Origin of the sequence: Hydrogenophaga intermedia (assembly GCF_000723405.1) — a bacterium.
GTDB classification, from domain to species: Bacteria; Pseudomonadota; Gammaproteobacteria; order Burkholderiales; family Burkholderiaceae_C; genus Hydrogenophaga; species Hydrogenophaga intermedia.
On record NZ_CCAE010000029.1, the window covers coordinates 1 to 55,305 of the forward strand.

General features: G+C 69.5%; 52 protein-coding genes and 1 other RNA gene. 20 read left to right on the top strand and 33 right to left on the bottom strand.

Annotated elements, in window-relative coordinates:
* Nucleotides 1-187: hypothetical protein (locus BN948_RS27310; protein WP_238327241.1), on the top strand; the 187-nt coding region annotated here is incomplete at its 5' end.
* A 681-nt stretch (nt 188-868) separates the two neighbouring features.
* Nucleotides 869-1,471, top strand: coding sequence for a BRO-N domain-containing protein (locus BN948_RS15955; RefSeq protein WP_009516373.1), 603 nt, complete (start codon nt 869-871; stop codon nt 1,469-1,471).
* On the opposite strand, the gene BN948_RS15960 is transcribed toward BN948_RS15955, so the two are convergent.
* The 3 genes from BN948_RS15960 to ffs form a co-directional block, all read right to left on the bottom strand.
* Complete coding sequence (locus tag BN948_RS15960) at nt 1,448-1,828, bottom strand: hypothetical protein (protein ID WP_035622542.1); 381 nt, start codon at nt 1,826-1,828, stop codon at nt 1,448-1,450. The genes BN948_RS15955 and BN948_RS15960 overlap by 24 nt on opposite strands.
* Nucleotides 1,829-1,928: 100 nt before the next feature.
* Nucleotides 1,929-3,626, bottom strand: coding sequence for a site-specific integrase (locus BN948_RS15965; RefSeq protein WP_009516372.1), 1,698 nt, complete (start codon nt 3,624-3,626; stop codon nt 1,929-1,931).
* 118 nt (nt 3,627-3,744) lie between these two features.
* Nucleotides 3,745-3,841: signal recognition particle sRNA small type (gene ffs / locus BN948_RS26230), an RNA gene on the bottom strand.
* A 70-nt stretch (nt 3,842-3,911) separates the two neighbouring features.
* On the opposite strand from ffs, the gene dnaX reads away from it, so the two are divergent.
* The 4 genes from dnaX to BN948_RS15985 all read left to right on the top strand — a co-directional run bounded on the left by dnaX (nt 3,912) and on the right by BN948_RS15985 (nt 8,100).
* Nucleotides 3,912-5,885 carry a DNA polymerase III subunit gamma/tau gene (dnaX, locus tag BN948_RS15970; protein WP_035622545.1) on the top strand — a complete coding sequence of 658 codons (1,974 nt, stop codon included), beginning with the start codon at nt 3,912-3,914 and terminating at the stop codon, nt 5,883-5,885.
* Between the two features lie 100 nt (nt 5,886-5,985).
* Nucleotides 5,986-6,318, top strand: coding sequence for a YbaB/EbfC family nucleoid-associated protein (locus BN948_RS15975; RefSeq protein WP_009520492.1), 333 nt, complete (start codon nt 5,986-5,988; stop codon nt 6,316-6,318).
* A 13-nt stretch (nt 6,319-6,331) separates the two neighbouring features.
* Nucleotides 6,332-6,934, top strand: a complete 603-nt coding sequence (gene recR, locus BN948_RS15980) for a recombination mediator RecR (protein WP_009520493.1) — start codon at nt 6,332-6,334, stop codon at nt 6,932-6,934.
* 104 nt (nt 6,935-7,038) lie between these two features.
* The gene (locus tag BN948_RS15985; RefSeq protein ID WP_009520494.1) at nt 7,039-8,100 is read left to right on the top strand and encodes an ABC transporter substrate-binding protein; all 1,062 of its coding nucleotides are present in this window, start codon (nt 7,039-7,041) and stop codon (nt 8,098-8,100) included.
* 36 nt (nt 8,101-8,136) lie between these two features.
* Here the strand turns inward: BN948_RS15985 and BN948_RS15990 are convergent, their stop codons facing one another.
* Together BN948_RS15990 and gloB are read right to left on the bottom strand one after the other, a co-directional pair.
* The gene (locus BN948_RS15990; protein WP_051756158.1) at nt 8,137-9,753 is read right to left on the bottom strand and encodes a transglycosylase SLT domain-containing protein; all 1,617 of its coding nucleotides are present in this window, start codon (nt 9,751-9,753) and stop codon (nt 8,137-8,139) included.
* Nucleotides 9,750-10,523: a hydroxyacylglutathione hydrolase gene (gene gloB / locus BN948_RS15995; RefSeq protein WP_009520496.1), complete on the bottom strand. Its 774-nt coding sequence runs from the start codon at nt 10,521-10,523 to the stop codon at nt 9,750-9,752. Before gloB ends, BN948_RS15990 begins: the two co-directional genes overlap by 4 nt.
* Before the next feature lie 67 nt (nt 10,524-10,590).
* On the opposite strand from gloB, the gene BN948_RS16000 reads away from it, so the two are divergent.
* The 4 genes from BN948_RS16000 (at nt 10,591) to BN948_RS16015 (ending at nt 16,238) form a co-directional block, all read left to right on the top strand.
* Nucleotides 10,591-11,352: a class I SAM-dependent methyltransferase gene (locus BN948_RS16000; RefSeq protein ID WP_009520497.1), complete on the top strand. Its 762-nt coding sequence runs from the start codon at nt 10,591-10,593 to the stop codon at nt 11,350-11,352.
* Nucleotides 11,353-11,377: 25 nt separating this feature from the next.
* Nucleotides 11,378-11,812 carry a ribonuclease HI gene (rnhA, locus tag BN948_RS16005; RefSeq protein WP_009520498.1) on the top strand — a complete coding sequence of 145 codons (435 nt, stop codon included), beginning with the start codon at nt 11,378-11,380 and terminating at the stop codon, nt 11,810-11,812.
* 153 nt (nt 11,813-11,965) lie between these two features.
* A complete protein-coding gene (locus tag BN948_RS16010) occupies nt 11,966-13,108 on the top strand; it encodes an efflux RND transporter periplasmic adaptor subunit (RefSeq protein ID WP_009520499.1) in 1,143 nt (380 codons plus the stop codon).
* Between the two features lie 31 nt (nt 13,109-13,139).
* Entirely contained in the window at nt 13,140-16,238 is a 3,099-nt protein-coding gene (locus BN948_RS16015; RefSeq protein ID WP_009520500.1) for an efflux RND transporter permease subunit, read from the top strand.
* A gap of 314 nt (nt 16,239-16,552) precedes the next feature.
* On the opposite strand, the gene moeA is transcribed toward BN948_RS16015, so the two are convergent.
* The 15 genes from moeA to BN948_RS16090 form a co-directional block, all read right to left on the bottom strand.
* Nucleotides 16,553-17,827, bottom strand: coding sequence for a molybdopterin molybdotransferase MoeA (gene moeA, locus BN948_RS16020; RefSeq protein WP_009519547.1), 1,275 nt, complete (start codon nt 17,825-17,827; stop codon nt 16,553-16,555).
* The gene (mobA, locus tag BN948_RS16025; RefSeq protein ID WP_009519548.1) at nt 17,824-18,453 is read right to left on the bottom strand and encodes a molybdenum cofactor guanylyltransferase MobA; all 630 of its coding nucleotides are present in this window, start codon (nt 18,451-18,453) and stop codon (nt 17,824-17,826) included. Before mobA ends, moeA begins: the two co-directional genes overlap by 4 nt.
* A 13-nt stretch (nt 18,454-18,466) precedes the next feature.
* The gene (gene moaA / locus BN948_RS16030) at nt 18,467-19,582 is read right to left on the bottom strand and encodes a GTP 3',8-cyclase MoaA (RefSeq protein ID WP_009519549.1); all 1,116 of its coding nucleotides are present in this window, start codon (nt 19,580-19,582) and stop codon (nt 18,467-18,469) included.
* 14 nt (nt 19,583-19,596) lie between these two features.
* Nucleotides 19,597-20,358: an SDR family oxidoreductase gene (locus BN948_RS16035; RefSeq protein WP_009519550.1), complete on the bottom strand. Its 762-nt coding sequence runs from the start codon at nt 20,356-20,358 to the stop codon at nt 19,597-19,599.
* 27 nt (nt 20,359-20,385) lie between these two features.
* Nucleotides 20,386-21,819: an aldehyde dehydrogenase family protein gene (locus tag BN948_RS16040; protein WP_009519551.1), complete on the bottom strand. Its 1,434-nt coding sequence runs from the start codon at nt 21,817-21,819 to the stop codon at nt 20,386-20,388.
* A gap of 13 nt (nt 21,820-21,832) precedes the next feature.
* Nucleotides 21,833-23,161 carry a TRAP transporter large permease gene (locus BN948_RS16045; protein WP_009519552.1) on the bottom strand — a complete coding sequence of 443 codons (1,329 nt, stop codon included), beginning with the start codon at nt 23,159-23,161 and terminating at the stop codon, nt 21,833-21,835.
* 27 nt (nt 23,162-23,188) lie between these two features.
* A complete protein-coding gene (locus BN948_RS16050; protein ID WP_009519553.1) occupies nt 23,189-23,680 on the bottom strand; it encodes a TRAP transporter small permease in 492 nt (163 codons plus the stop codon).
* Nucleotides 23,681-23,799: 119 nt separating this feature from the next.
* Entirely contained in the window at nt 23,800-24,774 is a 975-nt protein-coding gene (locus BN948_RS16055) for a TRAP transporter substrate-binding protein (RefSeq protein ID WP_009519554.1), read from the bottom strand.
* Nucleotides 24,775-24,815: 41 nt separating this feature from the next.
* Nucleotides 24,816-25,844, bottom strand: a complete 1,029-nt coding sequence (gene denD, locus BN948_RS16060; RefSeq protein ID WP_009519555.1) for a D-erythronate dehydrogenase — start codon at nt 25,842-25,844, stop codon at nt 24,816-24,818.
* On the bottom strand, nt 25,841-26,644 hold the full coding sequence (otnI, locus tag BN948_RS16065; RefSeq protein WP_009519556.1) for a 2-oxo-tetronate isomerase: 804 nt from the start codon (nt 26,642-26,644) through the stop codon (nt 25,841-25,843). Before otnI ends, denD begins: the two co-directional genes overlap by 4 nt.
* A 1-nt stretch (nt 26,645) precedes the next feature.
* Complete coding sequence (locus BN948_RS16070) at nt 26,646-27,311, bottom strand: class II aldolase/adducin family protein (RefSeq protein WP_035622569.1); 666 nt, start codon at nt 27,309-27,311, stop codon at nt 26,646-26,648.
* A gap of 8 nt (nt 27,312-27,319) precedes the next feature.
* Nucleotides 27,320-28,597 (bottom strand): 3-oxo-tetronate kinase, encoded by a 1,278-nt coding sequence (otnK, locus tag BN948_RS16075; protein ID WP_009519558.1) that lies wholly within the window; start codon nt 28,595-28,597, stop codon nt 27,320-27,322.
* Nucleotides 28,594-29,526 (bottom strand): L-threonate dehydrogenase, encoded by a 933-nt coding sequence (gene ltnD / locus BN948_RS16080; RefSeq protein WP_009519559.1) that lies wholly within the window; start codon nt 29,524-29,526, stop codon nt 28,594-28,596. The genes otnK and ltnD overlap by 4 nt, the downstream gene beginning before the upstream one ends.
* Nucleotides 29,523-30,293, bottom strand: coding sequence for a FadR/GntR family transcriptional regulator (locus BN948_RS16085; protein WP_009519560.1), 771 nt, complete (start codon nt 30,291-30,293; stop codon nt 29,523-29,525). The genes ltnD and BN948_RS16085 overlap by 4 nt, the downstream gene beginning before the upstream one ends.
* Nucleotides 30,294-30,383: 90 nt before the next feature.
* Complete coding sequence (locus tag BN948_RS16090; protein WP_009519561.1) at nt 30,384-31,202, bottom strand: metal-dependent hydrolase; 819 nt, start codon at nt 31,200-31,202, stop codon at nt 30,384-30,386.
* Between the two features lie 101 nt (nt 31,203-31,303).
* Here BN948_RS16090 and BN948_RS16095 point away from each other — a divergent pair, with 101 nt between their 5' ends.
* The gene (locus BN948_RS16095; protein WP_009519562.1) at nt 31,304-31,762 is read left to right on the top strand and encodes a DUF5990 family protein; all 459 of its coding nucleotides are present in this window, start codon (nt 31,304-31,306) and stop codon (nt 31,760-31,762) included.
* Between the two features lie 10 nt (nt 31,763-31,772).
* On the opposite strand, the gene BN948_RS16100 is transcribed toward BN948_RS16095, so the two are convergent.
* The 7 genes from BN948_RS16100 to BN948_RS16130 form a co-directional block, all read right to left on the bottom strand.
* Complete coding sequence (locus tag BN948_RS16100; RefSeq protein WP_009519563.1) at nt 31,773-33,044, bottom strand: MFS transporter; 1,272 nt, start codon at nt 33,042-33,044, stop codon at nt 31,773-31,775.
* A gap of 60 nt (nt 33,045-33,104) precedes the next feature.
* A complete protein-coding gene (locus tag BN948_RS16105) occupies nt 33,105-34,100 on the bottom strand; it encodes a Bug family tripartite tricarboxylate transporter substrate binding protein (protein WP_009519564.1) in 996 nt (331 codons plus the stop codon).
* A 78-nt stretch (nt 34,101-34,178) separates the two neighbouring features.
* A complete protein-coding gene (locus tag BN948_RS16110) occupies nt 34,179-35,141 on the bottom strand; it encodes an NAD-dependent epimerase/dehydratase family protein (RefSeq protein ID WP_009519565.1) in 963 nt (320 codons plus the stop codon).
* 13 nt (nt 35,142-35,154) lie between these two features.
* Nucleotides 35,155-36,042 carry an NAD(P)-dependent oxidoreductase gene (locus BN948_RS16115; protein WP_009519566.1) on the bottom strand — a complete coding sequence of 296 codons (888 nt, stop codon included), beginning with the start codon at nt 36,040-36,042 and terminating at the stop codon, nt 35,155-35,157.
* The gene (ilvD, locus tag BN948_RS16120) at nt 36,042-37,775 is read right to left on the bottom strand and encodes a dihydroxy-acid dehydratase (RefSeq protein WP_009519567.1); all 1,734 of its coding nucleotides are present in this window, start codon (nt 37,773-37,775) and stop codon (nt 36,042-36,044) included. Before ilvD ends, BN948_RS16115 begins: the two co-directional genes overlap by 1 nt.
* Nucleotides 37,776-37,828: 53 nt before the next feature.
* Nucleotides 37,829-38,500, bottom strand: a complete 672-nt coding sequence (locus tag BN948_RS27315) for a GntR family transcriptional regulator (RefSeq protein WP_009519568.1) — start codon at nt 38,498-38,500, stop codon at nt 37,829-37,831.
* A 101-nt stretch (nt 38,501-38,601) separates the two neighbouring features.
* Nucleotides 38,602-39,330 carry a sigma-70 family RNA polymerase sigma factor gene (locus BN948_RS16130; protein ID WP_009519569.1) on the bottom strand — a complete coding sequence of 243 codons (729 nt, stop codon included), beginning with the start codon at nt 39,328-39,330 and terminating at the stop codon, nt 38,602-38,604.
* A gap of 309 nt (nt 39,331-39,639) precedes the next feature.
* Here BN948_RS16130 and BN948_RS16135 point away from each other — a divergent pair, with 309 nt between their 5' ends.
* Genes BN948_RS16135 through BN948_RS16145 form a run of 3 tightly spaced genes read left to right on the top strand, consistent with a single transcriptional unit; the run spans nt 39,640 to nt 45,500 of the window.
* Nucleotides 39,640-40,815 (top strand): efflux RND transporter periplasmic adaptor subunit, encoded by a 1,176-nt coding sequence (locus BN948_RS16135; protein ID WP_009519570.1) that lies wholly within the window; start codon nt 39,640-39,642, stop codon nt 40,813-40,815.
* A gap of 13 nt (nt 40,816-40,828) precedes the next feature.
* Complete coding sequence (locus tag BN948_RS16140; RefSeq protein ID WP_009519571.1) at nt 40,829-44,056, top strand: efflux RND transporter permease subunit; 3,228 nt, start codon at nt 40,829-40,831, stop codon at nt 44,054-44,056.
* Nucleotides 44,049-45,500, top strand: a complete 1,452-nt coding sequence (locus BN948_RS16145; protein WP_009519572.1) for an efflux transporter outer membrane subunit — start codon at nt 44,049-44,051, stop codon at nt 45,498-45,500. The genes BN948_RS16140 and BN948_RS16145 overlap by 8 nt, the downstream gene beginning before the upstream one ends.
* Nucleotides 45,501-45,509: 9 nt before the next feature.
* Here BN948_RS16145 and BN948_RS16150 read toward each other — a convergent pair whose 3' ends face one another.
* Nucleotides 45,510-46,496 carry an NADPH:quinone oxidoreductase family protein gene (locus BN948_RS16150; RefSeq protein WP_035622552.1) on the bottom strand — a complete coding sequence of 329 codons (987 nt, stop codon included), beginning with the start codon at nt 46,494-46,496 and terminating at the stop codon, nt 45,510-45,512.
* 458 nt (nt 46,497-46,954) lie between these two features.
* Between BN948_RS16150 and surE the strand changes: the two genes are divergently transcribed.
* From surE to rlmD, 5 genes are all read left to right on the top strand, one after another.
* Nucleotides 46,955-47,737 (top strand): 5'/3'-nucleotidase SurE, encoded by a 783-nt coding sequence (surE, locus tag BN948_RS16155; protein WP_009519574.1) that lies wholly within the window; start codon nt 46,955-46,957, stop codon nt 47,735-47,737.
* Nucleotides 47,734-48,525, top strand: coding sequence for a protein-L-isoaspartate(D-aspartate) O-methyltransferase (locus BN948_RS16160; protein WP_009519575.1), 792 nt, complete (start codon nt 47,734-47,736; stop codon nt 48,523-48,525). Before surE ends, BN948_RS16160 begins: the two co-directional genes overlap by 4 nt.
* An 88-nt stretch (nt 48,526-48,613) precedes the next feature.
* Nucleotides 48,614-49,498, top strand: coding sequence for a peptidoglycan DD-metalloendopeptidase family protein (locus BN948_RS16165; protein ID WP_050980699.1), 885 nt, complete (start codon nt 48,614-48,616; stop codon nt 49,496-49,498).
* A gap of 12 nt (nt 49,499-49,510) precedes the next feature.
* A complete protein-coding gene (locus BN948_RS16170; RefSeq protein WP_009519577.1) occupies nt 49,511-50,296 on the top strand; it encodes a 3'-5' exonuclease in 786 nt (261 codons plus the stop codon).
* A 35-nt stretch (nt 50,297-50,331) separates the two neighbouring features.
* On the top strand, nt 50,332-51,750 hold the full coding sequence (gene rlmD / locus BN948_RS16175) for a 23S rRNA (uracil(1939)-C(5))-methyltransferase RlmD (protein WP_009519578.1): 1,419 nt from the start codon (nt 50,332-50,334) through the stop codon (nt 51,748-51,750).
* Nucleotides 51,751-51,849: 99 nt separating this feature from the next.
* On the opposite strand, the gene BN948_RS16180 is transcribed toward rlmD, so the two are convergent.
* Together BN948_RS16180 and BN948_RS16185 are read right to left on the bottom strand one after the other, a co-directional pair.
* Nucleotides 51,850-52,167 (bottom strand): hypothetical protein, encoded by a 318-nt coding sequence (locus BN948_RS16180; RefSeq protein WP_009519579.1) that lies wholly within the window; start codon nt 52,165-52,167, stop codon nt 51,850-51,852.
* A gap of 113 nt (nt 52,168-52,280) precedes the next feature.
* On the bottom strand, nt 52,281-52,979 hold the full coding sequence (locus BN948_RS16185) for a Bax inhibitor-1/YccA family protein (protein WP_009519580.1): 699 nt from the start codon (nt 52,977-52,979) through the stop codon (nt 52,281-52,283).
* A gap of 179 nt (nt 52,980-53,158) precedes the next feature.
* Here BN948_RS16185 and BN948_RS16190 point away from each other — a divergent pair, with 179 nt between their 5' ends.
* Nucleotides 53,159-53,566: a GlcG/HbpS family heme-binding protein gene (locus tag BN948_RS16190; protein ID WP_009519581.1), complete on the top strand. Its 408-nt coding sequence runs from the start codon at nt 53,159-53,161 to the stop codon at nt 53,564-53,566.
* A gap of 132 nt (nt 53,567-53,698) precedes the next feature.
* On the opposite strand, the gene BN948_RS16195 is transcribed toward BN948_RS16190, so the two are convergent.
* From BN948_RS16195 to BN948_RS16205, 3 genes are all read right to left on the bottom strand, one after another.
* Nucleotides 53,699-54,109: an ExbD/TolR family protein gene (locus BN948_RS16195; protein WP_009519582.1), complete on the bottom strand. Its 411-nt coding sequence runs from the start codon at nt 54,107-54,109 to the stop codon at nt 53,699-53,701.
* 4 nt (nt 54,110-54,113) lie between these two features.
* The gene (locus tag BN948_RS16200) at nt 54,114-54,854 is read right to left on the bottom strand and encodes a MotA/TolQ/ExbB proton channel family protein (protein WP_009519583.1); all 741 of its coding nucleotides are present in this window, start codon (nt 54,852-54,854) and stop codon (nt 54,114-54,116) included.
* A 26-nt stretch (nt 54,855-54,880) separates the two neighbouring features.
* A partial coding sequence (locus BN948_RS16205; RefSeq protein WP_035622578.1) for an energy transducer TonB occupies nt 54,881-55,305 on the bottom strand: 425 nt, incomplete at its 5' end.

A 55,305-nucleotide genomic window follows, 5' to 3' on the forward strand; every position in this document is an offset into this window, starting at 1 on the left:
GTGGCCTACATCGGTGCAAAGTAGCAGTCCAAATGAGCCGCTTGCGGCCGGTCAAGATGGGTTGACTGGACGCTCACGCTTTGACAATGCCATCCTGTCACGCGAAGCGTATGAGAGCATCCGCAGCGAAGGCAATCACAAGTTGCCGCTGGCGGAACTCATGCGCGAGTACCCGGCAGGGAAGTGAACAGGGCGCCCCTTCGGGGGCGTCTTTCGCTTGGGCCTTGATTGAGACCGGGAGACCTGTGGAGACAAGAAGCGATCCACTTCGTGGATAGCCATCACCAGACGGTTGGGTCGTAGCGGACATCGACCACTCGACTGTCACGAAGAATCAGCACGCAGTCGTAGAAGTTCGACAAGAGCCCCTGAAAGCGTAGTCGCCTGACTTCGGGGTTCGCAGGGGCCGCCTGTTCCTCGTGAGCACCCTTCGCTCGTGCAGCGTCGATCACTTCGCGGACATCCCGTTGTTTCCATTGACCGGTACAGAACGCCTCTGCCGAGCTGCGAGCACGCCTTTCCATGTGCCCAGGAAGCAATGCCACAGCGACGACCCCGAGCACTAGGAGGGCCCCACCAACAAACGGCATGTACGACTTGAAGGTAGCGGGTCTAGGTGCGGGCATGTTGAACCTGGAGGGGCGGTGGTGACTTGGAAGGACTCGAATGTGATCGGCCTCCATGACAGCCCATTTTCGTCACGCCGCGACTCGCCTACGTCCCCAAGCTCCACGCGAAGGGGTCGGCGGCCGTCCACCTGATGGTCGAACGCCGGTTCTGATCCTCGCGCAGTCGAGACCTTCACGGATAGCCCTTGGTGCCCCCGAGGGCCTTCCGGGAATGTTCCCGACTACCTCATGGAGAAGTGATGAAAGCGTTTCAGTTCGCCCCCGGCCTCGACCTCCGCGTGATCGAGAAGGAGGGGGGACCGTGGTTCCTTGCGGCCGATGTGTGCAAGGCCCTGGGTTACAGCAAGGCGGTCTCCGGCGTGTTGGACATGCATGTGGACGATGACGACCGCCGCCCGTTCAACCTGAATACGCTCCCAAATCGGGAGCCTATTCGTGGCAACCCCCGCGTCTCGCTGGTCAATGAGTCCGGGCTCTACGCCCTGGTCCTCGGGAGCAAGCTGCCCGCCGCCCGCTCCTACAAGAAGTGGGTCACCTCCGAGGTGCTCCCTTCGATCCGCAAGAACGGCGGCTACATGGCCCCCGCAGTCGCCAAGCTGGCCGTTGAGTCCCCTGCCGAGTTCATGGCCCGTGCCCTGGTGATGGCGAACGAGACCATTGCGGGGCTCCAGAAGGCGGCCAAGGGGTTGGAGGAGGAGACCCCGCCCGAGGACGAGAAGGCCCTCATGAACGAGTGGCTGGATCAAGTGGGTCTAGGAAAGCTCTCGCAGAGCGACCGCATCAAGCTGGGCCAGCGCTCCCGGACTATGGGGAGCAGATCACCGCGATCGGCGAGATGTTGATCGCAAATGAATCACGGAGGCCCAGAGAGTCCAAGCGAAGCCTGCCAGGGCCGCCCAAAACATGCCTGCCATCCCGATTGACCATCCGCCTCCGGGGCCGATGTCGCCATCCTCCAAATAGGTGATCCAGTTCAGAAGGCTAATACTTGCCCAACCACAGAGATACATCACCACAGGCACAAAGACGTAGGCGAGCAACTGTTTGGGGCGCCGTCGAGATGCCCAGATGAAGATGGTTTCGGCAATGAGACCCAACGCAAGGGCCAGCCCAACTAGCCAGCCCCCAGGGGGGAGGGGGAGGAGGATGCCTGCGATCAAAACCGGTAGGCCGATGATGAGCATCGTCATGGCAACCATGACTTGCCGCCTTTCCGCCATAAATTCACCTCCCATGAGATGTGGAGGACCCACGCGGGCCGTAGCGGTCGAAGGCTAGCCGGAGCGCGTGACACTATCTCTAGCGGTTCGCGTGGGGCGACACCACGGGCAACGCTAGGGCCGGATAGCGGATCGCCTCTACGCCCGGCTTCAGCTCCTCCAGGAGAACCCCGTCATAGACCACATCGCCCACGCTGCCCTTGGTCTCATGCCCCAGAATCAAGTCGCGGATACGGGCATCGACGCCAGCTCTGCGCATGAGCGGGCGCACGCTGTGGCGGAAGTAATGAAACGACGGCTGGCCCGCTTCCACCATGCCGATCCCCTCACGGAACTCCTTGAACCACCGCCCGAAGTAGTCGCTGGCCCGGACCTTCCTCAGAGGTAGGGCCGGCCAAAGTGAATCGTGCCCTGCCTTCTGCGTCGCCTCCACGTATCCGAGGAAACCCAAGCGGAGCAACTCGCTGTGAATCGGGATGGTCCTATGCCCCGCATCGGTCTTCACGGTCTGACCGTCGCCCTCGTCGGTGATGACCAGCGCCGGGATGCCGTCTACGGTCTGCACGTCGGCCGTTCGGAGCTGGCAGACTTCCCCCAAGCGGGCGCCCGTGAAGGCGCCGATGAGGGGCACCCAGTACGCGGCGTCCCGGCCCGCGTTGGCGGCCTTGGGAAGCTCATAGCGGGTGTGTAGCGGGGACCCGAACAGGGCCGCCATCTCGTCGTCCCGGATGGCCCGGCGCTTGTTCGTGGTCTTGGCCTCAATGTCCAGGCCGACCCACGCATGGCGCTCTGTCCACTCCAGTTCCTGGAAGGCGAACTTCAGGAGTGTCTTCAGACCCGTGAGGCGGTCGCGTGCAGTCTTCGGGGTGCGGCAGTTCTCCATGAGCCACGCGCGATAGTCGAGACCCAGCTCCCGCTTGATGCTAGCCAGGGTCTCCCCAGGATGTTGGCCCTCGAACTGGCGCAATGCGCGGTCCATGGCCTGCACCGAGTCTTCCGAGCGCGGCCGTGCGCCCGATTGCTTCCAGCGGTCGAAGACATCGCGCAGGGTCTTGGGCTTGTCGGCGGACGTGGTTGCCGCAGAGGAGGGCCGTGGGGGCACCACGGGTGTCTCTACGACCTCGCCAGCGTCCCGCAGGGTCAGCTCGCGGTGGGCCGTTCTGAACGCCCTCAGGCACGCGATCAGCGCCTCCCGCACCCCTGGGGTCTTCGCGTCGAATGCGAAGCCCAGGCGGGCCGCCTGAGCCTCAACGAGGGGCATCACGGCCTTGAGGTTCTGACCAGCGAGGGCGATGGCGGCTTGGCCGTCCAGGTAGGCATTGAGGTCCGCCAATTCATGGGCTTCCTCAGGCGTGAGCCCTGAGAGGTCATCTTCACGGACCTCAGTCGGTTCCCATTGAGGGATGCGCAACGGGTTGGCCGCACGGAGTCGCAGCTCATGCCGGATGTGGACCATCTCCGCAAGGAGCTTCACGTCCGACCTCACGCGGTCGTCGTTGCCCAGCACATGGACCCGCACCATGGCCGCGAGGTGGGCCGCAAGGTCCGGTGTGATGGCGTCGATCCGCGTTGGCTTGAGGGAGGCTCTCTTGGCTTCGAAATCGGCGAGCCACTCGGCCCGCGTCAGGGTGCCCCGAAGGACCGCCTCTTTGCGGTCGCTGGTGCCCAATGCGAGGTTCACGCGGGCCTTGCCGTAAGCCCCTCGAAGATCGTCAGGGATGACGATGCGAACGTACCAACGAGTGCCGCGAGCGTTCAGTCCTTCGACCTGTGCCATGCCGTCATTTCCCGAGCCTGAATGTTGGGGAAGTGACACAGCCAAGTGATACAGCGACGGCGACGTAAGCCCTTGTCGGGCTTCAGTTCGTTGATCCGATTGGGATTTTTCAGAATAAGGTGACGAGCCTTGACCCCGGCACTGGCTCCACAGTTAGGGCTGCTTGGTTCCCCACCTGACCCGGTTGGCCGCTTCACCATGCGGGAAGGCCCGTCACCCGCGATTGTAGGCGACGGGGCATGTCCGCCGCCGGGGCGCGGGTACCCCGACGCATAGAATCAGGCGATGTCCTACGTCGTCCTCGCCCGCAAGTACCGCCCGCGCAATTTCCGCGAGATGGTCGGCCAGGGCCACGTGGTGCAGGCCCTCGCGAACGCGCTCACCAGCCAGCGCCTTCACCACGCCTACCTGTTCACCGGCACGCGCGGCGTGGGCAAGACCACGGTCTCCCGCATCCTGGCCAAATCGCTCAACTGCACCGGGCCCGACGGGCAGGGCGGCATCACCGCCGAGCCCTGCGGCGTGTGCCAGGCTTGCACCGACATCGACGCCGGCCGCTTCGTGGACTACACCGAGCTCGACGCCGCCTCCAACCGCGGCGTGGACGAGGTCCAGTCGCTGCTCGAGCAGGCGGTCTATAAGCCGGTGCAGGGCCGCTTCAAGGTGTTCATGATCGACGAGGTCCACATGCTCACCAACACCGCGTTCAACGCGATGTTGAAGACGCTGGAGGAACCGCCCGAGTACCTCAAGTTCGTGCTCGCCACCACCGACCCGCAGAAGGTGCCGGTGACGGTGCTGTCGCGCTGCCTGCAGTTCAACCTGCGCCCCATGGCCCCCGAGACGGTGGCGGAGCACCTGCAGCAGGTGCTGCAGGCCGAGGGCGTGACGGCCGAGCCGCAGGCCCTGCGCCTGCTGTCGCGCGCCGCGCGCGGCTCCATGCGCGACGCGCTGTCGCTCACCGACCAGGCCATCGCCTTCGGCGGCGGCCAGTTGATGGAAGCGCCCGTGCGCCAGATGCTGGGCGCGGTGGACCGCAGCCACGTGCTGCGCCTGATCGACGCGCTGGCGCGCGCCGACGGCGCGAGTGTGGTGGAGACGGTGAACGCGCTGCGCGTGAACGGCCTGAGCGCCGCCTCAACGCTGGAGGAAATGACGGGCCTGCTGCAGCGCATGGCCGTGCTGCAGAGCGTGCCCGACGCGGCCGCCACCGACGACGACCCCGACACGCCCGAGATCGCGCGCCTGGCCGCGGCCCTGCCGCCCGACGAGACGCACCTGCTCTACAGCCTGTGCCTGCACGGCCGCACCGAACTGGGCCTGGCGCCCGACGAGTACGCGGCGCTGACCATGGTGTTGCTGCGGTTGCTGGCGTTCAAGCCCTCGGGCGCGGCGGAAAAAAAAACTCTGAAGCCCGCTGAGGCGCGGCCCGCGACGGCACCGGCACCGGTCGCGGCGATTGCGCCCGCGCAAGCTCCCGTGCGCGCCCCGGTCGCCTCGCCCAACGCTGCGCCCGCCCCCAGGGCGGCCGCACCAGCGCCCTTGGTGGCCCCGCCCGCACCCGCGGCAGCGTCCCAGCGGCCGGCCCCAAGCCCGTCGCCAACACCGCTGGCCACCGCTGCCGCAGCCGCTCCCGCCCAGGCCCGCCAGCCCAGTGAGCCCGAGCCCTTCGACGGCCCACCGATCGACGACGCCCCCTGGCCAGAGCCCGACGACGACCTGCCGCCCTGGGACCCGGAACCCGCGCCCGCCATGTCCCGGCCCGCCGCTGCACCGGCGCCCGCCGCGCCGGTGGTGCGCATCCCCGTGCGCGACCCTGGCGCGCCGGGCCGGCTCGACCAGCCCCGCCCACCCAGCGCCCCGCTGCAGCCCACGCCCGAAGGCGATTTCTGGGCCGGCGTGGTGCAACAGATGGTGGACAGTGGCGCCATCGCCGCATTGACGCGCGAACTCGCGCTGCAGTCGCAACTGGTGTCGCGCGATGGATCGCGCTGGCTGCTTCGCATCGAACGCGAGACGCTTGCGCAGGGCAGCAACCGCGACCGCCTCACGGCCGCGCTGCACACGGCGGGCCACGCGGTCGAGCTCGTGCTGGAAAATGGCGCGGTCACCGATTCGCCCGCGCGCCGAGCCGCCGCCGAGGCCGAGCGCCGCCAGCGCGAGGCCGAGCAGCAGATCCTCGGCGATCCCTTTGTGCAGGCCATGATGCGCGACTTCGGCGGCACAATCGTGCCCGGCTCGCTCAAAGCGATAACCTGAATCACCCCCGCCGCGCTTCGCGCGCCCCCTCCAGAGGGCGCCGCCAGCGGCCCGGCGAAGCCGGTTCCGCGGTGGTCCCCGATCAATACCAAGGATTGCCATGTTCAACAAAGGACAACTCGCCGGCCTCATGAAGCAGGCCCAGGCCATGCAGGACAACCTCAAGAAGGCGCAGGACGAACTCGCACACATCGAGGTCACCGGCGAGTCCGGCGCGGGCCTGGTCAAGGTCGTCATGACCTGCAAGCACGACGTCAAGCGCGTCACCATCGACCCCAGCCTGCTCGCCGACGACAAGGACATGCTCGAAGACCTGGTGGCCGCCGCCTTCAACGCCGCCGTGCGCAAGGCCGAGGAAACCTCGAACGAGAAGATGGGCAAGCTCACCGCCGGCATGCCGGGCCTGCCCCCGGGCATGAAGTTCCCGTTCTGAGGCATCCCGAGCGGTGGCCGACAACCATTCCCTGGAGAACCTGGTTCAGGCGCTGCGGCGCCTGCCCGGCGTGGGGGTCAAGTCGGCCCAGCGCATGGCCTTTCACCTGCTGCAGCACGACCGCGAGGGCGCGCAGTTGCTGGCCGGCGCGCTGCAGGCGGCGGTGAGCGGCGTGCGCCACTGCGCGCTGTGCCACACCTTCACCGAGGACGAGGTCTGCTCCACCTGCCGCGACCCGCGGCGCGACCGCAGCCAGCTCTGCGTGGTGGAAACCCCGGCCGACCAGGCCGCGATGGAACGTACAGGTGCTTACAAAGGCCTGTACTTCGTGCTCATGGGCAAGCTGAGCCCGCTCGACGGTGTGGGGCCGCGCGAGATCGGGCTGGACAAGCTGTTCGACCGCGTGGACGACCCCGAGGCCGAGGTGCCCGTGCGCGAGGTCATCCTCGCCACCAACTTCACCGCCGAGGGCGAGACCACTGCGCACGTGATCTTCCAGGCGCTGAAGGACCGCGGCCTGCAGGTCACGCGCCTGGCGCGCGGCGTGCCAGTGGGCAGCGAGCTCGAGTACGTGGACCTCGGCACCATCGCACACGCGCTGGTCGATCGGCGCTGACGTCGGCACCGAAGTTCCCGCGGGCTCAGGTTTCGCGGGTCGGTGTAAACCCGCTCGGGACTCCACCGGATGGCGGACGCGCCACATCGCCCTAATCTCGACCCATGGGTCTCCTGAACCGCCGCCAGTGGGGCGCCGCCGCGGCGGGGCTGATGTTCGCTGCCGGACAGCAGAGCGCCACGGCGCAGGGCGTTACCGTGCCGCGCCCGGCCACCTTGCCGCCCAAGCTGGTGGGCACGCGCATCGTGATCGCGGTGGAGCCGCGCATAGGTTTGAGCAACCTGCCGCTCACCGTGGCCGAGCAGCGCAATTTCTTTCGCGAGGAAGGGCTCGACGTGGAGTTGCGCGAGTTCGCCGACCTGGGGCAGGCCATGGCGGCGGTGCAGGCCAAGGCGGCGCACGCCATGTGCGTGCCGTTCGCGCAGTTGCTCGCACCGGCCGTGCGCGCGATGAACTGGCAGAGCTTCGTGGTGCAGGGCCGGGCGCCCCAGGTGGTGCTGGGCGTGTCGCACAAGACGGTGCCGGGCTTTCGCGGCGCGGGTGATCTGCGCGGGCGCCGCGTGGGCCTGCGCGCCAAGGACCCCCTCGCGCAGCGCGTGCTGATGGCCTTCCTGCAGCGCGAGCAGGTGAAGGAGGAAGAAGTCCAGATCCTGCCGCAGACCAGCGCGGGCGCGGCGCTGCTGGCGTTTCGCGGTGGGCAGCTCGACGCGCTGTGCCACGCCGATCCCATGATGACCCTGCTGGAGCAACAGGGTGAGCTGCGCGTGGCGGTGGACACGCGCAGCCTGAGCGGCACCACCGAGGTGTTCGGTGGCCCCGTGCCCGTGGGCTGCCTGAGCGCGCCGGCCGAGTTCGTCGAGCAGTTCCCGCGCGTCACCCAGGCGCTCACCGACGCCGTGGTGCACGCGCTCAAGTGGCTGCAGACGGCGGGGCCCTCGGACCTGATCAAGACCGTGCCCGAAAGCCATTTCCAGGGCGACCGAGCGATCTACCTGGCCACGGTGGAGCGCTCGCGCGACGCCTGGACGGCCGATGGCCTGATGCCGCGTGGTGGGCCAGAGGCGGTGAACCGCGTGGGGGAGGGCGCAACACTGCCGCCGGCCGAGCTCGCGCGACATTTCACCAACGCCTTCGCGCTGAAGGCCAAGGCGCGGTTTCGGGCTTGAATCCGAAGCCGCATGACGTGGTGGCCGCCGTGGGGCTTACTTGCGCGCGGTCTTCTTCGACGGCGCCTTGGCCGTCGACGACTTCTTGATCGTCGGCTTCTTCGACGACGCCGACTTGCTCGACGTGGCGCGCGGCTTCACCGCTTTGGTGGAGCGCGCGCTCGTGGTGGCCTTGGCGCGCTGCGGCAGGTGCAGCGTCACGCGCTGCCCGGTCTTGAGCGTGCTGCCCGCCGACAAGCGATTCCAGTCGGCCACGCTGGCCGCGCTCAGGCCGTAGCGGCTCGCCAGGCGGGACACGGTCTCGCCCTTGCGCGCCTTCACCACCACACGGCGCGTCGTCACCTCGGGTTGCAGGCTGAGCATGCCGTTGTCGGCCACGTGGGCGGGCACGTCGCGGTCGAGTTTGCCGTTGCGCGGCACGATAAGGCTGGAGCCCGCGCGCAACTGCATGCGCGGCGGAATCGCGTTGGCCTTGCGCAGCTCGGCCTCGCTCACGCCCACCTGTTTGGCCGCTTGCGCCACGGTCATGGTGGTGGGCACCACCCAGGCCGTCCAGCTCGCCAGCGGGCCGTTGTGCAGCTTCAGGTTGCGCTGGAAGATGACCGCGTTGTCCCAGGGCAGCAGCACGTTGGGCGTGCCGGCGGCCATCACCAGTGGTTGCTTCAGCGAGGGATTGAGCGCGCGGAAGTCGTTCTCCTCGACTTCGGCCAGCCGCGCGATCAGGGCCACGTCCATGTCGCGTTCAACGGTCACGAGGTCGAAGAAGGGGTGGTTGCCGATGTCGGGCAGCGTCGCGGCGTAGCGCGCCGGGTTGGCCACGATGTTCTTCACCGCCTGGAGCTTGGGCACGTAGTGGCGCGTCTCGGCAGGCATGGTCAGGTCAGCGTAGCCCGTGGGCAGGCCCGCGCGCTGGTTGCGCGTGATGGCGCGGTTGACGTTGCCCTGGCCCCAGTTGTACGCCGCCAGCGCCAGGTGCCAGTCACCGAAGCGGCCGTGGAGCTGCTCGAGATAGTCCAGCGCGGCGCGCGTGGAGGCCAGCACGTCGCGCCGGTCGTCGCGGAAGGCGTTCTGCTTCAGGTCGAAGGACGCGCCGGTGGCCGGCATGAACTGCCACATGCCGGCGGCGCGCGCGCTGGACACCGCCTGCGGATTGAAGGCGCTTTCGATGAAGGGCAGCAGCGCCAGCTCCATGGGCATGCCGCGCACCTCGATCTCCTCCACGATGTGGAAAAGGTAGCGGCTGGAGCGCTCGGTCATGCGCTGGATGTAGTCGGGGCGCGAGAGGTACCACTGCTCGTGCTGGCGCACGAGTTCGTCGTCCAGGTTGTTCATGGCCAGGCCACGGCGGATGCGCTCCCACAGGTCGGCGGGCGCGGCCAGGGTGGTCACCGTCAGCGCGTCCATCGGTGCGACGGCGAGGTCGCTCAGTGGCACGTCGCTGGACAGGCGCACCGGGGGCCCGCCGCGCCCGGTGACGGCCTGGTTGGTGGAGGGCACCGCCGAGGGCGTGGTGACGGTACCCGGGGTGACGGGCGGGTCGACAGCGACGGTGCTGGCGCAGCCGGCCAGCACCACGGGAAAGGCCAGGGCCAGCGCCAGGCGCCGGGCCCCGTCACGCAGGCGCGCCAGCGCCGGGTCAATGCAGGAATTCATCGAAAAACGTTCTTCCATTCGCGCAGGGTGGCGAACACGGCCACGGGGTCGGCCGCGAGGCCGGGCGCCTGTTGCTGAGCCGCCGCCACCACCGCGGGTTCCGCGGTGCGCAGAAATGGGTTGATGCGCAGTTCCAGTGCGATGCTGCTGGGCAGTGTGGGCAGGTTGTTGGCGCGCTGCTGCTGGCAGTGCCGCACGTAGGCCGCCAACTCGGCGTTGCCGGGCTCCACCGCCTGCGCGAACTTCAGGTTGGACAGGGTGTACTCGTGCGTGCAGCACACGCGGGTGTTGCCGGGCAGCGCGGCCAGGTGCGACAGCGAGTCGTGCATCTGCGCGGGGGTGCCCTCGAAGAGGCGGCCGCAGCCCCCGGAGAAGAGGGTGTCGCCGCAAAAGAGCAGCGGCAGGCCGTCGAGCTCGGGCGTGTAGTACGCGATGTGCCCGCTGGTGTGGCCCGGCACGTCGATCACGTCGAAGCGCACGTCCAGCACCGTGACCTGCTCGCCGCCCCCCACGCGGCTCAGCGGCTCGGGCATGGGCTCGAAGGCCGGGCCGATGACCTGGGCGCCGGTGGCTTCGCGCAGTTCGGCCACGCCGCCGGTGTGGTCGGCGTGGTGGTGGGTGATGAGAATGGTGTCGAGCGTGAGGCCCAGGTCTTGCAGTGCGCGCTGCACACCGGGGGCTTCGCCCGGGTCCACCACCAGGGCGCGTTGGCCGTCGTGCAGCAACCAGATGTAGTTGTCGGTGAAGGCGGGGACGGGCAGGAGCTGCATGGGGGACGGCGTGGCCGGTGGGGTGGGACGTGTAGAGTGCGGGAACTGTGAACACGCCCCAGCGCAGATGACCGAAAAAATTATAGGGTTGACCGAGTGGTTCGCGACCCCGCCCGGCAGGTACCTGCTGGATTGGGAGCAGGAACGGTTCGACCTGGCGGTGGCCGATGTGTTCGGTTTCAACGCCTTGCAGCTCGGCGTGCCCGAGCTCGACGCCCTGCGCGCCAACCGCATGCCGCACCGCTGGCTGGCCATGCCCGAGGGCGACGCGCCGCTGCCCGAAGCCGCGCGCGTGGCCCTGGTCACCGACGCTGCGGCGCTGCCGTTTCCCGAGGCCAGCCTCGACCTCGTGGTGCTGCCGCACACGCTGGAACTCAGCGCCGACCCGCACCAGGTGCTGCGCGAGGTGGAGCGCGTGCTGGTGCCCGAGGGGCGGGTGGTGGTCACCGGCCTCAACCCCGCCAGCTGGTGGGGCGTGCGTCAGGGCCGCGCGCGAGCCATGCGGCGCCTGGGCCTGAGCTCTCGGCTGTACCTGCCCGAGGCGGGCGACTTCATCGGCCCCGGCCGCCTGCGCGACTGGCTGCGCCTGCTGAGCTTCGAGATCGAGGGCGAGGCCTATGGCTGCTACCGGCCCGCGGTGCGCACCGACAAATGGCTGCACCGCCTGCGCTGGATGGACCGCGCCGGCGAGCGCTGGTGGCCCATCTTCGGCGCGGTGTATGTCACCACCGCCATCAAGCGCGTGCGCGGCGTGCGCCTGCTGGGTCCGGCCTGGAAGCCGCGCCGCGTGCCGGCCACCGCGCCGGTGCCGCTGGCCAATCGCCGCTGATCGATTCTTTCCTGAAGGAGTTTTCTTGGACCACGTGGTCATCTACACCGATGGCGCCTGCAAGGGCAACCCCGGCCCCGGGGGCTGGGGCGTTTACCTGAAATCCGGCGACCATGAGAAGGAGCTGTGGGGCGGCGAGCGCGATACCACCAACAACCGCATGGAACTCATGGCGGTGATCCAGGCTCTGTCCGCCCTGAAGCGGCCCTGTCATGTGTCGCTGCACCTGGACAGCGAGTACGTGCGCAAGGGCATCACCGAATGGATCCACGGCTGGAAAAAGAAGGGCTGGATCACCGCGACCAAACAGCCGGTGAAGAACGCCGAACTCTGGCAGCAGCTCGACGCGCTGGTGCACGGCGGGCCGCACCACATCGAATGGCACTGGGTGAAGGGCCATTCGGGCCACAAGGGCAACGACCGCGCCGACGCCCTGGCCAACCGGGGCGTGCCGACCTGAGCCTCCGTGGGGCCTTTTTGCGGGAAAAATCGCCCGGTTCGACTGTTACCGTTTGTCAACCGTACACATTCGGACTGCACAATGCGAGGATTGTTGGCATGGAAACTGTTATCCGACGGCGGTAGCTGACGGCGGCATTCGAGCGGAGTCTTCATGGCGAAACCCAAATCAACGGTCTGGCTGGCGGTGCTCGGCCTGGCACTGGCGCTGGGCGGCGCCTGGTGGTGGCAGCAGCAACCACGGGCCAGCGGCGTCTCCGGCTCGGCCGACGCGGCCTCCGCGCCGCGGTCCGGGGGTGGGGCCGGTCCGGTCACCGTTGAGATCGCCGCCGTCAAGACGGCGCGCCTGCAGGACGACGCCCAGGCCGTGGGCTCCCTGCGCTCGCGCCAGGCCGTCACCCTCAAGCCCGAGACGGCGGGCCGCGTGGCCCGCATCGCCTTCGCCGACGGTCAGGCCGTCAAGCGCGGCGCGCTGCTGGTGCAGCTCGACGACACCCTGCAGCGCGCGGAACTGAGCCAGGCCTCGGCCCAACTCTCCATCGCGCGCGCCAACCTCAAGCGCAATGAAGAGCTGCTGGCCCAGAGCTTCGTGGCCGCGCGCGTGGTGGACGAAAGCCGCGCCGCCCTGCAGGTGGCCGAGGCTCAGGTGGCCCTGGCCGAGGCCAGGCTGCAGCGCATGCGCATCACCGCCCCCTTCGACGGCACCCTGGGCCTGCGCAGCATCAACCTCGGCCAGTACGTGAAGGACGGCGACGAGCTCGTCAACCTGGAAGACACCTCCAAGCTCACGGTGGACTTCCGCCTGCCCGAGCGCTACCAGAACCGCATCGCCCCCGGCCAGACCGTGCAGGTTCAGCTCGACGCGCTGCCCGGCCAGCGCTACCAGGCCCGCGTGCTCGCGGTCGACCCGCTGCTCGACGCCAACGGCCGCTCCATCTCTGTGCGCGCCGAAATGCCGGCCGCCCCTGGCCAGGACCTGCGCCCCGGCATGTTCGCTCGCGTGCTGATCGTGTTCTCGGTGGACGACAAGGCCCTGGTGGTGCCCGAGGAAGCCCTGGTGCCGCAGGGCGAGCGCCAGTACGTCTACGTGATCGACGAGCAGGGCCAGGGCGACGCGCGCAAGCGCACCTCGCGCCGCGTGGAAGTGACCCTGGGCGTGCGCCGCGGTGCCGACGTGCAGATCACCCAGGGTCTGAAAGCCGGCGACACCGTGGTGGTGGCTGGCCAGCAGCGCCTGCAGCGCGACGGCACAGTGGTGCGTGTGGTCGATGTGGCGGCGGCGGCCGCCGCCAACTGACGCCACCGCCCGATCGCCACCGGAGGCCCGCATGCAACTGCCCGAAGTCGCCATTCGCCGCCCGGTGTTCGCCACCGTGCTGTCGCTGCTCATCCTGCTGGTGGGCCTGGTCTCGTTCAACAACCTCACCGTGCGCGAGTACCCGCGCATCGATGAGCCCACCGTCACCGTCACCACCCGCTTCGGCGGCGCCTCCAGCGAGGTGATCGAGTCCCAGGTCACCAAGGTGCTCGAGGACTCGCTCGCCGGCATCGAGGGCGTGGACATCATCACCTCCATCAGCCGGCAGGAGCAGAGCCAGATCACGGTGCGCTTCAAGCTCGAGCGCGACCCCGACTCCGCCGCCGCCGACGTGCGCGACAAGGTCAGCCGCGTGCGCCAGCGCCTGCCCGATGACGTGGACGAACCCACCATCGCCAAGGTCGAGGCCGACGCCACGCCGGTCATCTGGCTCGCGCTCAACTCGGACACCGTCTCGCAGTTGCAGCTCAGCGACCTGGCCAACCGCCTCATCAAGCCGCGCCTGCAGACCGCGCCCGGCGCCGCCGACGTGCGCATCTATGGCGAGCGGCGCTTCTCCATGCGCGTCTGGCTCGACCCGGACCGGCTCGCGGCCTACAACCTCACCACGCAGGACGTGGAGGACGCGCTGCGCCGCTCCAACCTGGAGGTGCCGGCCGGGCGCATCGAAAGTTCGCAGCGCGAGTTCAACGTCACGGCCGCCACCGACGTGCAGACGCCCGAGCAGTTCCGTGCCATCGGCATCCGCACCATCAACGGCCAGACCATCCGCATCGGCGACGTGGCGCGCGTGGAAGAAGGGCCGCAGGACGAGCGCGTGTCCGTGCGCTACAACGGCCGCGACGCGCTCTCGCTCGGCGTGATCCGCCAGGCCACGGCCAACCCGCTGGAGCTCTCGGCGGCGGTGCAGCAGATGCTGCCGCGCATCGTCGAGGAGCTGCCCCCCGGCGTGAGCATCGAGGTGGCCAACGACAACTCCATCTTCATCGACCGCTCCATCAAGGCGGTCTACACCACCATCGCCGAAGCCGTGGTGCTCGTGGCCCTGGTGATCTTCGTCTTCCTGCGCACGCTGCGCGCCTCGGTCATTCCACTGATCACCATCCCGGTGAGCCTGATCGGCTCCTTCGCGTTGATGGGCCTGTTCGGCTTCTCCATCAACACGCTCACCTTGCTGGCGCTGGTGCTGGCCATCGGCCTGGTGGTGGACGATGCCATCGTGATGCTGGAGAACATCTACCGCCACATCGAAGAGGGCATGAAGCCCTTCGACGCGGCCATCAAGGGCGCGCGAGAGATCGGCTTCGCCATCGTCGCCATGACGCTCACGCTGGCGGCGGTGTACGCGCCGCTGGCCTTCACGCCCGGGCGCACCGGCCGGCTGTTCGCCGAGTTCGCGCTGGCGCTGGCCGGCGCGGTGGTGGTGTCGGGCTTTGTGGCGCTCACGCTCTCGCCCATGATGTGCTCCAAGCTGCTGCGCCACGTGGACAAGCCCAGCCGCTTCGACCGTTTCATGGAGCGTGTGCTGGTGCGCGTCAACAACGGGTACGACCGCCTGCTGGGCCTGTCGCTGAACGTGCGCTGGCTGGTGGTGGGCGTGATGTTGGCCAGCGCCGGCGCGAGCTGGTGGCTGCTGAGCACCACGCGCTCCGAACTCGCGCCCATGGAGGACCGCGGCGTGGTGCTGGCCAACATCAACGGCCCCGACGGCGCTACCCTGGCCTACACGCGCCGCTACGTCAACGCGATCGAACAGATGGCGCGCGAGCAGCCCGAGTTCGACCGCATCTTCGCGGTGGTGGGCAATCCCTCGGTGGCGCAGGGCAGCGTCACCATGCGCGGCAAGGCCTGGGAAGATCGCGAGCGCACCACCATGGAGATCGCGCGCACACTGGCGCCGCGCATGGCGGCGCTGCCGGGCATCAGCGCCTATCCGATCACGCCACCCTCGCTGGGCCAGGGCTTTCGCGAGCGTCCGGTCAACTTCATCATCGTCACCAACGACAGCTACGAGAACCTGTCGAACGTGGTGCGCCAGTTCCAGGACCGCATGGCGCAGAACCCGGGCCTGGTGCAGGTGGACACCGACCTGCGCCTGAACAAGCCCGAGATCCGCATGGACGTGGACCGCGAGCGCGCCGCCGACATGGGCGTGAGCGTCGACACGATCGCGCGCACCGTGGAGACCATGCTGGGTGGGCGCATCGTCACGCGCTACAAGCGCGACGGGGAACAGTACGACGTGGTGGTGCAGACCGTCTCGGCCAACCGCAGCACGCCCGAGGACATCGACCGCCTGTTCGTGCGCGGGCGCGGCGACGCGATGATTCCGCTGGCCTCGCTGATCACCACGCGCGAGGTGGTGGTGCCGCGCGAGCTGAACCACTTCGGCCAACGCCGCAGTGCGTCGATCACGGCCAACGTGGCGCCCGACTATTCATTGGGCGAGGCGCTGGATTTCATGGAGCGCACGGCGGGTGAGATCCTGCCCGTGGGGTACGCCACCGACCTCAATGGCCAGAGCCGCGAATTCCGCAATGCCTCCGGATCGCTGGCGCTGGTGTTCGTGCTGTCGCTGCTGTTCATTTTCCTGGTGCTGTCGGCGCAGTTCGAGAGCTTTGTCGATCCTTTCATCATCCTGCTGTCGGTGCCTCTGTCGATGATGGGCGCGCTGCTGGCGCTCAAGTTGTCGGGGGGCACGCTCAACGTGTTCAGTCAGATCGGGCTGATCACGCTCGTGGGGCTGATCACCAAGCACGGCATCCTGATCGTGGAGTTCTCCAACCAGTTGCGCGAGCAGGGGCTTGAAAAGCTTGACGCGGTGAAGCGGGCGGCGGGCCTGCGGCTGCGGCCCATCCTGATGACCACGGGGGCGATGGTGCTGGGGGCGATCCCGCTGGCGCTGGCCACGGGCGCGGGGGCTGAGAGCCGCCAGCAGATCGGCTGGGTGATCGTGGGGGGCATGTCGGTGGGCACGCTGCTCACCATCTTCGTGGTGCCGACGATGTACACGCTGCTGTCGCGGCGCAAGGCGGGGGAGTCGGCGCATCCGGTGATGCACGAGGAGGGCGGCCGTCACGCTCCCCAGGACGTGATCCCGGCGAAGTGACTGTGTGTTGCGGGGGCTTTCGGGCCTCTGCTTCGCGAAGCTCGCGGCCACTGGGTGCGCTGCTCCGCGAATGTCCCCCGGACGGCTGCGCCGTCCTCCTCCTTTATTTCGCTGCGCAGCGCACCCAGCGTCCGCGAGCTGCCCACACGGTTGCGCACCAACAGACCGAGTGCCAACGAGGTCGTCGGTGATCGGGTGTCCGGCGCAGCGACATAAAGGAGGAGGAGCGGAGCGCGCCAGCGATCCGCTCCGGGGGACAGTCGCGGAGCCGGACACCCGATCACCGACGACCGGACCAACCGGAGACAGTCTTCTCAGACCACCCCGTCGAACAACATCACCTCGACGGCATCGCCCACCGCCACGTTCCCCTGCTCGTGCCGCAGCACGATGAGCCCGTTGGCCTGCACCATGGAACTGAGCACACCCGAGCCCTGGTTGCCCGTGGTGCGCGCCACCAGCGTACCGTCCGCTTCGCGCGTGACGGTGCCGCGCTGGTATTCCGTGCGGCCCGGCTTCTTGCGCATGGCCTCACCGCTCTTCGCCTGCAGCAGCACCGGTGGCGTCGCCTCCGCGCCCATGAGGCGTTGAAGGGCGGGCCGCACGAAGGCGAGGAAGGTCACCATCACCGCCACCGGGTTGCCCGGCAAGCCAAAAAGCACGGCCGACTTGCCCTTTTCGCTGATGCGCCCCACCGCCATCGACCGGCCCGGGCGCATCGCGATGCGCCAGAACGCCACGTCGCCCAGCTGCTTCATCATGGCCTTGGTGTGGTCGGCCTCGCCCATGCTCACGCCGCCGCTGGTGATGATGGCGTCGGCGCGCGCCGCGGCCTCGCGGAACGCGGCTTCCAGGCGCACGGGCTCGTCGGGGATCACGCCCATGTCGATGACTTCCACGCCCAGGCGCGTGAGCAGGCCGAAGACGGTGTAGCGGTTGCTGTCGTACACCGCGCCCTCGCGCGGCGCCTCGCCCAGGCTCAGGATCTCGTCGCCGGTGGAGAAGTAGGCCACGCGCGCGCGGCGCACCACGCGCACCGTGGGCAGGCCGAGGCTGGCGATGAGGCCGAGAGCGGCCGGGCCCACGGTCTGGCCGCGACGCAGTGCCGGCTGGCCGGCCATCAGGTCTTCGCCGGCAAAGCGGCGGTTGTCGCCGGGCTTCACCACGCCGGACGGTACCGTGACGGTGTCGCCATCCACCTTCACGAACTCGATGGGTACCACCGTGTCCAGGCCGGTCGGCATGATGGCGCCGGTCATGATCTTCAGGCACTCGCCGGCGCCCACGCGGCCGGCCCAGGCCTTGCCGGCAAAGGCCGTGCCCAGGTTGCTCAGCACCAGCGGCGATTCGCCGAGCGCCGCGCCGTCGAAAGCGAAGCCGTCCATGGCCGAGTTGTCGTGCGGCGGCACGCTGATGGGCGAGACCACGTCCTCCGCCAGCACGCGACCGAGGGCATCGAAGATGCCGACGTCTTCCGACTCGCTGATGGGCTCCACGAGCCGCGCGAGGAAGGCGTTGACCTGGTCGGCCGGCAGGGCCTTCGGGTCGTAGCCCTGCAGCTCGGCCGCGATCTGTTCGATGGTTTTCATGGCCGAACCTGCTCCAGCGCGTGCAGTTCGTCCAGCGTATTGGTGTTGAAGAAGGCTTGCGGGTCGTCGCCGGGGCGGTCGAAGGGCACGAGCACGGTGCGGTGCTGGTCCGTCCAGCGGTCGATCTTGCGGCCGCCGGCCTGGGTAAAGGCCACCAGGCTCTCCAGCAGCTCCACGCGCATGAGGCTGAACACCGGCTGCGCGCGCGGCGCGCTGCCGTTCTCGGGTGCGCTGGCCATGGCGATCTCGGTGTCCGGGTCGTCGAAGGCCTCGGCCAGGCGCTGCGCCAGGTCCAAGGGAAAGCGCGGCGTGTCGCAGGGCACGGTCAGCAGGAAGGGCGTTTCGGCGCGCTCCAGGCCGGTGAGGAAACCCGCGAGCGGGCCCGCGTAGTCGCTCAGCGTGTCGGGCCACACCGGCACCCCGAACGCCTCGTAGGCGCCGAGGTTGCGGTTGGCGTTGATCATCAGCTCGCCGATGTGCTGGCCTTCCTGCATCTGCAGGCGCATCAACGCGTGCAGTGCCAGCGGCGTGCCGTTGAACTTCTGCAGGCCCTTGTCGGCCCCGCCCATGCGCGAGCCCCGGCCGCCGGCCAGGACCAGTCCCGTGATTTCTCTGGCTTGGATCATTGGATGAAGAAGGCTAGCCGCCGATGTAACTCATCTCGACGCGCCGCTTGCCCTCGCCCGTCTCGGGCGGCAGCGAGGCGCGCAGTTGAGAGTAGCGGTCGTCGCGGCCTTGCCAGATGGCGCCGATGGCGCTGGCCAGTTCGGCGTCGCTGGCGCCGCCGCGGATGAGGTGGCGCAGGTCGTGGCCTTCGGTGGCGAACAGGCAGAGGTAGAGCTGGCCTTCGGTGGACAGGCGCGCGCGGTTGCAGTCGCCGCAGAAGGCCTGTGTGACGCTGCTGATGACGCCGATCTCGCCCGAGCCATCGGCGTAGGCCCAGCGCTCGGCGGTCTCGCCAGGGGCCGTGGGGTCCAGCGGCACCAGGGGCAGTTCGCGCTGCAGGCGTTCGATGAGCTCGGCGCTGGGCAGCACCTCGTCCATGCGCCAGCCGTTGGTGGCGCCTACGTCCATGTACTCGATGAAGCGCAGCACGATGCCCGTGCCCTTGAAGTGGCGCGCCATGGGCAGGATCTGGTCGTCGTTGGTGCCCTTCTTTACGACCATGTTGACCTTGATCGGTCCCAGGCCCGCGGCCTGCGCGGCCTCGATGCCGGCGAGCACCTCGGCCACGGGGAAGTCCACGTCGTTCATGGCACGGAAGACGGTGTCGTCCAGGCCGTCCAGGCTGACGGTCACGCGCTGCAGGCCCGCGGCCTTGAGCGCCTTGGCTTTGCGTGTGAGCAGTGAGCCGTTGGTGGTCAGCGTCAGATCGAGTGGCAGACCCTCGGTGGTGCGAAGCGCCGCGAGCTGTTCGACCAGGATCTCCAGGTTCTTGCGCAGCAGCGGTTCGCCGCCGGTGAGTCGGATCTTCTGCACGCCGTGCGCGGCGAACACGCGCGCCACGCGGGTGATCTCCTCGAAGCTGAGCAGGGCGCCGTGCGGCAGGTACTGGTAGTCCTTGTCGAAGACTTCCTTGGGCATGCAGTAGCTGCAACGGAAGTTGCAGCGGTCCGTCACGCTGATGCGCAGGTCGCGCAGCGGGCGGCCCAGCGCGTCGCCCAGCAGGCCGGTGGGCGCCACGGCCTGCGCCGGCACGGTGGCGGCGCGCCGGTGCAGGCGCTGGTCGATGAGGGGGATGACCCGTTCGGACATCCCCCGATTGTGGGTCAAACGCAGCGGGCGCCGTCCACCTCCAGGCAAACCCCGGAAATGAATGCGGCTTCGTCGCTGGCGAGGTACAGCACCGCGTTGGCCACGTCCTCGGGGGTGGAAAAGCGGCCCAGGGGGATGGTGCTGCGGAACTTGGCCAGGCGCTCGTCGGTGAGCTCGCCGCCCGCGAAGGACGCGCCCAGGCCGGTGAAGGGGTTCATCACCGGGTTGACGCAGTTCACGCGGATGTTGTCGGCGCCGAACTCGGCCGCGAGCGACTTGCTGGTGACGATGACCGCGCCCTTGGAGCCGTTGTACCAGGTGAGGCCCGGGCGCGGGCGCACGCCGGCGGTGGAGGCGATGTTGATGAAGGCGCCGCCGCCGTTGGCGCGGAACACCGGCACCGCGTGCAGGGCCGACAGGTAGATGCTCTTGACGTTGACTGCGTAGCAGCGGTCGAACTCTTCCTCGCTCACGTCCAGCGCGGGCTGGTTCTTGTGCGTCCAGCCGGCGTTGTTGACCATGGCGTCCAGGCGGCCGTGGCGGTCCACGGCGGCCTGCACCAGGGCCTTCACGTCGGCCGAGCGCGTCACGTCGGCGGCAAAGAAGCTGGCGCGCCCGCCCTTGGCGGTGATGTCGGCGACCACGCGCTCGCCGCCTTGGGTATTGACGTCGTTGACGATGACCTGCGCGCCTTCTTCGGCCAGGCGGTGGGCAATGCCCTCGCCGATGCCGCCGCCCGCGCCGGTGACGATGATGGACTTGTCTTTCACTCGCATGCGATGGGTCTCCGTTGTCGTGTGGGATCAGCCGTGGCGGATGGCCACGGTCTTGAGGGTGGTGAAGCCCAGCAGGGCCTCGAAGCCTTTTTCGCGGCCGTAGCCGCTGGACTTGACGCCGCCGAAGGGCAGCTCCACGCCGCCTCCCGCGCCGTAGTTGTTGATGAACACCTGGCCGGCCTTCACGCGGTGCGCCATGCGCAGCTGGCGCGCGCCGTCGCGCGTCCACACGCCGGCCACCAGGCCGAAGGACGTGCCGTTGGCCAGTCGCACGGCCTCGTCTTCATCGTCGAAGGCCATGGCCGCGAGCACGGGGCCGAAGACCTCTTCCTGCGCCAGGCGGTGCTGCGGCGGCACGTCGCGCACCAGGGTGGGCGCGGCGTAGTAGCCCTTGGCGTCGGCGGCGGGGTCGATCTGGCCCTGGGCAACGATGCTCAGGCCGTCGCGCTTGACCTCATCGAGGAAGCCGCGCACGCGCTGCTGCTGCGTCTCGCGGATCAAGGGGCCGAGGTCCAGGTCCATCGTGGGTGGGCCGGCGCGCAGGCCCTTGAAGGCCTCGCCCAGGCGCTGCAGCAGCGGCTCGTACAGCTTGCGCTGCACCAGCAGGCGCGAGCCGGCGCTGCAGGTCTGCCCGCTGTTCTGCACGATGGCGTTGATGATGAAGGGCAGGGCCGCGTCGACGTCGGCGTCGTCGAAGACGATCTGTGGGCCTTTGCCGCCCAGCTCCAGCGTCACGGGGCAGTGCCGCTCGGCCGCGGCCTGCTGGATCAGCGTGCCCACGCGCGGGCTGCCGGTGAAGCTGATGTGGTCGATGCCGGGGTGGCGCGCAAGCGCGTCGCCCACCTCGTGCCCGTAGCCGGTGACGATGTTGATGGCGCCCGCGGGGAAGCCCACCTCGGCCGCGAGTTCGGCCACGCGCAGCAGCGACAGGCAGGCGTCCTCCGACGGCTTGACCACGCACACGTTGCCCGCCGCCAGCGCACCGCCCACGCTGCGCCCGAAGATCTGCATCGGGTAGTTCCAGGGGATCACGTGGCCGGTGACGCCGTGCGGCTCGTGCCAGGTGAGCACGCTGTAGCCGTCCAGGTAGGGAATGGTGTGGCCGTGCAGCTTGTCGCCCGCGCCGGCGTAGAACTCGAAGTAGCGCACCAGGGCCAGGGCGTCGGCCCGGGCCTGCTTCGTGGGCTTGCCGCAGTCGCGCTGTTCGATGGCGGCGAGTTCGTCCGCGTGCTCGGCTACCTTGGCGCTGAGCTTCATGAGCAGGCGCCCGCGCTCGGCCGCGGTGAGGCGTGCCCACGGGCCTTCCAGACAGCGGCGCGCGGCCTGCACGGCGGTGTCCACGTCGGCGGCGTTGCCGCGTTCGAGGGTGTCGTAAGGCTGGCCGTCGGCCGGGTCGATGACGGGCAGGGTCTGGCCCGAGGCGCCACGAACGAAGCGGTTGTCGATGAAGTGTTGTGCCATGAGCGGGCCTCCTTCACTGCGGGCCGATGGCGGGCGCGGGCCCGATCGGCGCCACGGCGGGCGTCTTGTTGAACACGATGTCGCGCAGCGTGAGCGACAGCGAGGGAACGTAGGTGATGACGGCCAGGCAGCCGATGATGACCAGCACGAAGGGCAGCAGGTGGCCGATCATGCGGTCCAGCGAAATGCGCGCCACGGTGGCGGCGGCGAACAGGTTCACGCCGAAGGGCGGGGTGATCATGCCCATGGCCAGGTTCACCACCATGATCATCCCGAAGTGCACCGGGTCGATGCCGAAGAACACGGCCACCGGCACCAGGATGGGCGCCAGCACGATGATGGCGGCCGAGGTCTCGATGAACATGCCGATGACGAACAGCGCCGCGTTCACGCCGAGCAGGAACCACATGGGCGACTGCAGCACGTCTTTCAGCCAGAGGCCGATCGCGTCCGGGATGCCGGCGCGCGTGATGAGGAAGGCGAAGAGGCCCGCGTTGGCGATGATGAACATGATCACCGCGCTGGAGATGACCGACTTGCGCAGCACCGGCATCAGATCTTTGAAGCTCAGTTCGCGGTGGATGCCCAGGCCCACGAGCAGCGCGTAGAACACGGCCACCACCGAAGCCTCGGTGGGCGTGAACACGCCGCCGTAGATGCCGCCGAGGATGATCACCGGCATGAGCAGCGCCCAGCCCGCCTCCAGCGTGGCGCGGCCCACCGGCAGGCGCCCGTCGCCGTCGTTCTTGCCCAGGCCCTTGAAGCGGCACCACAGGTGCACGAACAGCATGAGCGCGCCGCCGATGAGCAGGCCCGGCACCACGCCAGCGATGAACAGCTCGCCGATGGAGACCTCGGCGGCCACGCCGAAGAGGATCATGGGAATGGAGGGCGGGATCACCACGCCGAGTTCGGCCGAGGTGGCTTGCAGCGAGGCCGCGTAGCCCACCGGGTAGCCGTGCTTGACGAGCGCGGGGATGAGGATGGAGCCGATGGCGAAGGTGGTGGCGACGGATGAGCCCGACACCGCCGCGAAGATCATGCAGGTGAGCACGCAGGTCATGGGCAGGCCGCCCTGCACGCCGCCCACCAGCGACTTGGCGAAGTTGACCAGGCGGCGCGAGATGCCGCCCGTTTCCATGAGGTTGCCCGCGAGGATGAAGAAGGGGATGGCGGCGAGCGGGAATTTGTCGATCGCGCTGAACATCTCCTTGGGCACGAGGATGAGCTTGTCGCCGTCGAACAGCGCCAGGCCCAGGATGGCCGAGCCGCCGATGGCGACGGCGATGGAGATGCTGAGGGCGAAGCCCAGCAGCATGGTGAAGAGCAGGGTGAAGGTCATGGCGAACGCCTCGTCTCTTTCATTCTTTTATTGCGCGGTGGCGAGTTCTTCGTTCTTGGGATCGATGTGGTGCGCGATGACGGCGATCACGCCCAATGCGGCGCCCACCGGCAGCGCCGAGTAGGCCCAGCCCATGGAGAGCTCCATGCTGGCGAAGGTCTGGAAACGCACGCGCGTGACGAGGTCGATGCCGAACCAGATGAGCACGCCGAGGAAGCTCAGGTTGACGAGGGTGATGATCCAGCGCACCGTGCGGTGCCAGGCGCCGCGCGACAGGCGCAGCATCAGGTCCACGGACACCAGCGCACCCTGGCGCAGCGCGGCCACCACGCCCAGCATCACCATCCAGATGAGCAGGCGGCGCATGGACTCCTCCGTCCAGGTGGAGGGCTGCGAGAGCACGAAGCGGCTGGTGACCTGCCACATGCCGAGGCAGGAGATGAGCGCGAGCAGCAGACAGGCCACGCTGAGGCACAAGCCCGTGAGCGCACGGTCGAGCCGCAAAAAGAGCGTTTTCATGAGAGAACCTTCGAGTGCAAGCGCGCAACCCAGGATGCCGCGGATCCGGCTTTGCCGGTCCGCAGGCATCGCCCCCTGGGGGGTGACGGCCCACGTGAGTGGGCCGGCGCGGGGGGTACTTACTTGACGTTCTGAATCGCGGCGATCTTGTCGGCGCCGAACTCCTTGGCGTAGCCAGCGTAGGCGGGCGCCACAGCCTTGCGGAAGCTCTCGCCGTTGACCTTCTTGACCACCTGCATGCCGTCCTTCTCGAGCAGGGCGATGCCGCTGTCCTCGTCGTCGTTGACTTTCTTGCGCTGCGCGGCGGCGGCCTTCTTGCCGGCCTCCAGGAAGACCTTCTTGTCGTCGGCCGACAGCTTGCCCCACACGGCGGGCGAGAGGATCAGCGCGGCCGGCGAGTACACGTGGCCGGTGAGCGAGAGGTGCTTCTGCACCTGCGAGAACTTGGACGACAGGATCACGGGGATCGGGTTCTCCTGGCCGTCCACGGTGCCCTGCTGCAGCGCGGTGAACAGCTCGGGGAAGGGCATGGGCGTGGGCAGGATGCCGAAGGTCTTGTAGCCGTCCATGTGCACCTTGTTCTCCATGGTGCGCATCTTCAGGCCGGCCGCGTCGCTGGCCTGGTTGATGGCCCGCTTGCTGTTGGTCATGTGGCGGAAACCGTTCTCCGTCCAGGCCAGGTTGACCAGGCCCTTGGCTTCCATCTTCTTGCTCAGGTCTTGGCCGATGGGGCCGTCCATCACCTTGCGCGCGTGGTCGTAGTCGCGGAACAGGAAGGGGATGTCGACGATCTTGACCTCGGGCACGAAGTTGCCCAGCGGGCCGGTGGAGGTGTTCACCAGGTCCTGCGTGCCGAGTTGCACGGCCTCGATCTGCTCGCGCTCGCCGCCGAGGGCCGAGTTGGGGAACTGCTGGCACTTGTAGCGACCGCTGGTGCCCTTCTCGATCTCTTCGCAGAACACCGTGGAGCCCACGCCGTAGTGCGACGTGGGCGAGGTGGCGTAGCCGATCTTGAGGACCGTCTGCGCCTGGGCGCCGCCAGCGGCGGCCAGCAGGGCCGCCATGGCCAGGGGGGTGAGCAGCTTCTTCATCATGCGTTTGTCTCCTTGGGGTGGTTCACGGGCGAAAGAAATGGTCAGCGCGCGGGAGTCAGCCGTGTGCGCGCTGCCGCTGAGGTCACGGCATCGGGGTGGTCCTGCGCGTACTGGCGCAGGACGGCATGGAAATCGGGGTCGGCCTGCAGGCCCAGCGCGCGGGCGCGCGGGCTGTCGAAGCGCGCGGGCCAGCCGGCCACGATGCGCGCGGTGGCGGCGTCGGGTTCGTGGCTCACCAGCGCGGTGGCCTCAGGGCCGGCAAAGGCGGCGAGGGCGTCGAGCATGTCCTGCACGCGCAGGCTCAGCGCGGGCAGGTTGATGGCGGTGCGCCCGCCGAAGGCCTCGCGGCTGGCCTCGGCCACCGCGATGATGCCGGCCACCGTGGTGGCGGGCGATGAGAGGGCCACGGGCGTGTCCAGCGGCACCGGGCAGTTGCTGGGCTGGCCGGCCAGGGGCTCGCGCAGCATGCCGGAGAGAAAGCCCGAGGCCGCGCCGTTGGGCTTGCCGGGGCGCACCGACACGGTCATCAGGCGCGCGGCGCGGCCATCGATGTACCCCTTGCGCGTGTAGTCGGCCACGAGTTGTTCGCAGACGAACTTGTGGATGCCGTAGCTCGATTGGGGCGTGGGCAGGGTGTCGTCGTTCACCACGGCGGGCAGGGGCAGGGCCGGGTCGCTGCCGTATACCGCAACGGAGCTGGAGAAGAAGAACATCGGCGGTGGATGCCCCGAGGCCGTCTGCCGGCGGCAGGCGTCGAGCAACGCGCGCGTGGTGTCCAGGTTGGCGTGCAGGCCGAGGTCGAAGTCGGCCTCGCACTCGGCGGAGACGGCCGAGGCCAGGTGGAAGACGGCGTCCCAGCGCTGCGCGAACAGCGCGGGGATGCTGGCCATGAGATCGCCCGCCAGTGATTGCACGCGCGGGTCGCGGGTGAGCGTGTCGTCGCGCGGGGCGAAGAGGTCTGCCAGCATCAGGCGCTCGATGGAGCGGCCTGCGAGTTGCCCGCGTTGCAGCAGCTCGCGCGCGAGGCGCGTGCCCAGGAAGCCGGCGCCGCCGGTGATGAGGATGTTCATGCGGATGCCTTGCTTGCTTGTTGCTCGCGCCAGCGGCGCAGCCAGCCCAGGCCGGCGCTGGTGCCGGCGCGCGGGCGGTACTCGCAGCCCACGAAGCCGGTGTAGCCCAGCTCGTCCAGGCGGCGGAAGAGGTGCGGGTGGTTGATCTCCCCGTCGTCGGGCTCGTGGCGGTCGGGCACGCCGGCGATCTGGATATGGCCCACGCCAGGGAGGTGCCGTTCGAGTCGGCGCGTGAGGTCGCCCTCGCTGATCTGGCAGTGATAGAAGTCCATCTGCACGCGCAGGTTGGGCGCGCCCACCTCAGCCACCACGTCGTGCGCCTGCTGTTGCGTGGTGAGGAAGTAGCCCGGTGCGTCGCGCCCATTGAGCGGTTCGATCAGCAGCGTGATGCCCAGCGGCGCCACGCGCGCGGCGGCCTGGCGCAGGTTGGCCACGTAGGTGGCGTGCAGGCGGGCCCGGTCGGCGCCCTCGGGCACGACGCCGGCCATGGCGTGCAGGCGCTGGCAGACGGTGGCCTCGGCGTAGCGCAGGGCCGTTTCCAGGTTGGCGGCGAATTCGGCCTCGCGGCCAGGGAGGCAGGCCATGCCGCGCTCGCCGATGGCCTGGTTGCCCGGTGGCAGGTTGAACAGGGCCTGCGTGAGGCGGTGGTCGCGCAGGCGGCGCGCGATCTCGTCGGCGTCGAACTCGTAAGGGAACAGGTACTCGACGGCGTCGAAGCCATCGGCGGCGGCTGCGGCGAAGCGCTCCAGGAAGGGCACTTCGGTGTACATCAGCGAGAGGTTGGCGGCGAATCGGGGCATGTCACCAGAGGGTGTTGAAGCGCTGGCGCAGCTCGTCGAGGCGGGCGTCGCTCAGCGGGGCGGGGCGGGGGGAGCACAGCAGCCACAGGCGCGCGGTCTCTTCCAGCTCTTCGAGCAGGGCCATGGCCTGCGCGGGACTCTGATGCCACACGACGGGGCCCAGGCGTTCGAGCATCACGGCGTGCAGCGGGCGTTCGGCGCGGGCGATGAGGCCTGCGACCTCATCGGCCACGGCGGCATCGCCGGGCGCCCGGTAGGCAACGTGGGGCACGTGGCCCACCTTCATCACCTGGTAGGGCGTGACGGGTGGCAGGATGTCTTGCGCGGTCCACACGCCTTGCAGGCTCAGCGCCACCAGGTGCGTGCTGTGGGTGTGCAGCACGCAACGCGCGTGCGGGGCGCTGTCGTAGATGCGGCGGTGCAGGGCCAGGGTCTTGCTGGCGCGCTCTCCGGCAAGCTGCTGGCCATCGGCGGCCACCCAGGCCAGGGCGGCGGGGTCGAGCTGGCCGAGGCAGGCGTCGGTGGGGGTAATGAGGAAGCCACCGCCTTGCGAGTCGTCCAGGCGCAGGCTGATGTTGCCGGCCGTGGAGTGCGCGTAGCCACGCAGGAACAGCGAGGCGCCCACGCGCACGATCTCCTCGCGGCAGGCCTGTTGGGCGGCGGGCACGCTGGGCTTCACGCCGCTACCTCGGTCATGGCCAGGGCCTCGCGGAAGAAATCGGGGCCGCCGAAGTTGCCGGACTTGAGCGCGAGCAGCAGCTCGTCGCCGCCCTGCGCGGTGCGCGCGCCCGTCCAGGGCACGCCGGGGCAGATGCTGGGGCCGATGCGCAGCTGAGTCACGTCCAGCGCCTGCACCACGGCCCCGGAGGTCTCGCCGCCAGCGACCACCAGACGTCGCACGCCGGCGTCCACCAGGCCGCGCGCCACATGGGCCAGCGCTTGTTCGACGAGTTCACCGGCGGCCTGCACGCCCAGGGCCTGCTGCACGGCGCCCACGCGATCGGGCGCGGCGGTGGCGTAGACGAGCACGGGGCCGTCGTTCAGGGCTTGCTTCGCTTTCGAGAGCAGCATCTGAGCCGTGTCGGTGCCCTGGTGCAGGGCCAGGGGGTCGACCTGCACCGCCGCGCCGCCGGCCTGCAGCCAGTGCGCGACCTGGGCGTTGGTGGCTTGTGAGCATGAGCCCGACACGACGGCCGAGGCGCCGCGCACCGGCGGCAGCGCGGCGGCCTGCGCATCGGGTTGCAGCCAGCCGCGCCGCGCGTAGGCGGGCGGCAGGCCCAGGGCCACGCCGGAGCCGGCGGTGATCAGCGGCAGATCGGCGCAGGCCTCGCCGAGCGTGAGCAGGTCGTCGTTGTCCACCGCGTCGGCAATGGCGATGCGAACGCCCTCGGCCTGCAGGCCCTTCAGTCGCTCGCGCGCCGCGTCGGCGCCCATCGCGACCGCGTCGTGCCGCAGCAGGCCCACGCGCTGCGCCGTCTGCGCCTGCAGCACACGCACCAGGTTGGCGTCCGTCATGGGCGTGAGCGGGTGCTGGCGCATGCCCGAATCGCTGAGCAGCGCGTCGCCCACGAACAGGTGGCCCTTGAACACGGTGCGGCCGTTCTCGGGGAAGGCGGGGCAGGCGATGGTGAGGTCGGTATCGAGCGCGCGCATCAGCGCGTCCGTGACGGGGCCGATGTTGCCGCGCGGCGTGGAGTCGAAAGTGGAGCAGTACTTGAAATAGATCTGCCGCGCGCCGGCCGCGCGCAGCGCAGCGAGCGCGGCCAGGCTCTGCTCGACGGCGGCCTCGGGCGCGATGGTGCGCGTCTTGAGTGCGACCACCACCGCGTCAGCCTCGGGCAGCGGGCCCTGCGGCACCCCCAGCACCTGCACCGTGCGCATGCCGGCGCGCACCAGCATGCTGGCCACGTCGGTGGCGCCGGTGAAGTCGTCGGCGATGACGCCGAGGATCATGCGTCGCTCCCGATGGGCGACGGCAGCTCCAGCCCCGCCAGCGTGGCGTAGTACTTCACCACCGCTGAATCGTCCTCGCCGCCCAGGCCCATGGCGGCCGTGGCCAGGTAGAGCTGGTGCGCGGCGGCGGCCAGGGGCAGCGGGAATTTCAGGGCGCGCGCCGCGTCGAGCACGATGCCCAGGTCCTTCACGAAGATGTTCACCGCCGACAGCGGCGTGTAGTCGCCGTCCAGGATGTGCGGCACGCGGTTTTCGAACATCCAGCTCATGCCGGCGCTGTGGCAGATCACCTCGTAGAGCTGGCGCGGGTCGGCCCCGGCCTTCATGCCCAGCGCCATGGCCTCGCAGGCGCTGGCGATGTGCACGCCCGCCAGGTGCTGATTGACCATCTTCACCGTGGAGCCGACGCCGGCGCGATCGCCCAAGCGGTAGACCTTGCCCGCGATCGCGTTCAGCGCCGCGTCGGCGGCGGCGAAGGCGGCCTCGCTGCCCGAGGCCATCACCGTCATCTGGCCCTCGGCGGCCTTTTTCGCGCCGCCGGACACCGGGCCATCGATGAACAGGATGCCGCGCTCGGCCAGGCGCGCTTCCCATTGCGGCGGCAGGGCCGGGTCCACCGTGGCGGAGGCGATCACCACCGCGCCGGGGCGCAGGCCCTGGGCCACGCCGTGCTCGCCGAACAGCACGGCTTCGGTCTGCGCGGCGTTCACCACCAGCACCAGCACGGCGTCGCAATGCGCGGCCAGTTCGGCGGGGTGCGACACGGCGCGGCCGCCGGCCTGTTCGAAGGCGGCGCGGGCGGCGGGCTGCGGGTCGCAGCCCCAGGTGGTCAGGCCCCGGCGCAAGGCCGAGCGGGCGGCGCCCAGGCCCATGGAGCCCAGGCCGATGACGCCCAGCGTGGCGGGCGTGGTCTTGGTGGTGGCGGTCATTCGGTGCGGGGTGTGGCGGGTTTGAGCAGCGCGTCCAGCGCGCGGCGCACGGGCGGCGGGGCGTGTTCGATGCGGTGCGCGGCGTTGGCCATGTGGCGCATGGCGGCCTCGCGCGCGGCGGCGGCGTCGCCCCGGCACACGGCCTCGGCGATGGCGCGGTGCTCCTGGTGCACCTGCACCATGTAGCCGCTGTCCAGGGACTCGTTGGTGCGCGTCACCTTCATGGCGTCGCGCTGGTACTGCTCCAGAAAGCCGAGCAGGCGTTCGTAGTGCGGGTTGTCGGTGGCGCGGGCGATGCTGCGGTGAAAGCGCAGGTCGGCCTCCACGCCGGGCGCGCCCAGTGGCGGGCAGGCCTCCAGCTCGGTCAGCGCATCCATGATCGAACGCGCTTTCTCGGGCGTGATGCGCCGCGCGGCGAGCTCGGCCACATCGGCCTCCAGCCCGCGGCGCACCTCCACCACCTGCAGCACGGCCTCCATGGAGTGCAGCACCGTCGGGTCGAAGGCCAGGGCGCGCGCCTGGTGGCTGGGCGCCACGAACACGCCCGCGCCCTGGCGCGAGGTGAGCAGGCCGATGGACTTGAGCTGGCTGATGGCCTCGCGCACCACGGTGCGCGACACGCCGAACTGCTCGGACAGGCGCTGCTCGGTGGGCAGGCGCTGGTCGGGCTCCAGCTCGCCCGACTCGATGCGCTGCATCAGCAGGGCCGCGAGCCTGTCGGTCAGGCGCTGCGGGGCCTGCAGGGGCTCGGCGTGGTCGGGGGGCATGCTTGTCTCGGGCTTTTGTGTGCTTATCAGGTCATCATACAAATTTGATGGACAAAGAAAATCCCGGGAAAACCCGGGATCGTGCAGGGCTCAGCGGCCGACGGCGACGAACAGCGCGCTGTTGTCGCGCAGCCAATCGGCCGATCGCTCGGTGTGCTGCTGATCGGGGTGGAAGTCGGCGCGGAAGTAATCGCGCCAGGCCGACCAGTTGGCCCGCAGCAGGCCATGCCGGCCCAGCAGGTGGCGCCCCGCGCTGCGCCAAGTGGACCAGCGCCACAGCGTGCCGTCGCGCCGCAGGTTGGCCACGGTCTGGCGCAGGGCGTCGGCCAGGAAGAACACGGTGATGCGACGCATCCACTTCACGCGCCATTCGTGGTTGCCGCCCAGGGCCTGGTACAGGTCGAAGGCGGTGCTCTTGTGCTCGGCCTCTTCGGCGCTGTGCCACAGCCACAGGGCCTGCAGGCGCGGCTCGCTGCCGGCCAGCACCTCGGGGTGGCCCAGCAGCCACTCGGCGAACAGGGCGGTGAAGTGCTCATTGGCGGCGGTGATGCCCAGGGCGTGGCGCACGTCGGCGCCAGCCAGCAGCTTCATGCGCGACTCGGCGCGCGGCGCCCAGTCGTTCACCAGGCCGTGTTTTTCGATCTGTGCGTTGAACAGCGCGTGGATGCGGCGGTGTGTGGCCTCCTGGCCCACGAAGCCCTTTACCTCCGCGTCCCAGCGCGCGCGCTGGTCCTCCGGCAAGGCCTTGGCGCCATCGCGCACGGCGTCGATGAAGAACTGCTCGCCCACCGGGAAGCTCATCGACAGCGCGTTGAACCAGGCGGTGAGGAAGGCGTCGCCGCCGCACCAATGGCGCGGCACGGGCGTCTCCAGATCGATGAGCAGGCGGCGGACGGTGAGGTCGGTCATGGCAGTACTGGTACGGGTAGGTACCGGGCGACTGTGCGCGTGTGCGCGAGGGCTGTCAAGCCTGTGCCAGACTGCCGCCACCTCATGATCAGGAGCAGCGAATGAACACCTCGACGGCGGCCCGGCTTCAAGTCATCTTCGTTGTCGAAGCGCCGCCGCCTGGTGTGCTGTTCGCCGTGCAGAGCGGGCGCGATGAATTGCTGCCGCCGTTCGCCTCGACGGGCGACTCGCTGTCCTTCGCCTTTTCGCTGGAGCTGGGGCCGCCGCTGGCGGACGGCGCGTTCAATTTCCGTGGCCCCTTGGCGCAGGGCACGCCCGCCGACCGGTTCGTCTACCTCAACTCCGGCACCTACGCCGGCCAGCAGCAAGCCCCGTGGGAGCGTCGGGCGAAGATCAAGTTGGGGGGCATTCCCCGGGACCTCGTTGCGTCTGCCGCGGGCCAGGCGGATCTGGCGGTCGAAGCCCGCATCCGGGGCGCGGCACGGGATGGCGGGCCGGTGTGCGCCAGCGTCAACCCCCCCGACATCACTTGGCACCTGGCCAGCCGCCCGACGCCATAGCGAAGCGGCCTCAAGCCACCGCGCCGCGCGGCAAGCCGGGCCCGCTGCCGCGCACCCGCCAGAACAGGAACAGCGCGATGCTCATGTTCAGCAGGTTCCACCCGATGCCGTTGAGAAATGCCGCGTGGTAGCTGCCGGTGAGGTCGAACACCCAGCCCGACATCCAGCCCCCCAGCGCCATGCCCACCAGCGTGGCCATGATCACCGCGCCCACACGCGCGCCGGCTTCTTGCGGCGCGAAGTGCTCGCGGATGATGATGGCGTAGCTGGGCACGATGCCGCCCTGGAACAGGCCGAACATGGCCGAGATGAGGTACAGCGGCACCATGCCGTCGAAGGGCAGGAACATCAGCAAGGCCACGCACTGCAGGGCCGAGCCCAGCAGCAGCGTGCGAATTCCGCCGATGCGGTCGCAGATCCAGCCCGACACCAGGCGGCTGACGATGCCGCTGGCCAGCATGAGCGAGAGCATCTCGGCGCCGCGCGCCGCGCCAAAGCCCAGGTCCACGCAGTAGGCCACGATGTGCACCTGCGGCATGGACATGGCCACGCAGCAGGCCACGCCGGCCACGCACAGCAGGGTCTGCGCTTGCGCGGGCTTCATGCCGAAGGGGCGTGAGGTGTCGGGCAGGGCGCCGCCGGGCGTGGCGGGCGCGGCCGCCAACACCAGCGGCGGGCGCTGGCGCATGAGGTTGGCCAGCAAAAAAATGCCCGTGCCGCAGACGATGGCGAGCAGGAAGTAGGTGTTGCGCCAGCCGATGGTCTCGATGCCCCACTGCACCAGCGGGGGCCACACGGTGCCGGCCACGTAGTTGCCGCTGGCCGCGATGGCCACCGCGATGCCTCGCCGCTTGTTCCACCACAAGGCGGTGTCGGCCAGCAGCGGCGCGAAGGTGGCCGAACTGCCCAGCAGGCCCAGCAGCAGCCCGTGCGCCAGGCCGAAGGCCCAGATGTTGCCGGACAGCGCGGCGGCCGCGAAGCCGCCAGCCACGGCCACCGCGCCCAGGCGCAGCACGGGGGTGATGCCATGCTTGTCGGCCAGGCGCCCGGTGAACAGACCGCCCAGGCCCAGGCAGACCATCATGAGCGTGTAGGGCAGTGAGGCGTCGCCGCGGCCGATGCCGAACTCGGTCTGCACCGCGGGCAGCACCACCGCCACCACGTACATGCCGGCGTTGCCGAGGGTGACCAGGCCCAGCACCGTGAGCAGCCGCCAGGCGGCGGTGCGGGAGTCGATGAGGCTGGGGTCGGCGGGGGTGTTGTCTCGTGTTGTGTTTTTCATGGCCCGGCGATGCTACGACGCCCGCGCGGGCCATGCGTCCTCAAGCGGAGGGTGCCCCTGTCACTCGACCGTGAAGCCCACGGCCTTGACGATCGGGCCCCAGTGCTCGGTGTCGCGGCGCTGCATGGCCAGCAGCTCGGCCGGCGTGGACGACCGGGCCTCCAGCCCCATTTCCGCCAGGCCATTGACCACCTCCGGCTTGGCCAGCGCCGTTTTCAGGGCGGCATTGGCCTGCTGCACCGTGGCCGCGGGCGTGCCGCCGGGCAGGTAGAAGGCGAACCACTCGTCCGTGACGATGTCCTTGTAGCCCTGTTCGACATAGGTGGGCACCTGCGGTACGAAGCGGCTGCGCTTGGCGCCGGAGACGCCGAGCAGGCGCACGCGCCCGCCGCCCAGGTGCGGCATGAAGTCGCCGATGGGGCCGCTGACGCAGGCGATCTGCCCCGCCGTGAGGTCCAGGATTGCCGCCTGCGTGCCGCGGTAGGCGACGTGGCGCATGGGCACCTTGCCCGCGCGGCTCAGCATCTCGCCCGTGAAGTGGGGCGTGGAGCCGGCGGCGGGCGAGCCGAAGTTCGCTTCGTTGGGGTTGGCCTTCAGCCAGGCCATGAGCTCGGGCACGTTGGTGACGGACGCCGGCACGGCCGGGCCCACACCCAACGCGAATTCGAACGAGCAGGCCACGGACACGGGCGCGAGGTCCTTGAACGGCTCGTAGGGCAGCTTCTTGTAGATGTGCGGGTAGATGGTGAGCATCGACGCCGGGGTCTGCAGCAGCACGGTTCCGTCAGCGGGCGCACCCTTCACCGTGGAGATCGCGATCTGCCCGCCGGCGCCCGTCTTGTTTTCGACCACGGCGGTGCGCGCGTAGAGGCCGCGCAGGCCGTCGGCGACGCGGCGGCAGACGGTGTCGGAGGTGCCGCCGGCGGCGAAGCCGGTGACGATGCGCAGCACGTCCACGGGTGGCGTCTGGGCTTGCGCGGCAGCGCTGCCGAACAGGCCGGGCAGCGCCAGCGCGGTGGCGCCGTGCTGGACGAATTGGCGACGGGTCGATGGCATGGAAAAGTCTCCTGATGAAATGGGGCGCAGGGCGCCGTTGGCTGGGAATCCGGAATGGAAAAAGGGCGGGAACGGTGATCAGGCGGGTGCTGGGTCGAGCGCGCGGGCGGCGCGGCGAACCAGTTGGGCCACGCTGCCGTCGTGCCGGAAGCCAGCGGCGTCGGCGCGCGCCGTCGTCAGCGGTGGCAGCCGGCCGAACTGGGCCTCCAGTGCTTCGTCGGGGCGGTAGCTGACGAGGGCAGATGCGCCGGGCCGCTCGGCTTCGAACGCCCGCACCAGTTCGCCAATGCTCAAGCGTTGCGCAGGCAGGGTCCAGGCGGTGTGGCCGCCCAGGCGCTCGGGCGGGCACTGCGCCGCGTGCAGCAGGTTGTCGATGCAGGCCTCGAGCGACAGCAGCCACAAGGTGGCGGACGCCGACACCGGACAGACGAAGGACCGTTGCTCCACCAGAGCACGAATAAGCTCGCTGGAAAAGGCCGACAGCGCGCCCGTGGGCGTGGGGGGGCGCGCCACGATGCCGGGCAGGCGCAGCGAGCGCGCGTGCAGGAAGCCGCGCCGCGTGCAGTCGGCCAGAAAGATTTCCGCCATCTGCTTCTGCGCGCCGTAGCTGAGGCTGGGCCGCAGCGGTGTGTCGTCGTCGATGCGCGCGGGCAGCGGCGCGCCGAACACGGCGATGGAACTCGTGAAGACGAACGTGGGCGCCGCGCCGCCGCGCTGCACGGCCTCCACGAGTGCGAGGGTCGCGTGCACATTGACCTTCAGGCCCAGTTCGTGGTCGGACTCGGACTGCCCGCTCGGCACGCTGGCCAGGTGGAACACCACGTCGTGGTGGTTCTGCGTGATCGCGTCGATGACCGCGGCGTCGGCGATGCTGCCGGCCACGGCGCGCACCTGGGGCGCCGGTGGTGCCTCGGGCAGCCGCAGGTCGCACAGCGTGAGCTGGTCGATGGCCTGCCCTTGCAGGGTGGCACCAGGCGCGGCCAGGCGGCGGGCCAGGGCGCGGCCGATGTAGCCGTCGGCGCCGGTGATGAGGACCTTCATGCGAGGTGCTTCCTCATGCCGGCTTGGCCACGCGCACGATCTGCGACAGGTCGGCCTCACCCAGCCCCTGCGACTTGCCCTGGCGGAAGCGCTCCTGCACGGCGCGCAGCACTGGTGCGTGCACGTCGGCCACCTGCATGGCCTCGGCCACGTTGTCCACGTCCTTGAGCATGGTGGCCAGCGCGCCGATGCTGTGTTCGGGCGGTGTGGTCATGCGCGGCACGAAGGTCTGCAGCAGCACCGAATCGGCCCAGCCACCGGCCAGGGCGGTGGACAGCGCCGCCGCGTCGATGCCACTGCGCTGCGCCAGGCTCACCGCCTCGGCGATGGCGCACAGCGTGGTGGCGACCACGGTCTGGTTGCACAGCTTGGCCACCTGGCCGGCGCCCGAATCGCCCATGCGGGTGATGGCGCGGGCGTAGGCGCGCATCGCGGCGCTGGCCTGGTCGATGGCAGCGGGCTCGCCACCCGCCATCACCACCAGCGCGCCATTGGCCGCGCCCGCGATGCCGCCGGAGACGGGCGCGTCCACCCAGTCGGCGCCGGTTTCCGCCTTGAGCCGTTGCGCGATCTCGCGCGTGGCGGTGGGCGAGATGCTGGAGTGGTCCACCACGCGGCGCAGGGCGCCGGTCTGGCTGTTCAGGCCTTTGAGACCGTTCTGGCCGAAGGCCACTTGTGCAACGGCCCGCGTGTCCGTGAGGCAGAGGATCACCGTCTCGCAGTGCTGCGCCAGCTCGGCCGGGTCGGCCGCGAGCACCGCGCCTTCGGCCACCAGCGGCGCTGCTTTCTCGGGCGTGCGGTTCCACACCATCACGCGGTGGCCTGCCTGCAGCAGGCGGCGCACCATCGCGGCGCCCATGAGGCCCGTGCCGCCAAATCCGATCGTCGTCTCCACCGCCATCACCGTTCCTCCGCTTCATTGGGGGTTTCATAGGGCCAGTCCACCGCGCCCGAGTGCGTCACCGCACCGAGCCGCGCGGGCCGCACCACGAGCGCGTATTTCTCCAGCACGCCGCCCATCCGCGCGGGCGCGGGCGCTGTCCAGCGCGCGCGGCGCGCGGCGAGTTCGTCATCGGGCACCTGCAGCTCGATCAGGCCCGCCGCCGCGTCGATGCGGATCACGTCGCCGCTGCGCACCAGCGCGATCGGCCCGCCGTCCACGGCCTCCGGCCCCACGTAGCCGATGCACAGCCCGCGCGTGGCGCCCGAGAAGCGCCCGTCGGTGAGCAGGGCCACCGATTCGCCCATGCCCTGGCCGTAGATCGCGGCCGTCACGCTCAGCATCTCGCGCATCCCCGGCCCGCCTTTGGGGCCTTCGTTGCGGATGACCAGCACCTCGCCGGGCTCGTAGCGCCGCTCGGCCACGGCGCGCATGCACGCCTCTTCGTTCTCGAACACGCGCGCCGGGCCGGTGAACTGCAGCGATTTGAGGCCGGCGATCTTGAGCAGCGCGCCATCGGGGCACAGGTTGCCGCGCAGCACGGTGACCCCGCCCGTGGGGTGGATGGCCCGCTCGCAGGGCCGCACCACGTTGCCGTCGGCGTCGGGCCAGCGCTGCAGCGCATCGGCCAGGCGTTCGCCGTCCAGGGTGAGCACGTCGCCATGCAGGTGGCCGCCCTGCAGAAGGGTCTTGAGCACCATGGGCACGCCGCCCACCTCATGCAGGTCGCGCGCCAGGTACTTGCCGCCGGGCTGCAGGTCGGCGATCAGCGGGGTGCGCTCGAAGACAGCGGCCACGTCGTCCAGGGTGAAGGGCACGCCGGCCTCGTGCGCGATGGCGGGGATGTGCAGGGCCGCGTTGGTGGAGCCGCCCGTGGCGGCCACGGCGGCGCAGGCGTTCTCCAGGCTCTGGCGCGTGATGAGCTCGCGCGGCAGCGGCCCGCCGTTGGCGATGAGGCGCATCACCGTCTCGCCCGCGCGCTGCGCGATGGCCAGGCGCTCGCTGTAGACGGCCGGCATCATGGACGAGCCCAGGGGCGACAGGCCCAGGGCCTCGCCCACCATGGCCATGGTGTTGGCCGTGAACTGGCCCGGGCAGGCGCCCGCGCTGGGCGTGCAGGTGCGCTCGATGGCCAGCAGATCTTCGGGCGGCATGGCGCCGGTCTGCACCGCGCCCACGGCCTCGATGGTGGTGAGGATGGTGGCCTGCTGGCCCCGGGCGTGGCCGGGCAGGGTGGCGCCGCCGAACACGAAGGCGGCCGGCACATTCAGCCGTGCGATGGCCATCATCATGGCCGGCAGCGTCTTGTCGCAGCCCGCGAAGGCCACCAGGCCGTCGTAGGCGTGGCCGCGCACGGCCACCTCCACGCTGTCGGCAATCACCTCGCGCGAGACCAGGCTCATGCGCATGCCGGCGTGGTTCATGGACGTGCCGTCCGACACCGAGACGGTGGTGAAGCTCACCGGCACGCCGCCGCCGGCCGCCACGCCCAGGCGCGCGCGGTCGGCCTGCGGGGCCAGTCCCATGGAGCAGGGCGTGTTTTCGCCCTGGGTGCTGACGATGCCCACGAGGGACTTGTCGAAGGCCGCCTCGTCGAGGCCGGTGGCGCGCAGGAAGGCGCGGTGCGGGGCGCGGGCCACGCCTTCGGTGACGGCGCGGGAGCGGTGCTTGTGCAGGGACTTGGGTGGGGTCACGGGTCGGGGTCGAAGTGGGAAGTTCGGGTGAAGTGAGTGAAGGAGGTGAGGGATCAGGCGGCCATGTCCAGCATGTGCGGCATCAGTCGCAGGCGGTCGAAGGCCCAGGCGATGTCGTGTTCCATGGCGCGGCGCGCGGCGCGGGCGTCGCCGTCGACGATGGCCTGCAGGATCTGCTCGTGCAGTTCCGGGTCGGGGCCTTGCGGCTGGTGCATCAGTTCGCGCGCGGCGCGAAGGTAGGGGCCGGACTGCAGCCACAGGCTCTCCACCATGGACAGCAGCGTGGGCGAGGCGGCCGCCTGGTAGATGGTGAAGTGGAAGGCCTGGTTGTGCGCCAGGCCCTGGTCCACCGTCGCCGGGCTCTTGAGCGCCTTGGCGATCTTGCGGGCGAGCTGTTTCAGCGCCTCGACGTCGGCGCGCTGCAAACGGGGCACAGCCCATTCGGTGAGCGCGCATTCCACCAGCACGCGGCTGCGGCGGATGTCGTCCAGCCGCTCCACGCTCAGCAGGGGCACCTGCATGGATCGGCTGCGGTGGCGCTCCACGGCGCGCTGTTCCGCGAGGCGCTGCAGGGCCGCGCGCACGGGCATGGTGCTGGTGTTCATGGCCTGGGCCAGCTCTTCGATGCCCAGGAGCTGGCCGGCGGCGAAGTCGCCGCGCATGAGCTGGTCGCGCAGCGCGCGGTAGACCGCCTCGTTGATGGGAAGGGGAGAGAGTGGGGGCATGGCGGGCACATCCGGTTTCTGATCTTTGATCAAAGATCAGCAGCGGCGGACGATACCCGCGCCAATGCGCGGCGAGAGCGGGGGTTATCCCTGAGAGGGCCTCAATGCGACTGCAGTTGCGCGCGCAGCATCTCCACCGCGTGCCGGTGCATCTGGCTCACGCGCGATTCGCTCACGCCCAGGGCGCGGCCGATGTCCTTGAACATCATGTCGTCCTCGTAGTGCATGAGCATGACCTGCTGCTCGCGCTCGGGCAGGCCGTGGATGGCGTCCACCAGGGCCAGGCGCATGCGCTGCTGCTCCAGCACGCTCAGCGGCTCGTCGCTGGTGTCGCCGAAGTGGTGCCCGTGCAGGCCGTCGTCGTCCTCGTCGCCCGCCAGGCCCATGTCGTCCAGGGACATCAGTTGCGAGCGGTGCAGCTTGGCCTGCAGCGCGTGGTACTCGTCGAGGGAGAGGCTCAGCTCCGCGGCCATTTCGCTGTCGTGCGGGCGGCGGCACAGGCGCTGCTGCAGGCGCTGGCCGGCCTCGTCGATCTCGCGTCGGCTCTGGCGGCAGCCGCGCGAGGCCCATTCGGTCACGCGCAGCTCGTCGATCATGGCGCCACGGATGCGTGGCATGGCGAATTTCTCCAGGCCACCGGCCTCGGCCTCGGCCGGGTCACAGCGGCCGATCGCCTCGTTCAGGCCGATCAGACCGGCCTGGATCAGGTCGTCCACGTCCACCGACGGCGGCAGCTGCGCGCGCAGGTGGCGGGCGACGCGGCGCACCAGGGGCTGCATCAGGCGGATCTGCTCGTTGCGGGGGTCGGCGAAGTGGGCGGTGGCGGTCATGTCGGTCTCCCTGAATCCCTGAAAGGAGGGGCTTCGTCGTGCGATTTGTCACTCCGAAGCCATGGGAGGAAATTTAGAGATGTGCCGCCTGCGAGTCTGTGGGGATTGCTGGATGGGCCCTGTAGGTACCGCACTGCGGGTGCTGTAGGCGCTTGGCGCCGGCGCCGCACGCGCTTAGGTATTTTTTAAGAAGTTGTGAGTGAAGGATTACAGCGATTCGAGTCATTTCGTGCGCAGAATCCGCGCTCCTCCTTCGCCACGTTCCCTACCCGGGCGCGTCGGCGGTCGGCAATCTCCGGAGTCACCCCCATGCCTGCCATTCCTTCCGGGCGCACCCTCGCCCTGGCTGTCCTGTTCCCGTTGCTCTTGCCCGTTCTTCAAGCCTGCGGCGGCCCCGCCGACGCGCAGGGCGGGCCACCACCGGCCATGCCGGTGAGCGTGGCGCCCGCGGTCCAGCGCAGCGTCACCGATGTCGAAACCTTCAGCGGCCGCCTGGAAGCGGCCGAGTTCGTGGAGCTGCGCCCGCGCGTGGCCGGCACCATCGACAAGGTGCACTTCACCGACGGCGCCACCGTGGCCGCCGGCGCGCTGCTGTTCACCATCGACCCGCGCCCCTTCGAGGCCGAGGTGGCGCGGGCCGAATCTCAGGTGGTGGCCGCGAAGTCGCGTGCCGACCTGGCGCAGACGGAATACGCGCGCGCCCAGAAGCTGCTGGACAGCCGCGCCGTGTCGCGCCAGGAGTTCGACCAGCTCGCCGCCGGCGCACGCACCAGCGAGGCCGACATCAAGGCCGCCGAGGCCGCCCTGCGCGTGGCGCGCCTGAACCTGGCCTACACGGCGGTGCGCGCGCCCATCGGCGGGCGCCTGTCGCGCGCCAACGTCACGGCCGGCAACCTGGTGAACGAGCAGGTGGTGCTCACCAGCATCGCCGCCACGAACCGCGTGCACGCGTACTTCGACGGCAGCGAGCAGACCTTCCTGCGCGTGCGCGCCGCCGGCAACGCCAAGCCCGTGGTGCGTCTGGGGCTGGCCAATGAAGAGGGCTACCCGCACCAGGGCACGCTCGACTTCGTGGACAACCGCCTGAACCCGCAGACCGGCGCGATCCGCCTGCGCGCGAGCTTCGACAACCGCGACGGCCGCTTCGTGCCCGGCCTGGCCGCGCGCTTGACCATGACCACCAGCGCGCCCTACCAGGCCACGCTGGTGCCCGAGCGCGCCATCGGCACCGACCAGAACCGCAAGACCGTGGTGGTGGTGGGGCAGGACGGCCAGCCGCAGTTCCGCGTGGTGCAGCTCGGCGCCTTGCAGGACGGCATGCGCGTGGTGTTGGGCGACGCGGTCAAGCCCGGCGAGAACGTGGTGGTGGAGGGCCTGCAACGCATCATGCCCGGCGTGCCGGTGCAGCCGCAGGTGCTGAAGGTGGACGAGCGGGGCATGCCCATCGCCCCCCCGCCCGCCGCGCCGCAGCAGCCGGCCAAATAAAGGGAGCGCCCCCATGGACATCTCCCGGTTCTTCATCGACCGGCCGCGCTTTGCGGCCGTGCTGTCGATCTTCATCTTCCTCGTCGGCACGCTGGCCATCTTCCAGTTGCCGCTGTCCGAGTACCCCGAGGTCGCGCCGCCGCAGATCGTGGTGCGCGCCCAGTACCCGGGCGCCAACCCGCGCGTCATCAGCGAAACCGTGGCCACGCCGCTGGAAGAGCAAATCAGCGGCATCGAGAACCTGCTCTATTACGACTCGTCCGCCACGGCCGACGGCGGCATGGCGCTCACCGTCACCTTCAAGATCGGCACCAGCCCCGAGGCGGCCGAGACGGCGGTGCAGAACCGCATCAACCGCGCCCTGCCGCGCCTGCCGGACATCGTGCGCCAGATCGGTGTCACCACCGAGAAGAGCAGCCCCAACCTGACCATGGTGGTGCACCTGCTGAGCCCGGACAACAGCCGCGACGCGCTCTACCTGCGCAACTACGGCCAGATGAACGTGCGCGACGACCTGCTGCGCCTGCAAGGCATGGGCTCGGTGTTCCTGTTTGGCGCGGGCGACTACGCGATGCGCGTCTGGCTCGACCCGGGCAAGCTGGCCGCGCGCAACCTCACCACCGCCGAGGTGGTGGCCGCCATCCGTGAGCAGAACGCGCAGGTGGCGGCCGGCACCGTGGGTGCGCCACCCGCGCCCAAGGGCACGGAGTTCCAGCTCGCGGTGAATACGCAAGGACGCCTGACCACCGAGGATGAGTTCGCCGACATCATCGTGCGCACCGACCCGGCCACGGGCGGGCTGATCCGCATTCGCGACATCGGCCGCGTGGAGCTGGCCGCCGGCACCTACGCCATGCGCAGCCTGCTCAACAACAAGGAGGCCGCGGCCATCGCCGTGTTCCAGGCGCCGGGCTCCAATGCGCTGGCGCTCTCGAATTCGGTGCGCGAGACCATGGAGCGCCTGTCGCAGAGCTTCCCGCCCGGCGTGGAGTACGACATCGTCTACGACCCCACGCGCTTCGTGCAGACCTCGATCGAGAAGGTGGTGGTGACGCTGCTGGAGGCCGTGGCCCTGGTGGTGCTGGTGGTCATCGTCTTCCTGCAGACATGGCGCGCCTCGCTCATTCCGCTGCTGGCGGTGCCGGTGTCCATCGTGGGCACCTTCGCCTTCCTGCTGCTGCTGGGCTATTCCATCAACACGCTCACGCTGTTCGGCCTGGTGCTGGCCATCGGCATCGTGGTGGACGACGCCATCGTGGTGGTGGAGAACGTGGAGCGCAACATCGAGGAAGGCCTGTCGCCGCGCGAGGCCACCATCAAGGCCATGCGCGAGGTGTCGGGGCCCATCATCGCCATCGCGCTGGTGTTGTGCGCCGTTTTTGTGCCGCTGGCCTTCGTGCCCGGGCTCACCGGGCAGTTCTACAAGCAGTTCGCGGTGACGATCGCCATCAGCACGGTGATCTCGGCCTTCAACTCGCTCACGCTGAGCCCGGCACTGTCCGCGCTGATGCTGCACCCGCACGACCAGTCGCCGGACCGGCTGACGCGCGCCATGGACAAGGTCTTCGGCCGCTTCTTCCGCTGGTTCGACGCCGCCTTCCACCGCCGCAGCGAAGGCTACGGCCGCCGCGTCAACTACATCGTGCGGCACAAGACGGTGTCGCTGGTGGTCTACGCGGTGCTGCTGGGCGTCACCGGCCTGCTGTTCGCGCGCATCCCGGCCGGCTTCGTGCCCGCGCCCGACAAGCAGTACCTCATCGGCATCGCGCAATTGCCCGCGGGCGCGTCCATCGACCGCACCGACGCCGTCATCCGCGAGATGACCGACATCGCGCTCAAGGTGCCCGGCGTCATCGACTCGGTGGGCTTCCCGGGCCTGTCGATCGCGGGCTTCTCGGCCGCGCCGAACGAAGGGATCATCTTCTTCGGCCTGGCGCCGTTCGAGGAGCGCACCTCGCCCGAGATGAGCAAGGAGGCCATCCTGGGCCAGGTCAACGGGGCCATCCAGCAGATCCAGGGCGCGCGCATGTTCGTGGTGCCGCCGCCCGCGGTGGACGGCCTGGGCAACGTGGGCGGCTTCAAGTTGCAGGTGCAGGACCGTGGCGGCCTGGGCGAGCAGGCCCTGTACGGCGCGGTCTGGGGCACGCTGGGGCAGATCTACGGCAACCCGCAATCGTCGGTGGGCACGCCGTTCTCCAGCTACGACATCAACGTGCCGCAGCTCTACGCCAACGTGGACCGCACGCGCGCCAAGCAGATGGGCATCAACCTCGCCGATATCTACGACACCATGCAGGTGAACCTGGGCTCGCTCTACGTGAACGACTTCAGCCGCTTCGGCCGCACCTACCAGGTGGTGGTGCAGGCCGACGCGCCGTTCCGCGCCGACGCCGAGGCCATCACCAACCTGAAGACGCGCAACGCAGCGGGCGAGATGGTGCCGCTGGGCGCGCTGATGACGGTAGAGCCCAGCTTCGGCCCCACACGCGTGACGCGCTACAACGGCTACCCATCGGCCGATGTCAACGGCGCGCCCAACCCGGGCTTCTCGTCGAGCCAGGCGGAGGGTGAGATCGAGGGGCTGCTGCAGCGCACGCTGCCGCGTGGCATGACGTACGAGTGGACCGAGCTGAGCTACCAGGACCGGCTCACGCGCGACTTCACCGTGCCGGGCACGCAGATCACGCTGCCGGTGCTGGCGGCGGTGCTGATGATCTCGGTGTTGCTGGTGATCCTGGTGCTGGCCGCGCAGTACGAGAGCTGGAGCTTGCCGCTGGTGATCGTGCTCATCGTGCCCATGGGCATTCTCTCGGCGCTGTTCGGGGTGTGGCTGTCCAGCCTGCCGTTCTTCGGGCAACCGGGCGATCTGAACGTCTTCACGCAGGTGGCGCTGGTGGTGCTGGTGGGCCTGGCCTGCAAGAACGCGATCCTGATCGTGGAGTTCGCGAAGGAACTGGAGGAACGCGGTGAGACTCTGGTCGACGCCATCGTGCACGCCTGCCGCATGCGGCTGCGGCCCATCCTGATGACCTCCATTGCCTTCTGCGCGGGCGTGATCCCGCTCATCGTGGGCAGCGGCGCGGGCAGCGAGATGCGCCGCGCCATGGGCATCGCGGTGTTCTCGGGCATGGTGGGCGTCACGCTGTTCGGCATCTTCATGACGCCGGTGTTCTATGCGCTGCTGCGCTCGCGGCGGGCGCACCGGCTCGGGCAAGACGAAGCGGAGGTGAAACATGCGTAAGCCTGTTCTCTCCATCGCCCTGGCCGCGCTGCTCGCCGGCTGTGCGGCCGTGGGCCCCGACCACCAGACGCCCATCGTCGCGCTCGACGAGCGCTTCATCAACGCTGGCGCCACGGGCAGCAACGCCCAGGCGCCGGGCGAGGACATCGCACGCTTCTGGCGCGGCTTCAACGACCCAGCGCTGGACGCGCTGATCGAGCGTGCGCTCTCCGCCAACACCGACATTCGCCTTGCGCAGGCGCGCCTGCAGGAGGCGAGGGCGCTTCAGGGCGAGGCCGACGCCGCCGCGCGCCCGGGCGTGTCCATCGAGGGCAGCGCGCAGCGCTCGGTGGCGCCGCAGACGCAGCAGCCCGGTGCCTCGCGCAGCGAGCGCACCGGCAACAGCTTCGACGCCAGCTTCATCGCCGGCTGGGAGCTCGACCTGTTCGGTCGCGTGAGGCGCACCCGCGAGGCCGCCGCCGCTCAGGTGAGCGCGAGCGAGGCTGGCTTGCACGCCGCGCACACCGCCGTGGCGGCCGAGGTGGCGCGCAACTACCTGGAACTGCGCGGCTTGCAGGAGCGCTTGCGCGTCACCGAGGCCAGCCTCGTGAACCAGCGCGAGTCGCTGCGCATCACCGACGCGCGGCTCGAGGCCGGTCGCGCGCGCCAGCTCGACGTGGCCGGCGCGCGCGCGCTCGTGGCCAGCACCGAGGCCCTGCTGCCCGCGCTGCAGGCGGGCATCGAGGCCGCGGCCTATCGCCTGGCCACGCTCACCGCGCAGCCACCGCGCACCGTGCTGGCCGACGTGGCGTTGCCCCGTCCGCTGCCGTCGCTGCCGGTGACCGACCTGGCCACGCTGCCGGTGGGCACGCCGCAGCAGTGGCTGCAGCGCCGGCCCGACGTGATCGCCGCCGAGCGCCAACTGGCGGCGGCCACGGCCGGCATCGGCATCGCGCGCAGCGAGTTGTACCCGCGCGTGTCCTTGTCGGGCCTGCTGGGCTTCAACGCAGGGCGGCTGGGCGACCTGTTCACCAGCGACGCCGCGCGTTATGCGCTTGGCGTGGGCCTGTCGTGGACACCGTTCGACTTCGGCGCCATCCGATCGCGCGTGGCGGCCAGCGAGGCGCGCGCCCAGCAAGGCCTGGTGGTGTTCGAGCAAACCGTGGCGCTGGCGCTGGAAGAAACCGAGGGCGCGTTCAGCGGCTTCAACCGCAACGCGCAGCGCGCCGAGCGCCTGGTGGAGGCCGCGCGCCACGCCGACGAGGCCGCGCAACTGGCCCGCGCGCGCTTCGAGGCCGGCGTGACCGACTTCCAGGCCGTGCTGCAGGCCGAACGCGAGGTGCTGGCGATCCGCGAGCAACTGGTGCAGGCCCAGGTGGGCACGGCCGCCGCGCTGGTGGCGGTGTACCGGGTCATTGGTGGTGGCTGGGTGGCGCCTGCCACGGCCACCGCCGCCGCGCCTTGAGTCAGGGAATCAGTTCACCATCACCAGCTTGCCCTTGACCGAGCGCGACCCCATGATCGCGTAGGCCTTGTGCAGCTCGGCCATGGGCAGGGTCTGGTCGATCACCGGCTTGACCTGGCCCTTGGCGTACATGCCAGCCAAGGCCTGCATCATGGCCGCGTTGGCCTGCGGCTCGCGCTTGGCGAAGTCGCCCCAGAACACGCCGACGATGCTGGCGCCCTTGAGCAGGGCCAGGTTGAGCGGCAGCGAGGGGATGGGCCCGCTGGCGAAGCCCACCACCAGGTAGCGTCCGCGCCAGGCGATGGAGCGGAAGGCCGGTTCGGCGAAGTCGCCGCCCACGGGGTCGTAGATCACGTCGGGCCCCTTGCCCTCGGTGAGGCGCTTGATCTCGTCGCGAAGGCTGGTCAGTGGGCCGTGCTGGGCGTAGTTGATGGTCGCGTCGGCGCCGAGCGAGGTGCACAGCGCGCACTTCTCATCGCTGGAGGCGGCGGCGATCACGCGCGCGCCAGCGGCCTTGGCGATCTGGATGGCCGCCGTGCCCACGCCGCCGGCGGCGCCGAGGATCAGCACCGTCTCGCCCGCCTTGAGTTGCGCGCGGTCCATGAGGGCGTGGTACGAGGTGGCGTAGATCATGATGAAGGCGGCCGCGTCGACGGCGGGGAAGCCTTCGGGCAGGGGCATGCACAGCGCGGCGGGCGCCAGGGGGTGCGTGCCGAAACCGCCGGTGCCGCTGAGGCAGGCCACGCGCTGGCCGGGCTTGAGGTGCTTCACCCCATCGCCCACGGCCTCGACCACGCCGGCGTATTCGCTGCCCGGCACGAAGGGCAGGGGCGGCTTCATCTGGTACTTGTTCTGCACGATGAGCAGGTCGGGGAAGTTCAGGCTGGCCGCTTCGATGCGGATGCGCACCTGGCCCGCGCCGGGCTCGGGCGTGGGCAGTTCCTTCCATTGCAGGGCGTCGACGCCAGTGGGGTTCTCGCACAGCCAGGCGTGCATGGTGGGTCTCCTCTCGTGGATGGGGGTGCGGGGCATGATAGGGATCGGCCTTGCGTTTGCGCAGGGGGTTTTGTCCCTTGGGTGACGGGGCTTGTGGGCTTTCTTCTGGCTCGTCACTACCTCGCGAAGCTCGCGGCCACTGGGTGCACTGCTCCGCGAATGTCCCCCGGACGGCTGCGCCGTCCTCCTCCTTTATTTCGCTACGCAGTGCACCCAGCGTCCGCGAGCCACAGGCACGTAGGCGCACCACCAGACCGAGTGCCAGCGAGGTCGTCGGTGATCGGGTGTCCGGCGTAGCGACATAAAGGCGGAGGATCGGAGCGCGTCAGCGCTCCGATCCGGGGGACAGTCGCGGAGCCGGACACCCGAGCGCCGATGACCGGAGCGTCCGGAGCAAGCGCAAAAGCCCCAGAGGTAAGAAGAAAGCCCGATACCCCCAGGTCAATAGAATTTCGCCCATGAAAATCCTGATCTCGAACGACGACGGCTTCCAGGCCAAGGGCATCGTCGCCCTCTACGAGGCCGTGAAAGCCCTGCCAGACGTCGAAGTCGAGGTCGTCGCCCCCGAACACAACAACAGCGCCAAAAGCAACGCATTGAGCCTGCACTCCCCGCTGTACGTGCACACTGCGTCCAACGGATTCCGCTACGTCAACGGCACCCCCGCCGACTGCGTGCACATCGCCCTCACCGGCCTGCTCGGCTACCGCCCCGACCTCGTCATCTCCGGCATCAACAACGGCGCCAACATGGGCGACGACACCATCTACTCCGGCACCGTCGGTGCCGCCATGGAGGGCTACCTGTTCGGCATTCCCGCCATCGCCTTCTCCCAGACCGAGAAAGGCTGGGCCCACCTGGACGCCGCTGGCGCCCAGGCCGCCGCGCTGGTGCAGCAATTGCTGCCCTCGCTGCCCGAATCGGCCAAGCGCGGTGACGCCTGGCTGCTCAACGTCAACATTCCTTGCCGGCCAGCCGATGAGATCCGCGGCGTGAAGGTCACGCGCCTGGGCCGCCGCCACGCCGCCGAACCGGTGATCGTTCAGGTCAACCCCCGGGGCGAGACCATGTACTGGATCGGCAGCGCCGGCGCCGCGCGCGACGAGGCCGAGGGCACCGACTTCCATGCCACGCAGCAGGGCTACGTGAGCCTCACGCCGCTGCAGGTGGACCTGACCGACCACGACACGCTGGCCTACTGGGTGCCCACGGCCGCGGCGCTGTCGAAGGAGGGCGCGTGAAGCCGCCGCAGCCGCGCCAGCGGCCGGGCTTTCCGGCCCGTTTGCCCGCCGGCACGCCGGCCCCCGCGCCCGCGCGCCAGCACAAGGCCGAGCCCACCGCGAACCGTGGTGCCAGCCGTGGCGCGGTTGCGCCCAGTGGTGTCGGCATGGACTCGGCCGCCGTGCGCGCCGCCATGGTGCGCAAGCTGCAAGGGCAGGGCATCTCGCACCCGGCGGTGGTGGCGGCCATGCTCGCGGTGGAACGCCACCGCTTCGTCGATTCGGCGCTGGTGAACCAGGCCTACGAGGACACCAGCCTGCCCATCGGCCAGGGCCAGACCATCAGCAAGCCCGGCGTGGTGGCGCGCATGGTCGAGCTGTTGTGTCAGGCGCGCGTGCAGCCCCTGGGCCGCGTGCTGGAGATCGGCACCGGCTGCGGCTACCAGGCCGCCGTGCTGGCGCGCGTGGCCAAGGAGGTCTACAGCATCGAGCGCATCCGCAGCCTGCACGAGAAGGCGCGCGACAACCTGCGCGCCTTGCGCGTGCCCAATCTGCATCTGTTGTTCGGTGACGGCATGGTGGGATTCCCGCAGGGCGCGCCGTATTCGGCCATCATCGCGGCGGCGGGCGGGAACGATCTTCCAGCGGCGTGGATCGACCAGCTCGCTGTCGGCGGCCGGCTGGTGGCACCGGCCGTCACGGCCGCCGGTCGGCAGAACCTGGTGGTGATCGACAAGACCGCCAACGGCGTGGTCCGCACCGAACTCGAGGCCGTTCATTTCGTGCCCCTAAAATCGGGCCTCGCATGACGGTCCCGCCCTTGCCGGCGCAGAGCGTGAACTGAAATGGGGCCCGTTCGCGGGCCCGCAAGACAACGGTGGAGTCTTCATGAATCAAATGGCAAAACACGAGCTGGGACACACCCGGACGCAGGGACACGCAGCCACCCGGGTGCTGACGTGGTCCGTGCTCGGCCTGGCCCTGCTCGTGAGCGCCTGCAGCACGCGTGTGTCGCGTCCCGCGCCAGTCGAGGACCGGGGCACCTCTCGGTCCTCCACGGACACGAGCGCGCCGGCGCCCGCCCCGGCGCAGCCCCGCGTGGGCTACGTGACGGTGCAACCGGGCGACACGCTGTATCGCATCGCCCTCAACGCGGGCCAGGACTGGCGCGACATCGCCACCTGGAACAACCTGCCCAACCCGAACGCGATCGAGGTGGGCCAGCTGCTGCGCGTGGCACCGCCCGCCGCCACGGCCGCCGCGCCGGCGCCCGCCCCCAACGGCGTGTCCACGGCGCCCGTCACCAGCAGCGGCGTCACCTCGCGGCCCCTGAGCGAAACCAGCCCGGCCGCGGCGCCGGCCCCCGCGCCCGCGGCGGCCCCGGCACCCGCGCCCGCCCCCGCGGCGGCGGGCGACGAGATCCAGTTCGTCTGGCCCGCCTCGGGCGCGGTCATCGCCAACTTCGACGAGAACACCAACAAGGGCGTGAGCATCGGCGGCAAGATCGGCGACCCCGTGGTGGCGGCGGCCGATGGGCGCGTGGTGTACGCGGGCGCCGGCCTGCGCGGCTACGGCAACCTCATCATCCTGCAGCACAACAACACCTATCTCACGGCCTACGCCCACAACCAGGCGCTGCTGGTGCGCGAGAACCAGGCGGTGCGCCAGGGCCAGAAGATCGCCGAGATGGGCAGCAGCGACACCGATCGCGTGAAGCTGCACTTCGAGGTGCGCCGCCAGGGCAAGCCGGTCGATCCGCTCTCGCATCTGCCCAAGCGCTGAGCCGGGCCCCGCATGGCCTGGCCCGTTCTCGTCTTCGACATCGAGTCCATCCCCGACGTGGATGGCCTGCGCGCGCTGCGCGCGGCCGGCACCGAGCTGAGCGACGAGCAGGTGCACGCCGAGTGGGTGGCCGAGCGCAAGGAGAAGGGCCAGAGCGACTTCATGCCGCTCTACCTGCAGCGCGTGCTGGTCATCAGCTGCGTGTTCCGCAACGCCGAAGGCCTGCGCATCCACTCCTTCGTCGACAAGGACTGCCAGAGCGAAGGCCGGGTCATCCAGAGCTTCTTCCAGGCGATCGAAAAGCACGTGCCCCAGCTCGTGAGCTGGAACGGCGGTGGCTTCGACCTGCCCGTGTTGCACTACCGCGGCCTGCGCCACGGCCTGGAGGCCAACAAGTACTGGGACATGGGCGAGGACGACCGTGAGTTCAAGTGGAACAACTACATCGGCCGGTACCACATGCGCCACCTGGACCTGATGGACCTGCTGGCCATGTACTCGCCCAAGAACAACGCGCCCCTGGACGCCATGGCCAAGCTCTGCGGCTTCCCGGGCAAGCTGGGCATGGACGGCTCGCAGGTGTATGCGCAGTACCTCGCGGGGCAGACGGACGCCATCCGCCGCTACTGCGAGACGGACGTGATGAACACCTACCTCATGTACTGCCGCTTCCAGAAGATGCGCGGTGGCTTCACGCCCGACGAGTACGAGCGCGAGATCGCCTACGTGAAGGAGACGCTGGGCGGCCTGGCACCCGGTGAGTCGCACTGGCAGGAATACCTCGCGGCCTGGGCATGAGCGCTGGCCCGCTGACGGCCTGAGACAATCGCGGGATGTCCTCTGACGTTCCGCACAGCACCTACCCCACGTTCCCCGACGGCTCGCTTGCCGTCGAATCCCTCGACATCGAAGCCCAGGGCATCGCCCACCGCGCCGACGGCAAGGTGGTCTTCATCGAAGGCGCGCTGCCGTTCGAGCAGGTCAGCGTCTCCGTCCACCGCAAGAAGAACAACTGGGAGGCCGCCACCGTCACGGCCATCCACCGCGAGTCCTCGCAGCGCGTGCGCCCGGCTTGCCCGCACTTCGGCCTGCACGCGGGCGCCTGCGGCGGCTGCAAGATGCAGCACCTGCACCCGGCGGCGCAGGTCGCCATCAAGCAGCGCGTGCTGGAGGACAACCTCTGGCACCTGGGCAAGGTGCGCGCCGAAACCATGCTGCGCCCAATCGAAGGCCCCACCTGGGGCTACCGCCACCGCGCGCGCCTGTCGGTGCGCCACGTGCACAAGAAGGGCGTGGTGCTGATCGGCTTTCACGAGCGCAAGAGCCGCTATGTGGCCGACATGGGCGTGTGCCTGGTGCTGCCGCCGCACGTCAGCGACATGCTCGCGCCGTTGCGCGAACTCATCTTCGGCATGGACGCGCGCGAGACCTGCCCGCAGATCGAACTGGCCTGCGGTGACAGCGTCACCGCCCTGGTGTTGCGTCACCTGGAGCCCCTGAGCGAGGACGACCTCGCGCGCCTGCGCGCCTTCGGCCAGCAGCACGGCGTGCAGTGGTGGCTGCAGGCCAAGGGCCCGGACACGGTGCGCCTGCTGGACGAAGGCGGCGAGCAGTTGAGCTACGCCTTGCCCGAATTCGGCGTGGTGATGCCCTTCAAGCCCACCGACTTCACCCAGGTCAACCCTTCCATCAACCGCGTGCTCGTCTCACGCGCCCTGCGCCTGCTCGATGCCAAGGCAGACGAGCGCGTGATCGACTGGTTCTGCGGCCTGGGCAACTTCACCCTGCCCATCGCCACCACCGCGCGAGAGGTGCTGGGCGTGGAGGGCAGCGAGGCCCTGGTGGCGCGCTCGCGCGAGAACCTGGCGCGCAACGGCGAAGGTCGCGCGAAGCCCTTCGCGCCCACCACCTTCGCCGCGCGCAACCTGTTCGAGATGACCCCCGAGCAACTGGTGGCCGACGGCGTGGCCGAGAAATGGCTGGTCGACCCGCCGAGAGAAGGCGCATTCGCGCTGGCCAAGGCCCTGGCCGACCTGCACCAGCAGCCCGAACTGCGGGGCACCTGGACGCCCCCGAAGCGCATCGTCTACGTGAGCTGCAACCCCGCCACGCTGGCGCGCGACGCGGGCTTGCTGGTGCACCAGGCGGGTTACCGCTGCGTGGCGGCGGGTGCGGTCAACATGTTCCCCCACACGGCCCACGTCGAGAGCATGGCGGTCTTCGAGCTGGCGGACGCTGGGCGCCCTGCGTAGCGAAATAAAGGAGGAGGACCGGCGCAGCCGGTCCGGGGGACATTCGCGGAGCAGGGCGCCCAGTGGCCGCCAGCGCCGCGAGGTGCAGGCCAGAAGCCGTCAGGACGTCGGCTTCTCCGAAGAAGCCTTTTCAGCAGGAGCCGCCTCGCCCTCCGACGGCATGCCGACCACGCTGTTGTCCCGCATGTACTGGTCCATCTCCCGCCAGCCCGCGAACACCGCTGCCTTGCCTGCGCGCGGATTCGACTGGAAGCACGACTCGATGCTTCGCACCGCGTGCCGGCAGGCGCTGCCGATCGCGCGGCCCTCGGCCTCCTTGCGCGCGTTGACGGCCGTGGCCGTCTCGATGCCCAGGGCATCGCAGCCGGCCAGCCAGGTGCTGGCGAGGGTGAGCAGGATGAGGGCGGGGCGGCGCATGGTGGTTCGGGCGTGGTTGCCCCTGCATTTCGGCCGCCCGGGCCGGAACTTGACGGTTCCGGCCATGAAAAAAGGGCCCGAAGGCCCTTCTTTCACGAGGTGGAACGCGACGCTTACTCGCGCTCGCCGCCGAAGATGCCCAGCAGCATCAGCAGGCTCTGGAACACGTTGTACAGGCTCAGGTACACGCCCAGTGTGGCGCTGATGTAGTTGGTTTCCTCGCCGTCCTGCACGCGCTTGAGGTCGTACAGGATGAAGGCGGAGAACACGCCCACGGCCAGCACCGAGATGGTGATCATCAGCGCGCTGGACTGGATGAACACGTTGGCCACGGCGGCCACCAGGATCAGGATCGCGCCGATGAACAGGAACTTGCCCATGTTCGACAGGTCGCGCTTGATGATGCTGGACAGCGAGGCCATGCCGAAGAACACGGCCGCGGTGCCGCCAAAGGCCATCATGATCAGGCTGGAGCCGTTGGAGAAGCCCAGCACCATCGCCAGCAGGCGCGACAGCATCAGACCCATGAAGAAGGTGAAGGCCAGCAGGATTGGCACGCCAGCGGCCGAGTTCTTGGTCTTCTCGATCGCGAACATGAAGCCGAAGGCACCGCCCAGGAAGACGATGAGGCCCAGGCCGCCGGTCAGGCTGGCCGTGATGCCGGTGGCCACGCCCACCCAGGCGCCCAGCACCGTGGGCAGCATGGACAGCGCGAGCAGCCAGTAGGTGTTTCGCAGCACGCGGTTGCGTTGCGAGGCGCTGGCCGAGACGGCGGTGCCGAAGCGGCCGTTGGTTTGAACGTGGTCGGACATTGTGGGACTCTCCTTAAGTCAACCCTAAGATTCGAGCATTGTGCACGAGGTTCCCCAGGCCCTCAACGCCGCGTCGTGCGGCGCTGATGGCATGGTGAGCTCAGTTGTGACCGCCGGGTGCGTAATCAAGGGGTTATCGTCCGGGGTTCGACCGTTTTTCACCCACTCCAAGGAAGTTCATGAAGTCCACCCATGCGCTCGAAGCCGCCGACGTCAAAGCCATCGCCCAAGCGGCGGAAAAGGAAGCCCTGGCCCATCAATGGGCTGTGACGATCGCCATCGTCGACGCCGGCGGCCACTTGCTGTGGCTGCAACGCCTGGACGGTGCACCGCCCATTTCGGCGCACATCGCGCCCGCCAAGGCGCACACGGCGGCCATGGGCCGCCGCGAGAGCAAGGTTTATGAGGATGTCATCAACCAGGGCCGCACGTCTTTCTTGAGCGCTCCCCTGCTGCACGGCATGCTCGAAGGCGGCGTGCCGATCCTGAAGGACGGCCAATGCATCGGTGCCGTCGGTGTGAGCGGCGTGAAGTCCACCGAGGACGCGCAGATCGCGCGCGCGGGCATCGCCGCGCTCGGTCTTTGAAGATCGGGTAAAAAGCGCCTGGCTAACGGCGGCTTGGTATGCCGCCCTGGCTGGCTCAAAAACGACGCTCGGAGATGAGAATCTCCGGGTCGCCCCACGATACGAAAGACGGTCCCGCCCCCGAACGCCGGTTCAGGGCGTGGGCTCCGTGATGAATCCGATCTTGCGCAGCCCGGCTTTCTGCGCCGCGGCCATGGCCAGGGCCACGCGCTCGTAGCGCACGGCCTTGTCACCGCGGATGTGCAGCTCGGGCTGCGGGTCCTGCGCGGCGGCAGCGCTCAGCATGCCTTCCAGTTCGCTGTCGACCAGCTTCTGGTCGTTCCAGAAGTACTGGCCCTCGGCATCGACCGAGAAGCGGATGTTCTCCGGCTTGTCCTGCACCTTCTCGACGCTGGCCTGCGGCAGGTCGATGTTCACGGCGTGCTGGATCACCGGCACCGTGATGATGAAGATGATGAGCAGCACCAGCATCACGTCGATGAACGGGATCATGTTGATCTCGCTCATGACTTCGTCGCTGGCGTCTTGCGTTCCGATGGCCATGTGATCAGCTCCGCTGCTGCTTGATGGGCAGGACCTTGCCCTCGGCGCCCACGCTCACGCGGGCACCGGTGACGAAGTAGGCGTGCAGGTCGTGCGCGAAGCGGTTGAGCTTGTGCAGCACGGCCTTGTTGCCGCGCACCAGGGCGTTGTACCCCAGCACCGCGGGAATGGCCACCAGCAGGCCCAGGGCCGTCATGATGAGCGCTTCCCCGATGGGGCCGGCGACCTGGTCGATGGCGACCTGGCCCGCCGTGCTGATGCCCAGCAGCGCGTGGTAGATGCCCCAGACCGTGCCGAACAGGCCCACGAACGGGGCGGTGGAGGCCACCGAGGCCAGCACCGACAGGCCGCCCTGCGCGCGAATGGTGAAGTCGTCAACGCTCTTGCGCAGCGCGCGCTCGATCCAGTCGCTCACGTCCAGGTTGTCGTGCAGTTGCGGGCGGGTCGCGCCGTCCTGGTGGGTGATGTGGCGCGCGGCCTCGCGGCCTTCGATGGCGGCGGTGCGGAAGGGGTTGCCGTCGGCGTCGCCGAGCTTGTCCAGGCCTTCGGCGAAGTCGCTGCTGTGCCAGAAGCCTTCGACACCGCGGGCCTGGGCGCGCTGGGCACGCAGGTCCAGGGCCTTCCACAGGATGATGATCCACGAGGCCAGGGACATGGCCAGAAGGACAAGGGCCACGCTGCGGGTGACCCAGTCACCCTGGCTCCAGACGTGGGCGATGCCCGAGGTGGCGAATTGCGAATCCATGAAGCTCTGACTCCTGCGAAGGCGGTTTATTCCAAGACGAAATTGATCGGCACGTTGAACCACATGGCCTCGGCCACGCCACCGCGCTTGCCGGGCACGTAGCGCCAGCGCAGCACGGTCTGCAGCGCCGTCTGGTCGAGGCGCTCGTAGCCACTGGAGGTATGGATCTCGGCCTTGCTGGCCGTGCCGTTGAGATCGATGAAGACACGCACCACGACCTTGCCCTGTTCGCCCAGGCGGCGCGAGAGCGACGGGTAGGGCGGGCGCGGGTTGTTGAGGTAGTCGGCGTTGCTGGAGGGCAGCGTTACCACCGGGGGTGGCGCAGGCGGCGCCGGCGGGGCTGGCGGCGGCGGTGCGGCCACCACGGGGGCAGGCGGCGCCGGCACCACGGGCTCGGGCGGCGCGGCCTGGATCGGCGCGGGGGCGGGCGAGGGCGTGGCCACCGGCAGCG

Excerpts from the sequence above, each read along its gene's own strand:
- moaA (WP_009519549.1), bottom strand. The coding sequence starts at position 19,582 with ATGTCCGAACGGGTCATCCCCCTCATCGACCAGCGCCTGCACCGGCGC.
- dnaX (WP_035622545.1), top strand. The coding sequence starts at position 3,912 with ATGTCCTACGTCGTCCTCGCCCGCAAGTACCGCCCGCGCAATTTCCGC.
- BN948_RS16190 (WP_009519581.1), top strand. The coding sequence starts at position 53,159 with ATGAAGTCCACCCATGCGCTCGAAGCCGCCGACGTCAAAGCCATCGCC.
- BN948_RS16170 (WP_009519577.1), top strand. The coding sequence starts at position 49,511 with ATGGCCTGGCCCGTTCTCGTCTTCGACATCGAGTCCATCCCCGACGTG.
- BN948_RS16145 (WP_009519572.1), top strand. The coding sequence starts at position 44,049 with ATGCGTAAGCCTGTTCTCTCCATCGCCCTGGCCGCGCTGCTCGCCGGC.
- BN948_RS15985 (WP_009520494.1), top strand. The coding sequence starts at position 7,039 with ATGGGTCTCCTGAACCGCCGCCAGTGGGGCGCCGCCGCGGCGGGGCTG.
- BN948_RS16130 (WP_009519569.1), bottom strand. The coding sequence starts at position 39,330 with ATGACCGCCACCGCCCACTTCGCCGACCCCCGCAACGAGCAGATCCGC.
- moeA (WP_009519547.1), bottom strand. The coding sequence starts at position 17,827 with ATGAAAACCATCGAACAGATCGCGGCCGAGCTGCAGGGCTACGACCCG.
- BN948_RS16095 (WP_009519562.1), top strand. The coding sequence starts at position 31,304 with ATGAACACCTCGACGGCGGCCCGGCTTCAAGTCATCTTCGTTGTCGAA.
- BN948_RS16000 (WP_009520497.1), top strand. The coding sequence starts at position 10,591 with ATGACCGAAAAAATTATAGGGTTGACCGAGTGGTTCGCGACCCCGCCC.
- BN948_RS16150 (WP_035622552.1), bottom strand. The coding sequence starts at position 46,496 with ATGCACGCCTGGCTGTGCGAGAACCCCACTGGCGTCGACGCCCTGCAA.
- BN948_RS16015 (WP_009520500.1), top strand. The coding sequence starts at position 13,140 with ATGCAACTGCCCGAAGTCGCCATTCGCCGCCCGGTGTTCGCCACCGTG.
- BN948_RS16090 (WP_009519561.1), bottom strand. The coding sequence starts at position 31,202 with ATGACCGACCTCACCGTCCGCCGCCTGCTCATCGATCTGGAGACGCCC.
- BN948_RS27315 (WP_009519568.1), bottom strand. The coding sequence starts at position 38,500 with ATGCCCCCACTCTCTCCCCTTCCCATCAACGAGGCGGTCTACCGCGCG.
- BN948_RS15955 (WP_009516373.1), top strand. The coding sequence starts at position 869 with ATGAAAGCGTTTCAGTTCGCCCCCGGCCTCGACCTCCGCGTGATCGAG.
- BN948_RS16040 (WP_009519551.1), bottom strand. The coding sequence starts at position 21,819 with ATGGCACAACACTTCATCGACAACCGCTTCGTTCGTGGCGCCTCGGGC.
- rlmD (WP_009519578.1), top strand. The coding sequence starts at position 50,332 with ATGTCCTCTGACGTTCCGCACAGCACCTACCCCACGTTCCCCGACGGC.
- BN948_RS15990 (WP_051756158.1), bottom strand. The coding sequence starts at position 9,753 with ATGAATTCCTGCATTGACCCGGCGCTGGCGCGCCTGCGTGACGGGGCC.
- BN948_RS16140 (WP_009519571.1), top strand. The coding sequence starts at position 40,829 with ATGGACATCTCCCGGTTCTTCATCGACCGGCCGCGCTTTGCGGCCGTG.
- otnK (WP_009519558.1), bottom strand. The coding sequence starts at position 28,597 with ATGATCCTCGGCGTCATCGCCGACGACTTCACCGGCGCCACCGACGTG.
- BN948_RS16135 (WP_009519570.1), top strand. The coding sequence starts at position 39,640 with ATGCCTGCCATTCCTTCCGGGCGCACCCTCGCCCTGGCTGTCCTGTTC.
- otnI (WP_009519556.1), bottom strand. The coding sequence starts at position 26,644 with ATGCCCCGATTCGCCGCCAACCTCTCGCTGATGTACACCGAAGTGCCC.
- BN948_RS16055 (WP_009519554.1), bottom strand. The coding sequence starts at position 24,774 with ATGATGAAGAAGCTGCTCACCCCCCTGGCCATGGCGGCCCTGCTGGCC.
- denD (WP_009519555.1), bottom strand. The coding sequence starts at position 25,844 with ATGAACATCCTCATCACCGGCGGCGCCGGCTTCCTGGGCACGCGCCTC.
- BN948_RS16085 (WP_009519560.1), bottom strand. The coding sequence starts at position 30,293 with ATGCCCCCCGACCACGCCGAGCCCCTGCAGGCCCCGCAGCGCCTGACC.
- BN948_RS16195 (WP_009519582.1), bottom strand. The coding sequence starts at position 54,109 with ATGGCCATCGGAACGCAAGACGCCAGCGACGAAGTCATGAGCGAGATC.
- BN948_RS16110 (WP_009519565.1), bottom strand. The coding sequence starts at position 35,141 with ATGAAGGTCCTCATCACCGGCGCCGACGGCTACATCGGCCGCGCCCTG.
- BN948_RS16100 (WP_009519563.1), bottom strand. The coding sequence starts at position 33,044 with ATGAAAAACACAACACGAGACAACACCCCCGCCGACCCCAGCCTCATC.
- BN948_RS16050 (WP_009519553.1), bottom strand. The coding sequence starts at position 23,680 with ATGAAAACGCTCTTTTTGCGGCTCGACCGTGCGCTCACGGGCTTGTGC.
- BN948_RS15975 (WP_009520492.1), top strand. The coding sequence starts at position 5,986 with ATGTTCAACAAAGGACAACTCGCCGGCCTCATGAAGCAGGCCCAGGCC.
- BN948_RS16010 (WP_009520499.1), top strand. The coding sequence starts at position 11,966 with ATGGCGAAACCCAAATCAACGGTCTGGCTGGCGGTGCTCGGCCTGGCA.
- BN948_RS16115 (WP_009519566.1), bottom strand. The coding sequence starts at position 36,042 with ATGGCGGTGGAGACGACGATCGGATTTGGCGGCACGGGCCTCATGGGC.
- BN948_RS16180 (WP_009519579.1), bottom strand. The coding sequence starts at position 52,167 with ATGCGCCGCCCCGCCCTCATCCTGCTCACCCTCGCCAGCACCTGGCTG.
- BN948_RS16105 (WP_009519564.1), bottom strand. The coding sequence starts at position 34,100 with ATGCCATCGACCCGTCGCCAATTCGTCCAGCACGGCGCCACCGCGCTG.
- BN948_RS16165 (WP_050980699.1), top strand. The coding sequence starts at position 48,614 with ATGGCAAAACACGAGCTGGGACACACCCGGACGCAGGGACACGCAGCC.
- BN948_RS15965 (WP_009516372.1), bottom strand. The coding sequence starts at position 3,626 with ATGGCACAGGTCGAAGGACTGAACGCTCGCGGCACTCGTTGGTACGTT.
- surE (WP_009519574.1), top strand. The coding sequence starts at position 46,955 with ATGAAAATCCTGATCTCGAACGACGACGGCTTCCAGGCCAAGGGCATC.
- ltnD (WP_009519559.1), bottom strand. The coding sequence starts at position 29,526 with ATGACCGCCACCACCAAGACCACGCCCGCCACGCTGGGCGTCATCGGC.
- BN948_RS16200 (WP_009519583.1), bottom strand. The coding sequence starts at position 54,854 with ATGGATTCGCAATTCGCCACCTCGGGCATCGCCCACGTCTGGAGCCAG.
- gloB (WP_009520496.1), bottom strand. The coding sequence starts at position 10,523 with ATGCAGCTCCTGCCCGTCCCCGCCTTCACCGACAACTACATCTGGTTG.
- BN948_RS16035 (WP_009519550.1), bottom strand. The coding sequence starts at position 20,358 with ATGCGAGTGAAAGACAAGTCCATCATCGTCACCGGCGCGGGCGGCGGC.
- BN948_RS15960 (WP_035622542.1), bottom strand. The coding sequence starts at position 1,828 with ATGGTTGCCATGACGATGCTCATCATCGGCCTACCGGTTTTGATCGCA.
- BN948_RS16185 (WP_009519580.1), bottom strand. The coding sequence starts at position 52,979 with ATGTCCGACCACGTTCAAACCAACGGCCGCTTCGGCACCGCCGTCTCG.
- mobA (WP_009519548.1), bottom strand. The coding sequence starts at position 18,453 with ATGATCCAAGCCAGAGAAATCACGGGACTGGTCCTGGCCGGCGGCCGG.
- BN948_RS16045 (WP_009519552.1), bottom strand. The coding sequence starts at position 23,161 with ATGACCTTCACCCTGCTCTTCACCATGCTGCTGGGCTTCGCCCTCAGC.